46 protein-coding genes (2 of these 46 cut by a window edge) are annotated in these 57,671 nt (G+C 71.5%); 29 read left to right on the top strand and 17 right to left on the bottom strand.

Annotated features, from left to right (window positions below):
- Positions 1-827: the 3' portion of a substrate-binding domain-containing protein gene (locus ACFZBT_RS21820; protein ID WP_391105863.1), read on the top strand. It extends 232 nt beyond the left edge of the window; the window shows 827 of its 1,059 coding nt (coding positions 233-1,059); its start codon lies off the left edge, out of view; the stop codon is at positions 825-827.
- A gap of 5 nt (positions 828-832) precedes the next feature.
- On the opposite strand, the gene ACFZBT_RS21815 is transcribed toward ACFZBT_RS21820, so the two are convergent.
- Positions 833-2,338 carry a hypothetical protein gene (locus tag ACFZBT_RS21815; RefSeq protein ID WP_391105861.1) on the bottom strand — a complete coding sequence of 502 codons (1,506 nt, stop codon included), beginning with the start codon at positions 2,336-2,338 and terminating at the stop codon, positions 833-835.
- 288 nt (positions 2,339-2,626) lie between these two features.
- On the opposite strand from ACFZBT_RS21815, the gene ACFZBT_RS21810 reads away from it, so the two are divergent.
- From ACFZBT_RS21810 to ACFZBT_RS21790, 5 genes are read left to right on the top strand one after another with little or no spacing between them, the layout of a single operon-like run.
- A complete protein-coding gene (locus ACFZBT_RS21810; RefSeq protein WP_391105860.1) occupies positions 2,627-6,034 on the top strand; it encodes a hypothetical protein in 3,408 nt (1,135 codons plus the stop codon).
- Complete coding sequence (locus tag ACFZBT_RS21805; RefSeq protein WP_391105858.1) at positions 6,031-7,659, top strand: hypothetical protein; 1,629 nt, start codon at positions 6,031-6,033, stop codon at positions 7,657-7,659. Before ACFZBT_RS21810 ends, ACFZBT_RS21805 begins: the two co-directional genes overlap by 4 nt.
- Positions 7,656-8,867, top strand: a complete 1,212-nt coding sequence (locus ACFZBT_RS21800) for a hypothetical protein (protein ID WP_391105857.1) — start codon at positions 7,656-7,658, stop codon at positions 8,865-8,867. The genes ACFZBT_RS21805 and ACFZBT_RS21800 overlap by 4 nt, the downstream gene beginning before the upstream one ends.
- A complete protein-coding gene (locus ACFZBT_RS21795; protein ID WP_391105855.1) occupies positions 8,864-10,192 on the top strand; it encodes a hypothetical protein in 1,329 nt (442 codons plus the stop codon). Before ACFZBT_RS21800 ends, ACFZBT_RS21795 begins: the two co-directional genes overlap by 4 nt.
- A 21-nt stretch (positions 10,193-10,213) precedes the next feature.
- The gene (locus ACFZBT_RS21790) at positions 10,214-10,801 is read left to right on the top strand and encodes an SLATT domain-containing protein (protein ID WP_391105853.1); all 588 of its coding nucleotides are present in this window, start codon (positions 10,214-10,216) and stop codon (positions 10,799-10,801) included.
- Here the strand turns inward: ACFZBT_RS21790 and ACFZBT_RS21785 are convergent.
- The 7 genes from ACFZBT_RS21785 to ACFZBT_RS21755 all read right to left on the bottom strand — a co-directional run bounded on the left by ACFZBT_RS21785 (position 10,754) and on the right by ACFZBT_RS21755 (position 21,824).
- The gene (locus ACFZBT_RS21785; RefSeq protein ID WP_391105851.1) at positions 10,754-12,358 is read right to left on the bottom strand and encodes a carboxylesterase family protein; all 1,605 of its coding nucleotides are present in this window, start codon (positions 12,356-12,358) and stop codon (positions 10,754-10,756) included. The genes ACFZBT_RS21790 and ACFZBT_RS21785 overlap by 48 nt on opposite strands.
- 92 nt (positions 12,359-12,450) lie before the next feature.
- Positions 12,451-13,692 (bottom strand): alginate lyase family protein, encoded by a 1,242-nt coding sequence (locus ACFZBT_RS21780; RefSeq protein ID WP_391105849.1) that lies wholly within the window; start codon positions 13,690-13,692, stop codon positions 12,451-12,453.
- A 27-nt stretch (positions 13,693-13,719) separates the two neighbouring features.
- Entirely contained in the window at positions 13,720-17,064 is a 3,345-nt protein-coding gene (locus ACFZBT_RS21775) for an alginate lyase family protein (RefSeq protein ID WP_391105847.1), read from the bottom strand.
- The gene (locus tag ACFZBT_RS21770; protein WP_391105845.1) at positions 17,061-18,581 is read right to left on the bottom strand and encodes a glycosyl hydrolase family 28 protein; all 1,521 of its coding nucleotides are present in this window, start codon (positions 18,579-18,581) and stop codon (positions 17,061-17,063) included. Before ACFZBT_RS21770 ends, ACFZBT_RS21775 begins: the two co-directional genes overlap by 4 nt.
- Before the next feature lie 44 nt (positions 18,582-18,625).
- Positions 18,626-19,489 (bottom strand): ABC transporter permease subunit, encoded by an 864-nt coding sequence (locus ACFZBT_RS21765; protein WP_391105843.1) that lies wholly within the window; start codon positions 19,487-19,489, stop codon positions 18,626-18,628.
- On the bottom strand, positions 19,486-20,478 hold the full coding sequence (locus ACFZBT_RS21760) for an ABC transporter permease subunit (RefSeq protein WP_391105841.1): 993 nt from the start codon (positions 20,476-20,478) through the stop codon (positions 19,486-19,488). Before ACFZBT_RS21760 ends, ACFZBT_RS21765 begins: the two co-directional genes overlap by 4 nt.
- Positions 20,475-21,824, bottom strand: a complete 1,350-nt coding sequence (locus ACFZBT_RS21755) for an extracellular solute-binding protein (protein ID WP_391105839.1) — start codon at positions 21,822-21,824, stop codon at positions 20,475-20,477. Before ACFZBT_RS21755 ends, ACFZBT_RS21760 begins: the two co-directional genes overlap by 4 nt.
- 612 nt (positions 21,825-22,436) lie before the next feature.
- On the opposite strand from ACFZBT_RS21755, the gene ACFZBT_RS21750 reads away from it, so the two are divergent.
- From ACFZBT_RS21750 to ACFZBT_RS21720, 7 genes are all read left to right on the top strand, one after another.
- A complete protein-coding gene (locus tag ACFZBT_RS21750; RefSeq protein WP_391105837.1) occupies positions 22,437-23,450 on the top strand; it encodes an NAD(P)-dependent oxidoreductase in 1,014 nt (337 codons plus the stop codon).
- A 257-nt stretch (positions 23,451-23,707) separates the two neighbouring features.
- Positions 23,708-24,796 (top strand): substrate-binding domain-containing protein, encoded by a 1,089-nt coding sequence (locus tag ACFZBT_RS21745; RefSeq protein ID WP_391105835.1) that lies wholly within the window; start codon positions 23,708-23,710, stop codon positions 24,794-24,796.
- Between the two features lie 374 nt (positions 24,797-25,170).
- On the top strand, positions 25,171-26,508 hold the full coding sequence (locus tag ACFZBT_RS21740) for an extracellular solute-binding protein (RefSeq protein ID WP_391105833.1): 1,338 nt from the start codon (positions 25,171-25,173) through the stop codon (positions 26,506-26,508).
- A 7-nt stretch (positions 26,509-26,515) separates the two neighbouring features.
- On the top strand, positions 26,516-27,400 hold the full coding sequence (locus tag ACFZBT_RS21735) for an ABC transporter permease subunit (RefSeq protein ID WP_391105831.1): 885 nt from the start codon (positions 26,516-26,518) through the stop codon (positions 27,398-27,400).
- Positions 27,400-28,317 carry an ABC transporter permease subunit gene (locus ACFZBT_RS21730; protein ID WP_391105829.1) on the top strand — a complete coding sequence of 306 codons (918 nt, stop codon included), beginning with the start codon at positions 27,400-27,402 and terminating at the stop codon, positions 28,315-28,317. Before ACFZBT_RS21735 ends, ACFZBT_RS21730 begins: the two co-directional genes overlap by 1 nt.
- A gap of 83 nt (positions 28,318-28,400) precedes the next feature.
- Positions 28,401-29,990, top strand: a complete 1,590-nt coding sequence (locus ACFZBT_RS21725; protein WP_391105827.1) for a family 43 glycosylhydrolase — start codon at positions 28,401-28,403, stop codon at positions 29,988-29,990.
- Positions 29,991-30,161: 171 nt separating this feature from the next.
- On the top strand, positions 30,162-31,583 hold the full coding sequence (locus ACFZBT_RS21720) for a Gfo/Idh/MocA family oxidoreductase (protein WP_391105825.1): 1,422 nt from the start codon (positions 30,162-30,164) through the stop codon (positions 31,581-31,583).
- Between the two features lie 13 nt (positions 31,584-31,596).
- Here the strand turns inward: ACFZBT_RS21720 and ACFZBT_RS21715 are convergent, their stop codons facing one another.
- Together ACFZBT_RS21715 and ACFZBT_RS21710 are read right to left on the bottom strand one after the other, a co-directional pair.
- Positions 31,597-32,250, bottom strand: a complete 654-nt coding sequence (locus tag ACFZBT_RS21715) for a hypothetical protein (RefSeq protein WP_391105823.1) — start codon at positions 32,248-32,250, stop codon at positions 31,597-31,599.
- A 22-nt stretch (positions 32,251-32,272) separates the two neighbouring features.
- A complete protein-coding gene (locus ACFZBT_RS21710; RefSeq protein ID WP_391105821.1) occupies positions 32,273-33,724 on the bottom strand; it encodes an alpha/beta fold hydrolase in 1,452 nt (483 codons plus the stop codon).
- A gap of 310 nt (positions 33,725-34,034) precedes the next feature.
- Here ACFZBT_RS21710 and ACFZBT_RS21705 point away from each other — a divergent pair, with 310 nt between their 5' ends.
- Together ACFZBT_RS21705 and ACFZBT_RS21700 are read left to right on the top strand one after the other, a co-directional pair.
- Positions 34,035-35,078: a substrate-binding domain-containing protein gene (locus ACFZBT_RS21705; protein WP_391105819.1), complete on the top strand. Its 1,044-nt coding sequence runs from the start codon at positions 34,035-34,037 to the stop codon at positions 35,076-35,078.
- A 197-nt stretch (positions 35,079-35,275) separates the two neighbouring features.
- Entirely contained in the window at positions 35,276-35,698 is a 423-nt protein-coding gene (locus tag ACFZBT_RS21700; RefSeq protein ID WP_391105817.1) for a helix-turn-helix domain-containing protein, read from the top strand.
- 28 nt (positions 35,699-35,726) lie between these two features.
- Here the strand turns inward: ACFZBT_RS21700 and ACFZBT_RS21695 are convergent, their stop codons facing one another.
- Positions 35,727-36,263, bottom strand: a complete 537-nt coding sequence (locus ACFZBT_RS21695; protein WP_391105815.1) for a peptidoglycan-binding protein — start codon at positions 36,261-36,263, stop codon at positions 35,727-35,729.
- Between the two features lie 318 nt (positions 36,264-36,581).
- On the opposite strand from ACFZBT_RS21695, the gene ACFZBT_RS21690 reads away from it, so the two are divergent.
- A complete protein-coding gene (locus ACFZBT_RS21690) occupies positions 36,582-37,613 on the top strand; it encodes a DUF5954 family protein (protein ID WP_391105813.1) in 1,032 nt (343 codons plus the stop codon).
- A gap of 15 nt (positions 37,614-37,628) precedes the next feature.
- Here the strand turns inward: ACFZBT_RS21690 and ACFZBT_RS21685 are convergent, their stop codons facing one another.
- Entirely contained in the window at positions 37,629-38,036 is a 408-nt protein-coding gene (locus ACFZBT_RS21685) for an SRPBCC family protein (RefSeq protein ID WP_391105811.1), read from the bottom strand.
- Positions 38,037-38,161: 125 nt separating this feature from the next.
- Here ACFZBT_RS21685 and ACFZBT_RS21680 point away from each other — a divergent pair, with 125 nt between their 5' ends.
- Positions 38,162-38,566 (top strand): VOC family protein, encoded by a 405-nt coding sequence (locus tag ACFZBT_RS21680; protein WP_391105809.1) that lies wholly within the window; start codon positions 38,162-38,164, stop codon positions 38,564-38,566.
- On the opposite strand, the gene ACFZBT_RS21675 is transcribed toward ACFZBT_RS21680, so the two are convergent.
- The 5 genes from ACFZBT_RS21675 to ACFZBT_RS21655 form a co-directional block, all read right to left on the bottom strand.
- Positions 38,546-39,235, bottom strand: a complete 690-nt coding sequence (locus ACFZBT_RS21675) for a DUF6597 domain-containing transcriptional factor (protein ID WP_391105807.1) — start codon at positions 39,233-39,235, stop codon at positions 38,546-38,548. The genes ACFZBT_RS21680 and ACFZBT_RS21675 overlap by 21 nt on opposite strands.
- A gap of 70 nt (positions 39,236-39,305) precedes the next feature.
- Positions 39,306-39,698 (bottom strand): hypothetical protein, encoded by a 393-nt coding sequence (locus ACFZBT_RS21670; protein ID WP_391105805.1) that lies wholly within the window; start codon positions 39,696-39,698, stop codon positions 39,306-39,308.
- On the bottom strand, positions 39,695-40,114 hold the full coding sequence (locus ACFZBT_RS21665; RefSeq protein WP_391105803.1) for a hypothetical protein: 420 nt from the start codon (positions 40,112-40,114) through the stop codon (positions 39,695-39,697). The genes ACFZBT_RS21670 and ACFZBT_RS21665 overlap by 4 nt, the downstream gene beginning before the upstream one ends.
- A 21-nt stretch (positions 40,115-40,135) precedes the next feature.
- Positions 40,136-44,011 (bottom strand): hypothetical protein, encoded by a 3,876-nt coding sequence (locus ACFZBT_RS21660; RefSeq protein ID WP_391105801.1) that lies wholly within the window; start codon positions 44,009-44,011, stop codon positions 40,136-40,138.
- Between the two features lie 304 nt (positions 44,012-44,315).
- Entirely contained in the window at positions 44,316-45,467 is a 1,152-nt protein-coding gene (locus ACFZBT_RS21655) for a YhjD/YihY/BrkB family envelope integrity protein (RefSeq protein WP_391105799.1), read from the bottom strand.
- 52 nt (positions 45,468-45,519) lie between these two features.
- Here ACFZBT_RS21655 and ACFZBT_RS21650 point away from each other — a divergent pair, with 52 nt between their 5' ends.
- From ACFZBT_RS21650 to ACFZBT_RS21595, 12 genes are all read left to right on the top strand, one after another.
- The gene (locus tag ACFZBT_RS21650) at positions 45,520-47,154 is read left to right on the top strand and encodes an acyl-CoA dehydrogenase family protein (protein ID WP_391105797.1); all 1,635 of its coding nucleotides are present in this window, start codon (positions 45,520-45,522) and stop codon (positions 47,152-47,154) included.
- 258 nt (positions 47,155-47,412) lie between these two features.
- Positions 47,413-48,690, top strand: a complete 1,278-nt coding sequence (locus tag ACFZBT_RS21645; RefSeq protein ID WP_391105795.1) for a GAF domain-containing protein — start codon at positions 47,413-47,415, stop codon at positions 48,688-48,690.
- A 185-nt stretch (positions 48,691-48,875) separates the two neighbouring features.
- A complete protein-coding gene (locus ACFZBT_RS21640; protein ID WP_391105793.1) occupies positions 48,876-50,186 on the top strand; it encodes a hypothetical protein in 1,311 nt (436 codons plus the stop codon).
- Positions 50,187-50,288: 102 nt separating this feature from the next.
- Positions 50,289-50,861, top strand: a complete 573-nt coding sequence (locus ACFZBT_RS21635; RefSeq protein WP_391105791.1) for a GNAT family N-acetyltransferase — start codon at positions 50,289-50,291, stop codon at positions 50,859-50,861.
- Between the two features lie 126 nt (positions 50,862-50,987).
- On the top strand, positions 50,988-51,071 hold the full coding sequence (locus ACFZBT_RS21630; RefSeq protein WP_310591794.1) for a putative leader peptide: 84 nt from the start codon (positions 50,988-50,990) through the stop codon (positions 51,069-51,071).
- A 182-nt stretch (positions 51,072-51,253) separates the two neighbouring features.
- Entirely contained in the window at positions 51,254-52,951 is a 1,698-nt protein-coding gene (locus ACFZBT_RS21625; RefSeq protein ID WP_391105789.1) for a nitrite/sulfite reductase, read from the top strand.
- Entirely contained in the window at positions 52,948-53,127 is a 180-nt protein-coding gene (locus ACFZBT_RS21620) for a hypothetical protein (RefSeq protein ID WP_391105787.1), read from the top strand. The genes ACFZBT_RS21625 and ACFZBT_RS21620 overlap by 4 nt, the downstream gene beginning before the upstream one ends.
- Positions 53,124-53,834, top strand: coding sequence for a phosphoadenylyl-sulfate reductase (locus ACFZBT_RS21615; RefSeq protein WP_391105785.1), 711 nt, complete (start codon positions 53,124-53,126; stop codon positions 53,832-53,834). The genes ACFZBT_RS21620 and ACFZBT_RS21615 overlap by 4 nt, the downstream gene beginning before the upstream one ends.
- Before the next feature lie 23 nt (positions 53,835-53,857).
- On the top strand, positions 53,858-54,394 hold the full coding sequence (gene cysC, locus ACFZBT_RS21610; protein WP_391105996.1) for an adenylyl-sulfate kinase: 537 nt from the start codon (positions 53,858-53,860) through the stop codon (positions 54,392-54,394).
- Positions 54,391-55,326, top strand: coding sequence for a sulfate adenylyltransferase subunit CysD (cysD, locus tag ACFZBT_RS21605; protein WP_391105783.1), 936 nt, complete (start codon positions 54,391-54,393; stop codon positions 55,324-55,326). The genes cysC and cysD overlap by 4 nt, the downstream gene beginning before the upstream one ends.
- Before the next feature lie 2 nt (positions 55,327-55,328).
- The gene (locus ACFZBT_RS21600) at positions 55,329-56,663 is read left to right on the top strand and encodes a GTP-binding protein (RefSeq protein WP_391105781.1); all 1,335 of its coding nucleotides are present in this window, start codon (positions 55,329-55,331) and stop codon (positions 56,661-56,663) included.
- Between the two features lie 222 nt (positions 56,664-56,885).
- A protein-coding gene (locus ACFZBT_RS21595; RefSeq protein ID WP_391105779.1) for an aliphatic sulfonate ABC transporter substrate-binding protein crosses the window boundary here: on the top strand, positions 56,886-57,671 show its 5' portion. The gene runs 318 nt beyond the window's last position; only the first 786 of its 1,104 coding nucleotides appear in the window; its start codon is at positions 56,886-56,888; its stop codon lies beyond the right edge, outside the window.

Genomic DNA, 57,671 nt, shown 5'->3' with positions numbered 1-57,671 from the left:
TCACCGGCCCGTCGTTCGCGCACATGGCCCACGGCGTGGAGCGCGAGGCGACCCGGCTCGGCCATCTCTGCCTGGTGTGCAGCACGGAGGGCGACGTCCGGCACGAGCTGGAGTTCGTCGAGATGATGCGCGCCCAGCGGGCCGCCGCCGTGATCCTGGTCGGCGGAAGCGCCGACACCCCCGAGTACCGTGAACGCACCCATCGCATGGCGGACTCCCTCGCCTCGGCCGGTTCCCGCCTGGTCCTGTGCGGCCGGCCGCCGCTGGACCCCGGCGCCCCGGTGACGGTCATCGAGTACGACAACGAGGGCGGCGCCTACACCCTGGTCGCCCATGTGCTCGCCCAGGGGCACCGCCGGGTGCTGTTCCTCGGCGGCCGGGCGGACCACACCACGGCCCTGGGCCGCGAACGCGGCTACCTCGCCGCCCACCGGGCCCGCGGCCTCACCCCCGACGAGTCCCTCGTCCTGCACGGCGACTTCACACGCGACGCGGGCCACCGCCTCATGCGGCAGGCGCTCGAGGACGATCTCGGCTTCACGGCCGTCGTGGCCGCCACCGACATGGTCGCGGCGGGCGCCCTCACCGCCCTGCACGAGGCCGGCCTGTCCGTCCCGGGCGATGTCTCCCTCGCCGGCTACGACGACATCCCCTTCGCCCGCGATCTGCACCCCGCCCTGACGACGGTCCACGTCCCCTACGCGGAACTGGGCCGTCTCGCCGTCCGCACGGCTCTCGAACACGCCCCGGGCGCCGCGGACGAGCATCTGCTGCTGGGCACGCACGTGGTGGTGCGGGATTCGGTGGGGCCGCCCCCGGCCCGGTGACTCCGTCAGCCGTGCACGTCGGTGCAGCGGTTGTCGTAGGAGCCGGGCGTGCAGAAGATGCCCACCACCGAGTCTCCGATGGTGAGGCCGACCGCGCCGTAGGGCACGCGGGCGACGGTGACCGCATCGCCCGGGGTGTGGCCTCGCTCGGGTGTGTTCGAGGTGAGCACCTTGCCGCGCAGGGCGCCGCGGGGTTCCTCCGTCAGGGTGCCGGTGACGACTCCGCCCCAGGTGGAGGTGGCCTGGTCGTCGCAGGGCGGGGCTTCGGTGGCGCAGTCGCGCAGGAGCCGGTAGCGGTAGGTGAACTCACCCTGTGCGGTGATCTTCAGCGAGCCCTGGGCCCAGGTCCAGGTGCCGGTGACGGCTTGGAGTCCCTCGCCCTTGGTGGGGATCGGCTTCGGGGCGCGGCCCTCGGGGGTGCCGATCCAGACCCGGGTGCGGGCGGGCGGGTGGCCGTCCGGTTCCGGGTCGGTACCGAAGGCGAGCAGGGTTCCGCCGTACTGGGCAGCCGAGTCGACCCGTACCGACTGCCGGAAGCCGTCCTTGCCGCCCGTCGACCTGGTCCAACTCCGGCCGTCCGCCGAGGACCACAGGGCGCCGGTGCTGCTGGTGGATGTCTCGGCGGACCCCATCGCCAGGAACCCGCCGCGCACCGCGACGACGTGGCTGACGGTCCTGGCCTCGCCCTCGGCCCCGCCCGACGGGCCGGCCGTGCCCGCGCGCAGGGCCAGGGGCCGGGGCGGCCCGGCCTGTCTGCGCCAGGTCGCGCCGTCGGTGCTGTGCAGGGTGAAGGAGGCCGAAGTTCCCCAGGGATCGGTGCACTTCGCCCATACCGTGAATCCGCCCTCGTCGGCGAGGGCGGCGACCTCGGGTGCCTGGTCGGGCCACTGGGGGCAGGCGACGTCGTGCGGGACGGCGAAGGCGCCCGTGTCCGTGGCGGTCCAGACGCGCAGGCTGCGGCCCTTCTTCTGATCGGTGGCCGGTTCGAACGGCCCGCCGTCGTGTCCGACCACGACGGTGCCGTGCGGTCCGCGAGCCGCGGCCAGCACGACGTCGGAGGAGTCCGCCTTCGGCAGTTGCTCGGCCTTCGCCCACCGGCCCTTTTCGCGGTAGCGCATGGCCGCGGGGAAAGTCTCCCCGTCCCGGAACAGCGATCCGGCGGCGATGACATCGCCCTCGTACTCGGCCATGACGCGCACCGACATCTGCTCCGTCGGGGGCCGGGATTGCCGCCATGCGATTCCGTCCGTGGAGCGGTACAGCTGCGCGTTGCCGCCCTGGGGGCGGGCCGCGAGAAGGAATCCGTCCTTCGCCGCCACGAGTGCGGTGCCCGACAGCCCGAAGAAGGCCGACGGCAGGTCGGCGAGGGGAATCTGACGCCATTGCGCGCCGGCCGTATCGGGGCCGGGCCGGTCGTCGCCGCGTCCGCCCTGACAGGAAGAGAGCAGGAGCACGGCGCTGAACAGGCACAGAAGCCGCCGGGGACGCCGGGTCGGGGACGTGGTGGCCACTGCTCTCCTTCGGTCGGGGTGCCGTGCCGGGAAAGGAAGGATGACAGAGCTTCGGAGTTCTTGTGACATCTCCGCACACACGACAGGGAGTTCGTTCTCCTCGCACATGATGGCGGGTCAACTAGACCGTGAGACTCCTGTTTCTTGTGATTCTGATGAGGCATTTTCGATCTCGCTCAAACGTCCGATGGTCAAACTCCTCTGCGAATTCAGGAATTCTGGCTGCTTTCCGACCTTGTTTGCTGCCAAGATGACCTCCCACAAATCGTGCAGTCATGAAAGGCAGTCGTGGCCGAAGACCCCATGCCCCCCTCCGCGGTCCGCGACCTGCTGCACCGCCTGCCGCCCGGGACCGACACCTGGGATCTCATCGACCCCCTCACCGGCAAGGGACAGCCGCTGTGGGGCTTTCTCACCGACTGTGTCGCGAGGGACGACGAGGCGACGCTGCGCCAGGTCCTGGCCGGCCGGACGCCGTTGCACGAAATCCTCGACGAGGCCCAGGCCTACACCCGAATAGAAGAACCGGTCGACGCTCCCCTCGTCACGGACGAACCGGCAGCGGCGCGCGCGTTACGTGCCTACGCCGCTCTCGGGCTCACCCTGGTCGGGGACGCCGACACCGAGCGCCTCCTGCGCATCGGAACGGCCTGGCTGGCGCGCAGCGCCGCCGCCGCGCGGACGGACGGCTCGGAGGCTGCGGAGTGGACCGCGCCGGACGGCTCGCGGCACGGCGAGCGGCTGGCCTCGCTGCTCGCCTCCGACAGCGTGGACGACTCGGTCCGGGGTCATCTCGCCCTCGTGCTGCTCGCTCTCGACGGGGCACTGCCCAGACCGCTGAGCGGGCCGCGTCTGACGGTGCTCGCCGAACGGGGCGACCTCGGCGCGCGCTTCCATCTCCGGCTGGACCTGGTCCGCGGGCTGCCCTCAGGGCTGCTGCCGGATCCACGCGTCATGTCGGGGTTCGTCGGCGACGAGGGGTTTCGCAGCGCGCTGGACGACGCCTGGCGGATCGCGCGCCCCGCGAAACCGAAAGGCGCCGTGCTCTGGTCGCTGCGGGACGGGGACGGGCCCGTGGACCACGTCAGCGACTCCTCCTTCGGAGCGGCTTTCGCCGTCCTGCTGTCCGAACTCGGCAGGACCCGGGGCAAACTGTTCGGGCCGCTGCGGTTGAGCAGGGTCAATCCCCGTACGTCCGTCGTCGGCGCGATGTCCGGCGAGAACACCCGCGTCATCCAGTCCGTGACCGGGTACCGGGCCAAGCTGAGCGTGGTGGCGGACGGCGAACGCGTCGTCGTACCGGAACGGGACGTACAGCAGGTCCGTGACCTCGGCGGCGGGGCGAGTGTGGTCGGGGTGGCCACCGTGGAGGAGGCCGCGAAGGCGGCCCGGCGTCTCGACGTGCGCGCGACCTCGCGGCTGGTGGCCGGGGTACTGGCGACCAGCCTGGTCGCCTCCCTCGTGGCATGGGGCTTCGCCAGCGGCGAGAGCGAGCGGAACAACCGCCGGGCGGTGGCGGCCGGACTCGCCGCGAAGGCGGTCCGCATGCGTGGCAGCGAGCCGCGCACGGCCGGTCTGCTGGCCCTCGCCGGGTACCGGATCGACCCCGGGAACAAGGACGCCGAGAACGCGATCCAGGAGGTCCTGGAGACCAACCGCAACACCGTGCGCAGCTGGAAGGCCGACCGAGCGGTCAACGTCCTCGCCGTCGACGACGCCGGGCACCGGGCGTACACCTCGGGCATCGCCGATTCGATCCAGGTGTGGGACACCGGGTCGGGGCGGAAGCTGGCCGAGGTGAAGGGACGGGCGTCCGGTCTCGTCCGGAGCGTGGAATCGGGCATCCTCGCGGCCCATGACGGCAGGGACACAAGGCTGTTCGACGCCTCCGGTGACAAGCCCGAGAAGCTGGGGACGGTGAAGGCGCCGTCCTGTACCGGGCCCTACAGCGAGATCGTGAGGATGGGCTTCACCGACAACGGGTCCGGGCTCACCACCGTCTGGGACGACGGTGCCGTCAGCGAGATCGAACCCGCCAGCCGCACGGTGACCGGCTGCACGCGGCTCAGGGACGTCGCGGGCAAGGAGCTGCTCGGCCGGCTGCCGACGACGAACCGGCTGGCGATGAGCGCGGACGTCGTACCCGCCTATGCGGGCCCCGGCGGCGGCGCGGACCAGGCGGTCCTGCTGCTCACCTCGAACGAGGTGGTGTCGGTGAACCTCCGCACGAAGAAGGTGTCCCAGCTGCTCCCCGCCGAGGACGTCCCCGGCGCAGCCTCCCTGGTCCGGGCGTCGCAGGACGTGGTGACGGTGGCCACCAGCGGCGGGGTCCTCGCCTGGGACCGCACCCGCAAGCGCCTGACCTATCCGCTGGGCGGGCTGTCCACCCGGCCGACGGCCTTGGAGCAGGACGGCGACGACGTCGTGATCGCCGGGCCGGGCGGCACGGCCGTGATCCCGGTACGGTCTTCCGCCGACGGCGCCTCGGCCCCGCTGTCCGTGCCCAGCGGCGGGCGAACCGTAGCGGCCGTACGGGCCGGAGACGGGACGGTCGTGACGGCGGGAGAAGGCCGCGTCACCGTGCTCGGCAACACCCCGGTGCACCGGGCCCTGCCTCCGGCGCAGCCGTCCACGGGCTCCGTCTTCGGCCCCGGGAACACCCTGCTGCTCACCGACTTCATGACCAACACCTCCTACGGCGCCTACACGATCGACCTCGACTCCGTGCCCGGGACGATCAGCGCCGCGGGAGCCTCCTACGAGCACGTGACCGAGTACCCCGCCTCGGGCTCGTACATCAACGCCCTCGCGCTGTCCGACAAGTTCGTGGCCGCCGTCGGCCAGAGCCGGGGCATCGGGACGGTGACGTTGTGGAAGCGGGACGGCACCTATCTCCAGCAGCTCGACATGTCCCCCGCGGAGGACCGCAAGCGCACACAGCTTCCCGAACGCATCGTCTCCCAGGTCGACTTCGTGCCGCAGCACCGCCTGCTGGTGGCGCGGCACGTCAGCGGAGACGTGGGGATCTGGCAGACCGGGACCTGGCGGCGCCTGGGCACGATCGACCTGGCGGCCGGAACCTCGGACATGGCGATCCACGGCAGGACCGGTGTCTTCACCGAGGGCGACGGCGACAAGGCCCGTCTCGTCATGGTGGACCTGCTCACCCGCCGGAAGCTGCGCACGGTCCCCGCTCCCGGCGTCATGCGGGTGTCGTACTCGCGGGACGGCTCGCGGCTCGTCACCCTCGACATGACCAGCGGTACCGTCCGGCTGCTGGACGGCAGGAAACTGACCGCGCTGGGCGATCCCTTGCGCATGCCCGAGGGTGAACTCGCCGTCGACAGCGCGATCTCGCCGGACGGCCGGCTGGTGGCGACGGCGATGGGAGAGCGCGTCCTCGTCCACAACCTGGACTCCGGGCAGCAGTCGATGCCGCCGCTGCGCGACGTCAACGGCACCGACGTGGTGCAGGTGAAGTGGTCACCTGACGGTGCGTATCTCGCCGGAGCCTCCCTGCCTCAGCAACGCGAGCACGTTAAGCCGGGCGCCGTCAACATCTGGAAGATGACCGAGGGTTCCCTCGAGAAGCGCATGTGCGACTGGACCGACGGCGGTCTGTCGCGCGACGAGTGGGAGAAGCACGTGGAGGAGTCCGTGTCGTACATCGAGCTGTGCGAGGACGTGAAGGGGTGAGGCGGCTCGGCGCGGGGGTGAGACGGGCGGCGGCCCTGGCGATGGCGGCCGCGCTGCTGGGCGCGGGCTGCGACGCCCCGGGTGGCGGGGACGACACGTCGGGCGGGGACCGGCCGAACGCCACGCACGGTGCGCCGGTTCTCGCCTTCGTCCGGCCGGCGGCCCGGGAGATCGTCCTGGCGGACGCGGCCGGCCGGACCTGGCGGGGCGCGAAACTGAGCGCCCGGGCGGACGATGTCCGGTGGTCACCCGACGGCTCCGCGCTGGCCTGGATCGACGAGGAGTACGACAGCCCCGACGGACGGCGTCTGCACCGCCTCGACATCGCCTCGGGGCGCGAGCGGACAACGCCCTGTGCCTGCCGGGGAGTCGGCTTCCTCGGTGACGCCGCGGCCACGGTGAACACCAGCGGCGACGCACTGCTGCTGTACACCGCCGACGGGCGGGTCCGGCGCGCGGAGCTCAGCACCCCGGTGTCGCCCTACGCCCGGGTCGCCGCCGGCGGCCGGGACGCCGTGACGATCGCCGACCTGCTGCCCGAGGAGAAGGCGGGCCGCGGCCAGTTCCAGATGCTGGCGGTCGACCGGTCCGGAACGGTCCGGCCGTTCCGGCCGGCAGGCGCTCCCACGGCGTTCAGCGAGGGAGTGCAGTCTCCCGACGGGCGGCGCGTCGGCTGGTCCTCGCACGACTCCGGCGGAGCCTGCTGGAACGTCGGGAGCGTGCGGGTCGCGACGTACGGGCGGGAGGTCCGCGAGGGGCCGGAGCGTCCCGCCGACGCCGCGATGGCCGGCGCCCTGCTGGAGGACCGGCTGCACGTGACCGGCATCGCCTGGGCGGGCGAGGGCCTCACCGTGACGTTCGGGCCGATGGCCGGATGCCAGGCCGTACCTCCCGAGCGCTACGTGTCGTACTACCTGCGCGACGGCGCGTGGCGGTTCATCGGGTCGGGCATGCTGGCGGTCGGCTACGGCGCGAAGGGCCGTGCCGCGCGGCTCCTGGCGCCCGAGCGGCCCAGGGCCGAGAAGCCCACGGAGGCCGTTCTTCCGCCCCTGGGCGGTCTGGAGTTCACCGACGGGGACGGTGCGCGCCGGGTCATCGGCACCGGGGTGTCGTCGTTCGTGTTCACCTCGGCGGAGAGCGCCGGGGCTGCCGTACCCGCGGCGGCACCCCAGCCCGCACGGGCCGGCGTGGCGAGGACGACCGACCGCGGGGAGCCGGTCCCGTCCCACCTGCGGGCGCTCGCGCAGCGCATCAGGGACGCGGCCGAGGACGACGACGTCGAGGCGCTGCGGGCGCTGTGCGACCACTGCGACGACGAGACCCGGGCAGCCCTGCGGACCACCGAGGGCCGCCGCGAACTGGTGCGGCTGCTGAGCAGCCACCCGGGCCTGAAGGAGCACGGCATCGTGTTCCCGGGGCTCGCCGCCCACCGCTGCGTCGACCACCCCGCGCAGGACATCACCTGCACCGCCGCACAGATCCAGGACATCGCGCTGCTGGACATTCCCGAGGCGGAGCAGGACGACTACGAGGGCACCGTGTACGAGCCGGAGTTCGAGCAGCGGCTGCAACTGCGGACGGGTTCGGGCGGCAAGGCGCTGTGGGTGGGGAGGTGGGCGCCGTGACGTGCACGGACGCGATCGAGGGCCCGGAGCAGGAAGACGCGGACTGCCCCTGCGGCCGCGGCTGCCCGCCGTACGCACCGGGTCCCGAGGCGGTGGAGACACGCGCCTCGAACGGGCCGGTGATGGCGGGGGACGTGCTGCGCGGGGAGCGCGTCGTCGGGTTCGCCTACGCGCAGCCGCCCGACGGCCGCCTGCCCGAGGCGCGGGACGACCGGCTGCTGACCGAGGCCGATCAGGAGCCGGATTCGCCTCCGCAGCGGCCCGTGCCCCTGGTCAGGCCCCCGGGTCCGGGCGACGAACGACTCCCCCACGACCGGTTGCCGGCACGGGCCGTGGTGCCCGCCGCCCGGCGGTCCCGGTGCCTGCCGGCGGCGGTGGACGACCTGCTGGCCGACGGGTCCGCTCCCTGGGCACGGGTCCTCGATCCCATCGCCCGGGCGGTACGCGACGCCGGGCACGAGCTCTGGCTGAGCGGCGGGGCGCCCCGGGAACTGCTGGCGGGCAACGGCCGTGAGGCGGTCCGGGATCTGGACCTGACGGGCACCGCGCCCGCGGGCCGCTTCGCGGAGCTGGCACGCCGGACCCTGGCGGAGGACGGCGAGACGTACGAGCTGAGGGCCCGCGTGAGCCCCGACACCCTGGTCTGCACCGTCTACCGCGACGAGGGGCCCACCCCGCTCATCGAGTACCGGGGCCTGGGACTCGGCGGCTTCCGCTTCCCGGCCACCGGCACCGACCTCGTCGCCGACAGCCTGCAACGGGACTTCACGGTCAACAGCGTCCTCTACGACTTCGAGCGTCACCTCGTCCTCGACCCGAGCGAGCGCGGTCTGCCGCATCTGTCGGTACCGGGGCCCGATCAGTCGGAGCCCAGGCGCGCCCTCGTCCCCGTCAACCCCTCCGGTGACCCGCTGACGCAGGCCGCCCTCGCCTTGCGGGCGGTGAAGTTCCTCGTGCGCTGGCAGGCCCAGGGGCCGGTGGACACGAGCGAACTGCACGCGTGGACCGACGAGTTCCCCGAGGACCTGGCCGACCGCGTCCGGGAGCGAGGAAAGCAGGCATGGGACCAGCTGCTGGCCCTGCACCACGAATGCCTGGGCGGCGTCCCCGCGCAGCGGCAGACGGTGGTGGCGAGCACGCTGGGAGCGGGCGTGGAGCGGTTGCTGAAGACACTGCTGGGGAGCCCCGAACGAAGGAGCCCCGAATGAAGGGCCCCACGCACCGGCCCCTCTCCGCCTGGGTCGCACGCATCGACGCCTGCGGCTCCGAGGAGGGGGTGCACCGCGTCACCGGACCGGTGAACGACGGAGCCGAACGGACCGACGCGCGCACGCTCCCCCTGTTCCAGGACCCGGCCTGGCGCAGGACCGGCCTGGTGGCGCGGCGGGACGGCGGCCCGGCCGTGCACGCCCTGGCGCTGAGCCACCCCGGACGCGGCGTCTCCTACGCGGAGCTGGACGACCACGGCCGTCCGCTGCCCGCGAGCGCGGACGGCACGGAACTGGTCGCCCGTATCGAGGAACGCTGGGAGACCCCGCCCGCCGAGCCGGACGTCCTGCGCGTCCTCGCCGGGGAGAGCCTCGACCTCAGACACGCCCTGCTGCACCGGCTCGCCTCCGAGACCGCCCCGCCCCCGGTGCTCTTCCACGCACTGCCCTGGAGTGACCTGGACACCGTCACGGGCAACGTGCTGGCCGCGCTCGACGGGGCCACGTCCGTCGAGCCGCCCCGGCTCGAACTCCGCCACTGGTTCACCCCCGCGGCGACCCGGCTGGCGGGTCCCCTGGCGGTCCTGGAGCGCGGCATGCGGGAAGGGCGGCAGCCGGCCGCTCTGCGGCAGGAGGCCGTCTCCCTGCTGACGGGACTGCTGTCCGCCCCCGCGGAGAGGTTCCCCGGCCACACCGCCCAGCGGCTCGCCCTGCTGGCCGACCGGCTCGGCAGACGGGACCCGCTGCTGCGGCACACGGCCCGGGTGGTCGCCGCCCGGCTGAGCCCCGGGCCCCGGGCCGGGCGGCCCCCGTCCCTGTCCCTCCGACTGGAGTCCGTGCTGCCCGCGGCGGCCAGGCGGACCGAGCGTTCCTACGGGACGGCCGCCGAGGACGAGCTGTTCGAGGCCTCGGCCCAGCACACGCCGGGGGGCCGGGTGCGCGTGACACTCACGCTGCCGAAACCGCTCCGCACGACGGAGGAGAGCTGGCTCGACGCCTCGGACGGCATCGTGGCGCCGTTCGTGCTCCGCCCGGCCGACGCGGCACCCCAGCGGTACTGGGTCGCCCTGCGCGGCCGGGAGAGTGCCCTGCTCGGTGTCATCGAGCTGTTCGCCCCGCAGGTCCGGTTCGAACTGGTAGCGGACGAGCCCCCGGTGCCGTTCACCGCGCTGCGCACCGTGCCCGCGATCGAGCTGGTGCCCTCGCTGCACGCGTCCTCGAACGCCACCCTGCGCCTCTGGGAGACGGCGGCGAGCACCCTGCCGCCCGACCACCCCGTACCCGTGGCCCTCCGGCTCCGCCAGGAGGACATCGCCCGCCGGTGACCGACGACGAGGAGGCACACAGTGGCAGAGACCCCCGGGCCGGACGCGCAGGCGCGGCGGGCGGCGATCGCGGACGAGCTGCGCAGGCTCGAGGAGAGCGCGATGTACAGCGCCCAGACGCAGTTCGAGACGGCGAAGCACTGGCGGGGCGTGCACCTGATGATGGGCATCCCCACCAGCCTGCTGGCCGCGGTGGCCGGGACGACCGCGCTGGTGGAGTCGACGGGGCGGATCGCCGCCGGCATTCTCGCGCTGGTGTCGGCCGGGATCAGCGCCGTCATGACCACGGTGAACGCGCCGCAGCGCATGTCCCACGCCACGGGCTGCGCCAACGCCTATCTGGAGGTGCAGACGGCCGCCCGGCAGGCCCGGACCGTGGACCTGCCCGTGCTGCCGGTCGACGAAGTCCGGCTCGTACTGGCGGAGTTGACGGCCCGCCGGGACGAGCAGAACCGGGCCGCCGATCCCCCGGGCCGACGCGCCTACCGGCGCGCCCAGGCCAATATCGGGCGCGGTGGCCAGACGTACGCGGTGGACCACGACCGTCCGGTGGCGGGCCGGTCAGTGCCTGCGGAGCGCCCCGGAGCGGCGGAGTCGTCGTACGGCTGAGCGCAGTTCCGTACCGCGGCCGTGCGGACCGTCGGCGGGGAGCGACGCGAGCGGGGGTTCCTCGGGTGTGACGGCGTCGGTCGCCCAGAGGGCGAGTTCAGGGTCCCGGGGGCCGTACGCCGTATAGGCCACGCCGTTCTCGGCGTCCGGCGCGCGGTCTCCGAAGACGCGCACCGGATGGGCCTCGTCCCAGCGCTCCCAGCCCGGGTCGCCGTCCGTGGCGAAGCGCGCCCACGCGGCGTGCATCGCGTCGGCCAGGTCCCGCGGTCCGCCCTCACCGGCCAGTTTGCGGGACTCGGGGACCTCGCCGGTGTCGAAGACGAAGCCGAGTTCCAGCGCGTGGCAGGCGCCGAGGCCGGGGAGGTTGGAGGGCCAGGCGAACTCGTAGAGGTACGAGGGTTCCGTCCGGGCGTCGGCCAGGTGGTGCAGGGGGATGCGCAGGAGGTGGTCGGTGACGAGCTGGCCGACGATGTCCGCCGTGCTCGCCTCGGGGTGCAGGGCGCGGTAGCCGCGAGGTACCTCGGGGCCGCAGTGGCATCGGGCCATGGCACCGGCCAGGGCGACGGCCCCGAGACGGTCGACGCGCTCCAGGAGGCCGCCGGGGACCAGCCACAGCCGGTACTCGTCCCGGGTCCAGCCCATCAGCAGCTCGACCCCGGGGGCCGCGCCGCCCTCGGTGAGAGCCTCCAGGGGGTCGCACGGGACGGTGTCGCCGTCGATGACGATGCCGAAGGCGGGGCCGCCCACGACCGGGCTGCTCAGCCTGCCCACCTCGGCCTGGGTGCTCAGCAGCAGGTCGCGGTCGACGGCGGCGAAGGCCTCGGCGGTGGCGGGGATCTTCAGCCGGGTGGCCATACGGCGCACCATCCGCCGTACCTTGGCCCGCTCGGACGCCTCGGGCGGCCCGCTCTGCAGGACCGCCCGCCGGACCAGCCCCTGGGTCTGCGGGGCGGCGACGAGGGCGCCGATGCTGATCGCCCCGGCGGACTGGCCGGCGAGGGTGATGCGCCCGGGGTCGCCGCCGAAGGCCTCGATGGCTTCGTACACCCAGGTCAGGGCGGCGATCTGGTCGCGCAGGCCAGGATTCGGGGGCGTGTCCGGGAACAGTCCGTAGCCCTCGACGCCCAGCCGGTAGTTGACCGAGACGCAGACGACGCCGTCACGGGCGAAGGCATGGCCGTCGTAGACGGGTACGGCGGAGGAACCCCTGGTCAGGGCGCCGCCGTGCAGCCAGATGAGGACCGGGAGGCGGGCTCCGGCGGCCGGCTCAGGAGTCCAGACGTTGAGGTTGAGGCAGTCGTCGCCGGGCACGACCGGGTCGGACAGATAGTGGGCGAAGGCGCTGGAGTACGGGGGCTTCGGCGGGGTGGGGCCGAAGGCGCCGGCGTCCCGGACGCCGTCCCAGGGCGGAAGGGGGACGGGCGGGCGGAAGCGGCGGGGGCCGAAGGGGGGCGCCGCGTACGGGATGCCGCGGAAGACCGCCACTCCCCGCTCGTACCTGCCGCGTACGGCCCCGTACGGGCTCCTGACCACGGGATCCGTCCGGCCTGCCGTCATGCGCCCACCAGCCCTTCGCCGCGCTCGTGCACCGGTATCACCAGAGCACCACATCGCTCACGGGTATTCCGGTGCACGAGCCGGTTTGACGGCTATTTGGCGTACATCAGGGTGCCGAACCCGAGCTGGTCGTAGCCGCCGCTGTCGCTGCCGTAGTCACCCCCTCCGCCCTCGGGGGCTACGGAGAAGCACATCTGGGAGATGTACTTGTCGTCGAGGAGCAGGCGCCGGCCGTAGTGGTAGTGGAGCATCGCCCACACGGGGCGGACCTGGCCGCGCGACCCGGCGCCGGGCACGGTCTGCGACTGCGGGGAGCAGTTCTGGCCGCTGCCCCAGTTGTAGGTGGTGAAGGGCACGTCCATGTTCAGGTTGTACTTGGCGACGTACTGGGCGGCCTTCATGAAGCGGCGGCCGTCGTACGAGTAGAGGTCCTCGCCCTGGTTCCAGGCCATCTCGCAGATGGCGCCCATCTGGCCCATGCCCATGACGGTGTGGCCCTGGTCGCGGCCGGACTCCTGCCACTGGCCGAGGTCGTAGCCCTCGACGTTGCCGTACAGGAACGGGACGGCGTTCTTGATGGAGCCGTTTCCGGCGCCGTTCTTGAAGTAGTCGACGGCCTGGTCGTACTTGGCGGCGTCGTCGTTGAGGATGCCGATGGCCAGCACGGAGGCCATGTTGCACAGGTCCCAGTTGGCCCAGTAGTTGGTGATGCAGGCGTCGTTGTGGCCGGTCAGGAACTGGTTGTTGAGCGGGTAGAAGACCTTGACCATCATCTCCTGGAAGGCGGCGAGGTCGAAGGCGCCGTAGTCCCGCATGAGTTCGGCGGCGTTGGCGAACTGCCAGCCGTAGAGGCCCGCGGCGAGGAACCGGTCGGCGTTTCCGGTGACCGTCGTCAGCGTCGTCGCCCAGGCGTTGAGGATCCGCGCGGCGCACTGGGCGTTGGCCTCGGTGCCGCCGACCCTCCAGCGCAGCGCGTTCTGGTAGGCGGCCGCGATGTCGTTGTAGAGGAGTCCGTAGTTCTGTCCGGTGCCGCCGCGGATGATCGTCGCGGTGGCGCGGTCGGTCCAGGTCGACTGGGAGTGGGAGTTGGCGACGAGCTTGTTCCAGCCGGGCAGCCAGGGGTCGGTGCCCGCGGCGACCCTGACCTTGGCGCGGTTGATGTCGCCGGCGTTGTGGAGCATGCCGGGGTGGGTGAAGGTGCCGGGGGCGGCGTCCGCCGTGGTGGCGGTGGCGCCGAGGGCGAGGGCCGCGGTGAGGCCGCCGGCGGTCTTGAGCAGACCGCGGCGGCTCACCTGGCCGCCCTCGTGGTGCGGGTGGGGGGAAGTGCGGCTCATGTGGGGGCTTCTCCGTTCGGTGGAGGCCTACAGGGGGGTGATGCTCACCTCGTCGAACTCGGTGGTGCTGCGGGTCAGGGGGTCGCGGGAGCAGACCACGAGGCCCACGTGGTAAGGGGCGTCACCGAAGCCGGGGAGGTCTCCCTCGGCGAGGGGGGTGAAGGTGGCGCCGTCGTCGGACGAGGTGGCTGCGGTGAAGCGCGTACCGGTGCGCCTCAGCCGCAGCAGGCAGGGGGCGGTGACCGCCGTGTTGCCGGTGAACGTGGACTTTCCGGCGACGGTGGGCCGCAGCATCAGCTGCGCGCTCGTGCCGCCGGTGACGATCGCCCCGGCCGCCTGGTCGAACGGCGACAGGGACTTGGCCATCAGCAGGCCGACCCGGTCACCGTTGGCTCCGGCGCGGGAGACCAGGCGGACGGTGACCTCGCAGTCACCGCTGACGGGGCGCCGTACGAACTGGCCTGTCATGCCCTGGTTGTTGACGGTGAGGTCGGTCCCGGCGCCCCGCACCACGAAGGTCCCGTCCTCGTGGGCGGTGGAGCCGGGGGTCCGGACGGCGACCACGCCGAGGGTGCCGTAGGCGCGGTCGTCGAGGATGACATCGCCCAGGTCGCCGTAGGTCCAGGGCTCGGGCGGCGGGGTGCCGACCGTGAGGGTGAGGGGGCCGGTGGCCTCACCCGCGGTGTTGGCCGCGGTGGCGGTGATCGTGAACTCGCCGGTCCTGGTGGGGGTTCCGGAGATCAGGCCGGTGCGCTTGTCGAGGCGCAGGCCGTCGGGCAGTCCCTTCGCCGTGAAACGGATCGGCTCGTGCGAGGCGCGCAGGAGGTGCCGGAAAGGGACGCCCTTGTTCGCGAACGCCGTGGTGGGTGAGGTGAGCCGGGGCACGGACGGCGTCGGCATCACCGCCTTCACCGTGTCGGACAGTGGGCCGCGCCCGGAGTTGTTCGTCTTCGCGACGGCGTAGTGGTACGCCGTGCCGGGCTTGCCGGTGGCGTCGGCGTACCGGACGCGGGTGCCGAAGCCGACCGGGCCGATGCCGGTCGCGATCGTCTCGAACGGTCCCTTGGCGGCCGTGGAGCGCAGCACCTTGTAGCGGGCCGAGAGGTCCGGGTCGGTCCAGGCCAGCTCGACCGCGTCGGCGCCCGCGACGGCCCGCAGGTCACCGGCGGCGCGGGCCGGGCGCGGCACGGACCAGACGTCACCGCCCGTACGGGAGACGACGCTGACGTTGTCGAAGGCGCCGGTGCCGGTCTCGGCGTAGTCCTCCGCCACTCCCAGGCAGGAGGCGAGGGTGAGTCCGACGTGCGCGGTCCTGCCCAACTCCACCTCGCTGGAACCGACTTCGGTCCAATGAAGGCCGTCAGGGGAGATGGCGCCGGTGCAGCGGTCGCCCCGGCGGGTCACCCGGACCCAGTACGGCATCCGCAGCCGGTAACCGTCGCCCGCGCCCTCGACGTACGGGGCCTGGAGCGGGGTCGCCGACTCGGGCAGTTCACCGAGCGAGGAGATCGGGAAGGCGGCGCTGGTCGTGATCGCCTGCTGCTGGGACGGCGGCACGGGCGTGCTGCCGGTGCCCTTGGTCCCGGCCCCCGCCTTCGGCCGTACGCTCCACACACCGCTCCAGGTGTGCAGCGGCAGTCCCTGGATCAGCATGGCGGCGTGGGCCGCGTCCGCGTCCAGCCCGGCCCGTACGGTGACGCCGATCTTGGAGTACTGGGAGCTGAGCGGCCACACGATCCGCGCGGTGACGGTGCCGTCGCCGCGCAGCGGCAGATGGGCCAGGCGGTGGGTGCCGGCGGTGCCGGAGGCCTCCAGCACGAACCGCTCACCGTCGAAGACCGCCGAGCCGGGGGTCCTGACGTCGCCGATGTCCCGGGTGGACCAGGGGCCGGGCAGGCCCGGGGCCGCGGCCGCCCAGGCGGAACTCGCGCTGTGTCCTTGGGAGTTGACGGCTACGACCCGGTAGTAGGCGGGCCGGGTGCGGCGGTCGGTGTACGCTGGCTCACCGACCCCCGTGGCGATCTTCTCGTACGGCCCGTCGGCGCTGCTCGCCCGCAGGACCGTGTACGACTCCGCCCACGCCGAGGGCAGCCAGGCCACGGTGACGGACCGGTCGCCGCCGACCGCGGTGACACCGGCCGGGGCGGTGGGCACGGAGGGGGCCGGGGCCTTCGTACCGGCGAAGGTGAGGGTGCCCCAGCCGGGCAGGTCGTCGTTGCCGCCCTCGACGACGCGGGCGCCGCCCGGGCCGCGGAGGACGGCCGCCTTGGTGTAGGGGGTGTCGAGCCCCCGGACTCCGGCGTAGTGCGCGTACGCCATCTCGTAGACCGGGGGCAGGTTGCCACGCCCCACCGCCGACACGGACGTCTTGATGTACTTGCCCGTGCGGTCCAGGTCGGGGACGAAGGGGACGTCACCGCCGAGGTTGTAGCGGGCGGCGTACTCGGTGTTCTTCAGCAGCCGGTTGTCGTCGAAGGCGTACAGGTCGACGCCCTGGTTCCAGGCGACCTGCGCGGCGTCGGCGAGCAGGCCGACGGCGAGCTGCTCGTGGCCCTGGTCGCGGCCGGACTCCTGGCCCTGGCCCGCGTCGGTGACGATGCGGTGCGGGACGCTGCCGTTGCCGGCTCCGGCGGCGGCGAAGCGCAGGGCGTCCTCGAAGAGGGTGGGCTCCTCGCAGAACACGCCGATGGCCAGGATCGACTGGACGGAGGTGAGGTCCCAGTTGCCGTTGGCGTAGAGCATGTAGCCGGAGATCGCCGGATACCAGACGCGCAGGAAGGACTCCTCGCAGCGGGCGATGTCCTCCTTCGCCCAGCCGTCGTAGCCGCTGTGCCGCAGCAGTTCGGCCGCGTTGACGAACTTGAAGGCCTGGAGGCCCGCGCCGAGCGGCCCGTCCGCTCCGGTGACGGCGGTGAGGGACGCCGACCAGGCGTTGAGGATGTCCCGGGCCTTGTCGGCGTAGGCGCGCTCGCCCGTGAGGCACCACATCAGCGCGGTCTGGTAGGCGGCGGCCGAGTCGGCGACGGCCTGGTTCATGAAGTTGGCCGGGCCTCGGCCCCAGGAGGTGATCTGGCCGGTGTTCTGGACGGCGTACGTCGGCTTGGAGCGCGCGTGGGCGGCGAAGGCGAGGTAACCGTCGTGGATCGGCGTTTCCCTGGCGGCGACCGCGGCCTTCATCCGGGCCAGGTCGTCGGCGCTGTGCAGCAGTCCGGGGTGCGTGAAGCTCCGGGGGGCCGCTGTGGCGGCCCGGGCGGTGCCGGGGGCGAGCAGGCCGCTCGCGCCGGACACCAGCAGCAGGGCGGCGGCACCGCCCAGAAAGCCCCGGCGGCTCGGTGCGATCGGTGCGATCGGTCTCAGGGGGCTGGTGCTCATGACGCGGCGGCCGCCTCGGCTGTGGTGAGGAACTTGAGGTTCAGCACGTGCTCGTTGGCGTGCATCGGGATGGTGTCGGTGGTGAGGTACCAGCCCGGCTTCTTCATCGAGTCGGCGATGACCGTGCCGTTGACGACGAGGTTCTCGAACGTGACGTCCTTGATGGCGTGCTTGGCGTCGTACCCGAGCAGCAGACAGGTGGCGAGCGGCTTGCCGGTGTAGGAGAGGTCCTTGACGTAGACGTTCTGGATGCCGCGGCCTACCGAGGTGTTGTACTTCGTGTTGTACATGACCCGCATGTGGATGAGCTGGCCCCAGCGGAAGTCCTCGACGCGTACGTCGTCGACCTTCACGTTCTTGATCAGGTTGCTGTCGCCGGGGTTGAGGGCGATGCAGCCCTGGTAGCCCATCTGGGGCTCGCGGTGGTCACAGATGTCGAGGTTCCTGAAGGTGAGGTTCTTCAGGACCTCGGGGTTGTCGGTGTTGCCGTGCGTGCCCACGTTGATGGGGTGCGCGACGTCCGCCCAGAGGGTGGAGTTGCGGACGGTGATGTTGCTGGTGTCGCCGTAGTACTCCCAGCGGTGGGTGTAGAGGGCGATGCAGTCGTCGGAGTTGCGCATGAAGACGCCGTCGATGACGACGTTGCTGCTGCAGAAGACGTCGATGCCGTCGCCCCAGCCCTTGGAGCTGAAGGAGCCGATGCCCTTGATGGTGACGCCGGTGGCCTCGCCGAGCTTGACGGCGTAGCCGTTCGGGTTGAGCACGGTGACGGGGCCGACGGAGATGTTCCTCGCGTTCTCGATCAGGACACCGCCGTCGACCGTCCCGGCGAGCACCCCCCGGCCGGCTATCCCGGCGTGCTCGACGTTCCGGAAGAGGACGGTCGCCTTGAGGACGGCGCCGCCGTCGAGGTAGACCGTCTTGCCGGAGGGCACGGTCAGGTAGCCGTCGGCGGTGGTGTGGACGCCGGGGCCGTAGTAGAGGACGTTCGGGTCGTCCTGCTCGGGGATCTTCTTGTCGATCGCCCGGGCGAGCAGGTGGAGGCAGTCGAAGATGTCGTCGTTGATCTGGACGACGACATTGCGGGGCCGGTCGAGAGTGAAGCGCAGGGTGTCGCCGCCCACTTCGGGCTTGATGCCGTAGGAGTCCGGTCTGACGCGGACCTTGGTGGTGCCGCCCTTGAGGTAGGTGACCTCGACCTCGACGGATCCCTGGAAGTCGAAGTACGCCAGGGACGAGTTGTAGACCTTGCTCCCCCCGGTGGCCGGGTTGATCTCCGACAGCTGCGGGCGCCAGATGTCCAGGGTCTGCCACTCGCCGTCCGGGGCGGTACGGACCCGCACCTTGAAACTGGTGTTGGCCGGCATGGCGGACGGCCTGGGGTAGGTCACCAGCCTGGGCGCGGCGGCGGCCGCGTCGGCCCGGGCGGCCGTCGCCGTCAGGTCGGTGAGCCCGGCGGCGAGCACGGTGGCACCGGCCGCCTGGAGGGCGCCTCGGCGGGAGAGGGACGGGGTCATGTGGAACTCCTCGCGGATAAGAAGCAGATGAGAGACGCGCCGGGTCACTTCAGGCCGGTGGTGGACATTCCGGCGACGAAGCCGCGCTGGGCGATGAGGAAGATCAGCAGGATCGGCACGACGTACATCACGGAGGCCGCGGCCTGCAGTTCGGGCACCGGCTGCCCGGCCGGGGTGTTGTACGCGGACATGACGGCGACGGCCAGCGTGGAACGGTCGCTGGACAGCAGCAACTGCGGGGCGATGTAGTCACCCCAGGTCCAGGTGAAGGAGATCACGAAGCTCGCGGAGATCACCGGCCAGGACTGGGGGAGGAAGATCCGCCAGAACATCCGGCCGTAGCCGCAGCCGTCGACGATCGCCGCCTCCTCCAGCTCGCGCGGCAGACCGGCGAAGAACTGCCGGAAGAGAAAGACCAGGTAGGGCGCGGACGCCAGGCCCCACAGCACCCACGGCCAGTATGTGTCGACCATGCCGAGCTTCGCGAAGATCAGGTAGGTCGGCAGCAGGGTGACCAGCTGCGGCAGCATCATCGAGCCGAGCAGAATGCCGAACAGGGTCTTCTTGCCGGGCGCTTCCAGGCGGGCGAAGCCGAAGCCGACCCATGCCGAACTGAGGGTGACGAGGGTGGCGTAGACGAGGGCGATGATCAGGGAGTTGCGGGCGTAGCCGAGGAAGTCGATCTGGGTCAGGGCGTCGGTGAAGTTGTGCCACTGGAAGTGCTCGGGGAGCCAGCGGACCGGGGAGGAGGCCAGTTCGGCCTGGGTCTTGAGGCCGGAGACGACCAGCCAGCCGAAGGGGCCGACGAAGAGCCCGGTGATCACGACGAGGGTCGTGTAGAGGACGAGCCGGCCGACGCGTACCTTCACGCGGACCGGCGAGTCGGGGGGCAGGCTGGTGGCGGTCACTTCTTCGCCTCCGGGTCGACGTTGTAGAACACCACGCCGGACGTGAACCTGAAGATGAGGCCGGTCACGACGAGGATCAGGACGAAGAGCACCCACAGCAGTGCGGAGGCGTAGCCGTAGCGGCCGATCGCGAAGTACTGCGCGAACACGTGCATCATGTAGAGGTAGTTGGACTGCGGGACCAGGGTGACGCCGCCCGTGGTGCCGTCGGGGGCCAGCAGCAGCGGCATGATGGTCTGGACCGAGGCGATCATGCCGGTCACCGTCTGGAACAGCAGGACGGGTGACAGCAGGGGCACGGTGATGCTGCAAAAGGTCCGCCAGGCGCCTGCACCGTCGACGCGGGCGGCCTCGTGCAGTTCCCGGGGCACGTCCTGGAGACCCGCCAGCGAGATGATCATGACGTTTCCCGCGGTCCACAGCACCGTCATCAACAGCACGTAACGGGCGTAGGGGTCGGCGAGCCAGCCCACGGCGTCGATGCCGAACAGGTTCAGCGCGCCGTTGGCGGCGCCGGAGTTCTGGTCGAAGAGCTGCTTGAACGCCAGGCCCGCGCCGACCGGCGGCACCACGGCCGGGAGGTAGAGCAGGGTGCGGAAGAGTCCACGCGCCTTGAGCGGACGGTTGACCAGGACCGCGAGGGCGAGTCCGGCGATGATCGACAGGGGTACCGACGTCAGCGCGAACAGACCGGCGCGGCCCAGGGAGTCCCAGGTGGCCGAGTCCGAGAACAGCTCGCGGTAGTTGTCCAGTCCGACGTAGCTCCAGTGAGGTGAGAGGCCGTCGAAGGTGGTGAAGCTGAGCCACAGGGCATACGCCATGGGGATGATCGTCAGCAGCAGGAAACCGATGATCCAGGGCGCGGTGAACAAGTAGAACGCCCGGTGTCTGCGCGCGGTCATGGACGTCCTCGGCCGGACCGCCGCCGGTTTCCCGGCCGCCGCCGCGTGTGTCCGTCCGGCGACGGGGGTGATCTGCCCGGTCGTCATCCCACCTGCTCCTTACCGCGCTTCAGCTGCTCGTTCATGGCGGAGTCGAGGCGTCCGGCGAGGGTGTCGACGGACATCCCGCCGGTCATCGCCGCCGGGGCGATCTGGTTGAAGAGGGCGTCGAGCGCGTCCGCCGAGGCGTACGGCGTGAAGGAGATCACCGAGTAGTGCTTCAGCTCGGCGTTCTGCACCTCCAGGGCCCGTTTCTGGTACTCCTGCCGCGCCGGCATCAGCGGGCGCAGCGACTTCAGGGTCGGAATGCCCCAGCCGCCGGACGCGCGCGCCTTGGCCGGCGCCTCGCCGAAGAACCACTCGAAGACCCGCCATGCGGCGTCCTTGTTCCGGGCCTTCTTCGGCATCCACAGGCCGGTCCCGCCCTGGCAGGGGCTGATGCGCGGGCCGCCCCCGAAGACCGGGGCGGGTGCGAGGCGGGACACCTCGGCCAGCTTCCGGTCGGTGCCGATCATGCCGCCGAGCCAGTAGCCCGAGTTCGACATGGCCATACGGTTGGCCTGGTAGGTGGGTCCGTCCCAGGCGTTGGGATCCGGCTGGACAGGGCTCGGCCCGACCTTGTTCCTGCAGTACCCGATGTACCAGTCCAGCGCCTTGCGGGCCTCGGGTGCGGTGAAGTCGACGCGTGTGAAGTCGTCGGTGAAGAGGCTGCCCCCGGCCGCCGCCGTCAGGCAGGCGAGCAGGCTCGACTTCATCAGGCCGTTGTAACTGCCGCCGAAGACGGTCGTCTGGCCGTTCTTCCGCCGGGTGAGGCGCCGCGCCTTCTCCAGCCACTCCTCGTAGGTGACCGGTTCCGTCTCCGGCGGCGGCTCGACCCCCGCCCGGTCGAACAGTGAGGTGTTGTACCAGTACATGGAGTCCTGGGAGAAGTCCTTCGCCATGCCGTGGCGCGGTCCCTTGCCCTGGGTCCTGCCGTCGTAGCGCCAGAGGTCGTTGACCGGGTCGAGGTCCTCGGGTCTGAGGACGGTGCTCCGGGCGAAGTACGGGTCCAGGTCTTCCATCAGGTCACGCGCCGCGAAGTACGGTGCGTCGATGGCGCCTACGCCGCGCACCAGGTCGGGCGGGTTGCCGGTGGTCGTCATCGCGATCAGCTTGGTGATGTCGTACTTGACCAGGACGATCCTGATCCCCAGGTCCTTGTGGGCCTGCTTGACGTCGTCCGGGGTGATCTCGCCGGGCTTGACCATCACGGTGATGGTCTCGCCCGATCCGCCGACGCCGGTCGACACCCGCATCGCGCAGCCGCTCAGCGTCGCCGCGCCGGTCGCGGCGCCCGCGGCCGAGAGGGCGAGGAATCGGCGGCGGCTCAGGGAAGCACCAGCACGAGGGTGCATGAACGCACCACCTCCTTGCGGTTCCGGCGCGCTAGGCAACCGGTTGTTGTGCGTGGGGCAGAGCTTCTTCCGGTCGGCAGGGCGCGTCAAGAGCCTTGACGAATTTTCGAAAAGACTGTGTAACCTCGCCGTCATCAGCTTGAGGACGGATCAGACCTGTTTCCAGTCGGCGTGATCAAGCCATCGGAGAGTGCCCCCGCCGTCGTGACCAGGGGGTATCTACGCCCTCGACGGGGCAACAGTTCGGGAACCGGTTGCTGAACGCACCGTCCGGGCGCTGAGACGTAGACGGAGGGGCACACGGACCCCGCCCTCTCTCGCCGAAACCGTGGTAATCGATTTCCACTGCAAGGCTCTCCTTGAGCCAAACGGCGGGGTCGCCGCCCCCGACCCGATCCGGGCGACCGCACCCGCTCCACTCCCCCACCCCGCCGATCCCGTCCTTCCTCTCGCGCCACGACCTGGCCTCATCAAAGACGTTGCACGGGAACCGGCATCTCCCGCCGTCATCCCCGCCCCAGCCGATTGACCGCCGCTTCACAGCGGATCTACGGTAGAAGACGCTTTCTGAAAATGTTTCTTCCCTCCGTCATCCTCTGCTCCAGGAGAGTCATGCCCAGCCCTCTGCTGCCGCGGACCGTGTTCGCGATGGACCCGGTGCACCTCCCGCTGCTCTTCCCTCCGCCGCTGATGGAGCGACTGAGGCGCACGGCCGACCTCGACCCCGCGCTGGTGGTGCGGGACTTCGCCGATCCGGCCGCGGCCGGTGCCCTGGCCGCCGCCGAGGTGCTGATCACCGGCTGGGGCTGCCCGCACCTGGACGCCGGTGTCCTCGCGGCGGTCCCGAAGCTCGACGCCGTGCTGCACGCGGCCGGCTCCGTCCGCTCCCTGGTGGGCGAGGCCCTCTGGGAACGCGGGGTCACCGTCTCCAGCGCGGTGACGGGCAACGCCCTGCCCGTCGCGGAGTACACGCTCGCGATGATCCTGCTGGTGGGCAAGGACGCCTTCGACCACCGCGAGCACTTCCGCAGCACCCATGCCTACCCGGGCCCCGGCGAGACCGCCGCGACCGGCAACCTCGGACGCCGCGTCGGGGTCGTCGGCGCGTCCCGGGTGGGCCGCCGGCTGCTGGAGCTGCTGCGGCCGTTCGACCTCACCGTCCTGCTGCACGACCCGTATGTGAGCCCTGCCGAGGCCGCCGCGCTCGGTGCCGAGGCACTGTCGCTGGAGGACCTGCTCAGACGCAGCGACATCGTGAGCCTGCACGCCCCCGACATCCCCGAGACCCACCACATGCTCGACCGCGACCGGCTCGCCCTGGTGCGGGACGGCGGCGTGCTCATCAACACCGCCCGCGGTGCGCTGGTCGACCACGAGGCGCTCACCGGTGAGCTGCTCTCGGGCCGGCTCAGCGCGGTCCTCGACGTCACCGACCCGGAGCCGCTGCCCGCCGGCTCGCCGCTGTACCACCTGCCCAACGTGTTCCTCACCCCGCACATCGCGGGCTCGCTCGGCAACGAACTGGAGCGGCTCGGCCGCATCGTGGTCGAGGAACTGGAGCGCCTGGCGGCGGGGGTGCCACCGGTGCACGAGGTGCGGCGTGCGGATCTGGCGCGGGTGGCGTGACGCCGTGGCGGGCGGGCCGGCGCACCTGCGACAGCCCCTTTCGGTGCGCTGTCCACAGGCCCTCCAGCCTGGAGTAACGATGGGATACGGTTTCCGAACCGGTGCGGGGCGCGCCCGGACCACGGGTGCGTCGGGCCCAAGGGACCGGGGCGCGACAGACCGGAGCGCGACGGACCGGGGCGCGAGGGGCCGGAGCGCACGGCAACGGGCCGCACATCGGGCCACACGCCGGACCACTACGTGAAGGAGCCGCAAGGGTGAGTCAGCGCAAGGCGACGAGTGACGCCGGCCGGGCGACCATCCGCGATGTCGCGGAGCGCGCGGGCGTCTCGGTGGCCAGCGTCTCGCGGGTGCTGTCCGGCAACTACCCGGTGTCGGAGGAGCTGCGCCGCCGGGTGATGAAGGTGGTCCGGGACCTGGACTACGTCACCAACGCCCACGCCCGCTCCCTCGCCGGCGGCGGCACACCGACGGTGGCGATCCTCATCAACAACATCACCGGCGCCGCGTTCGCGCACGTCGCGAAGGGCGTCGAGGGCGCCGCCACACTGCGCGGCTGGCTCTCCCTGGTCGGCACGACCGGCGACGACCCGGAGCGCGAGCTGGCCCTGGTGAACATGATGCGGCAGCAGGGCGTGGCGGCCGTGATCCTGCTCGGCGGCGCCTACGACTACGACGAGTACCAGCTGCGCATGGCCCGCTTCGCCCGTTCCCTGGACGCGGCCGGCTCGCACCTGGTCCTGGTGGGCAGGCCCCCGCTGGAGGGCGACGTCCCGGCGACGACCGTCGACTACGACAACGAGGGCGGCGCCTACGCGATGGCCAGCCATCTGCTGTCTGCCGGTCACCGACGCGTCCTCGTCCTGCCGGGTCATGCCGAACTGACCACCGCCCAGGGCAGGTTGAAGGGAGCCCAGCGGGCCTTCGAGGCGTACGGCGTGCCCTTCGGCCCGGGCATGGTCCGGCACGGCCCGTACGACTACGAGCACGGCTACGAGGCGGTCGAGGCGGCCCTGCGCGAGACACCGGACTTCACCGCCGTGCTCGCCGGCACGGACGTGGTGGCCGCGGGCGCGGCGCAGGCCCTGCGCGCGGCGGGGCTGCGGGTGCCCGAGGACGTGTCGATCGTCGGCTACGACGACATCCCGCTCGCCTCCCAGCTCACGCCCCAACTGACCACCGTGCACGTGCCCTACGAGGAGATGGGCCGGGTCGCGCTGCGCGCGGTGGCCGACCGGCGCGAGGGCGGCGCGGGCCGCCGCAAGAGCGCCGACGGCGACCATCTGGTGCTGGGCACGCATGTCGTGGTCCGCAACTCGGTGCGGCCGCCGGCGACACGCGCCTGACACAAGCTTCGTTACGTAACCGTTTTCCGGAGACTTTACGACCCCTCGCGGATGCCGGGGGCGTGTCCGCCGCGCCACGCACCGGCTCCTCTGGAAACGCTTTGACCTGTGCGTATGCCGTACCGAACGCGAGGCCTCGCCGTACGGCCCGCGACCACCCGCCGGACAATCCGCCGTAACAAATTGCCGCGCACCTCTTGCTCTGAGCGGATCCGTCCGCCTACCGTCCCAGCAACCGCTTACTACAGCTTCTGCTTGGCCGACCCCCGCAACCGCGAGCCGACGGTTTTCCGGCCGCCGTTCCCGGCCGGCACCACCGAGCCGCCGCCGTCCTCTCGTTCTGAGAACGTCCTATTCCGAAGGATCACGGTCAGATGAACTTCACCAGCCCAAGGAGAAGGTTCGCCTCCGCCGCTGTCGCGGGCATCGCGCTGACAGGTCTGCTCTCCGCCTGCGGCGGATCCGGCTCGGGCGACGACGCCGCGTCGAAGTCCGGTCCGGTCACCCTCCCCTTCTGGGGCTGGGCCAACGGCCAAGAGGCGGTCGTCAAGGCGTTCAACGCCTCGCACAAGGACATCCGGCTGAAGTACACGAAGGTCACCGACCAGCTGACCATGCAGAAGCAGCTGACCAACGCGGTGAAGGCCGGCAACGCCCCCTGCCTGGTGCAGAACACCGCCGAGTACGTGACCAGCTGGGTGTCGCAGGACGCGCTCGCCGACATCACCCAGTACGTCGAGGGCGACAAGGACGAGTTCAACACCGGCGCCTGGGCGAGCGCGCAGGTGCAGGGCAAGCTCTACGGCGTCCCCACCAGCTCGGCACCCCAGTTCACGATCTACCGCACCGACATCTTCGAGAAGTACGGCCTGAAGCCCCCGGCCACCTGGGACGACTTCATCGCCGCGGGCAAGGTGCTGAAGAAGCACGGCATCAAGATCACCAACTACGCCGGTGAGGACCCGAGCACCCTGGAGGTGCTCGCGATGCAGGCCGGGGCGCACTGGTACGCGATCGACGGCAACGCCTGGAAGGTGGACTTCCAGGACGAGGGCACCCTCAAGGCCGCGAAGGTGATCCAGGAGATCATCGACAACGACCTGAACGCCAAGCTGTCCTTCGCCGACTACGCGGCCGTGCAGCGCAGTTACGACACCGGGGCCACCGCCACCCGGCAGATCTCCACCTGGCAGATGGCCGGCATGGTGCAGAACTTCACCAAGTCCTTCGGCGACTGGGCGCTTGCGCCCTGGCCGACGTACCAGGGCGAGGCGGCCAAGACGCCGGCCGGCACGAACCTGACCGGCAGCGTGACCCTGGTGACCAAGCAGTGCGAGAACCAGGAGCAGGCGGCGAAGGCGGCGCTGTGGATGTCCACGAACCAGGACGCCGTCAAGACGATGGCGAGCCCGGAGACCGGCAACGGCGTGATGCCGGCGCTGAAGGACAGCGGCTCCTACGTCGGTGAGTCGATCTCGCGGAAGCTGCTCGGCAAGAACTACGAGCCGGCGCAGAAGGTCGTCACCGACAGCCTGGGCACCGTCACCACCGACTGGACCTACGGCCCGAACTGGACCGCGATGTTCACGGAGCTCCAGGCGGGCTGGGCCAAGGTCGTCAACAAACAGGAGAAGGTCACCGACCTGCTCGCGCACATGCAGGAGTGGACGGTCAAGGACCTGAAGTCCCGCGGTATCAGCGTCAAGGGCTGAGGCATCGATGACTCGCTCCCTGCGCTGGAAGGGCGCCGCGTTCACGGTGCCCTTCCAGCTCGGCTTCGTCTTCCTCTATCTGCTCCCCATCGGCTACGCCGTCCACGAGTCGCTGTTCACGGAGAAGCAGTCCGGGCTCGGCCTCGGCGGCACGACGACGGAGTTCGCCGGGCTCGACAACTACACGCAGGGCCTGACCGACTCGGCGTTCATGAGCTCCATCCTGCGGGTGGTGCTCTTCGCCTGTGTCCAGATCCCGTTCATGCTGCTGGTCAGCCTGCTGCTGGCGCTGTTCCTGGACGCGCTGGCCTCCCGGGTGGCGAGCCGCTTCCGGATCCTGCTGCTGGTGCCGTACATGATCCCCGGCGTGGTCGCGGCGATCGTGTGGGTCAACCTCTACAGCCCCGACGTCGGTCCGCTCACCCCGATCGGCAAGGCCCTCGGCCTCGACTGGAACTTCTTCGCGCCGTCGATGGTGTGGCCGTCCATCGGCAACCTGCTGACCTGGCACGGCATCGGCTACAACATGGTGATCATCTACTCGGCGCTGCAGGGCGTGCCGCGCGAGTTGTTCGAGGCGGCCCGGCTGGACGGCGCCTCCGAGCTGCGGATCGCGCGCAGCATCAAGATCCCGTTCGTGCGCGGCGCGCTGGTCCTGACGGGGCTGCTGTCGATCATCCAGATGCTGCAGATCTTCAACGAGCCGGCGCTGTTCCGGAACATCACCCCGCAGACGGTCAGCGACAGCTTCACCCCGATCATGATCATCTACAACCAGGCGTTCAACGCGGGCAATTACAACTACGCCGCCGCGCTGTCCGTGTTGCTCGCCCTGATCCTGGGCGTCGCCTCCTTCCTCTTCTACCGGCTCACCTCGAAGGAGGCCGACTGATGGTGCTGACCGAGCGGACCGCCACCGAGCGGCCCGAGGTCCGGGGTGTGCGGCGCCTGTCCCGGCCGGATCCGGCCTCGCGCGGGCGGGGCGGGCAGCGCTTCCTCCTCGTCGGACTGGTCCTGGCGAGCGTCTACAGCCTGTTCCCGGTGTGGTGGCTGATCGTCGCCGCGACCAAGGACCGCACGGCGCTGTACCAGAGCAACGGCCTGTGGTTCTCGGGCTGGCATCTGTGGGACAACCTGCATCAGGTGTTCACCTACCAGGACGGCATCTTCCTGCGGTGGACGGCGAACTCGTTGCTCTACGCCGGTGCCGGCTCGCTCGGCGGCACGCTGATCGCCCTCGCGACCGGTTACGGACTGGCCCGCTTCGACTTCCCGGGTCGTAGCGCGATCTTCGCGTGTGTGGTGGGCTCGTTCCTGATCCCGATCGCGCTGCTGACGCTCCCGCTGTATCTGCTGTTCTCGGCGATCGGCATGGTGGACACCCCGTGGGCGATGCTGATCCCCTGCCTGATCAACCCGTTCAGCGTGTATCTGGCCAAGGTGTACACCGAGGCCACGATCCCCTACGAGCTGCTGGAGGCGGCCCGGATCGACGGCGCGGGCGAGCTGCGGATCTTCTTCAGCATCGTGCTGCGGATGATGACGACGGGCGGCGCGACGGTGTTCCTGCTGGCCTTCGTGAACACCTGGAACGCCTTCTTCCTGCCGCTGACCGTGCTGCGCGGCAAGGAGAACTGGACGCTCAACCTGGGCCTCTACAACTGGACCGGCACCCGGCTGGAGTCCGGGATCGACCTGACCGGTCTGGTGCTGACCGGCGCGCTGCTGTCCATCGTGCCGATGGCGATCATGATGGTCGCGATGCGCCGCTACTGGCGGACGGGTGTGACGCTCGGCGCCCTCAAGTAACCCTTTCCCCCGACTCCCGGGGGCCGTGGGTGACCCTGACTCCTCGCGGCCCCCGGGTGCCCACCTCGACCCGGAGCCCTTCCGTGACCGTCCTGCACAACCCCGTCCTCCGCGGCTTCGCGCCCGATCCCTCCCTGGTCCGGGCCGGCGACTGGTACTACGTGGCGACCAGCTCCTTCGAGTGGTTCCCGACGATCCCGCTCCACCGCTCCCGGGACCTGGCCCACTGGGAGTACGCGGGGCACGTCGAAGGCGCGGCTCCCGGGGGCTCGCTGGCCGGGGTGCCCGACTCGGGCGGGATCTGGGCGCCGTCGCTGAGCTGGGACGGGGAACGGTTCTGGGTGACGTACACCGTCGTACGGTCGGTCGGCACGCCGTACTTCGATCTCGACACGTACGTCTCGACGGCGACCGAGGTGGGCGGCGAGTGGAGCGCCCCGCGCCGGGTCGCGAGCCATGGCTTCGATCCGGCTCTGTTCCACGAGGACGGCCGGCTGTGGCTGCTGAACCTGCAGAACGACCACCGGCCGGGAGGGCGGCGGTTCGCCGGGATCGTCGTCACGGAGCTGGACCGGGACACACTGACACCCCTCGGGGAGACGCGTCTGCTGCTCCAGCACGACCGGCTGATCGAGGGGCCGAAGCTGCTGCGGCGCGACGGCTGGTACTACCTGGTGCTCGCGGAGGGCGGCACGGGCTGGGAGCACGGGGTGCGGGTGGCCCGCAGCCGGGAGCTGACCGGGCCGTACGCACTCGACGACCGGCCGCTGCTGACCACGCGGGACGACGAGAGCGTGCCGTTGCAGAAGGCCGGGCACGGCGAGCTGGTCGAGACGCCGGACGGGCAGTGGCTGCTCAGTCACCTGACGGCCCGTCCGCTGCACACGCCGAAGGGCCGCCGCTGCACACTCGGCCGGGAGACCGCGATCCAGGCGGTGACCTGGGACGCGGAGGGCTGGCCCCGGCTGCGGCAGGGCGGTTGGCACCCGGCGGTGGACGTCGACGTGCCGACCCGGCCGCACCCGCTGCCGCCCGCCGCCCCTCCCGAGGGCTTGTCCTGGCCGTGGAGCACCCTGCGCGAGGCGCCGGACCCGTCCTGGGCCGACACGACGGCACGGCCGGGCTGGATCCGGCTGCGCGGCCGGCACGGGCCGGAGTCCCGCTGGGCGGCCGGCCTGCTGGCCCAGCGTGTCACCGAGCACCGCGCGGAGGCCGAAGTCACCGTCGACGCACGGCCGGTGGCCTTCACCCAGGCGGCGGGTCTGGTGCTCCGGTACGACGCCGAGGCGTATCTCAGCCTGGACCTGACCTGGGCGGAACCGGAGGGCGAGCCGCAGCGTGGGCAGCAGTGGGGCGGGGGTGGTCGTACGGTCCTCAGCCTGGTGGAGCGGGATGAGGACGGTGCGCGACAAGTCGCGGTGGTGGAGGTGCCGGTGGCGGCACCGATGACGCTGGGCGTGACGGTCGAGGGTGCCGCCGCCCGCTTCTGGTACGTACGGGGCGGGGTGCGTACGGCGGTCGGACCGGCCCTGGACTTCAGCCGGCTGTCCGACGACCACGGCTCCCGGCTGCGGTTCACCGGTGCGATGGCGGGCATCCACGCCCGGGACCTCGTGGACGCGGCGTTCACGGCGGACTTCACCGGGTTCCGGCTGACCTGCGTACCCGACTGAGGGCGTCGGCGCGTTCGGGGTTTCGACAAGTGATGCTCGATCCTGCTCGGAACTGCTGTCCATCGAGCACGTATTGACATGTAACTGTCGAAGCCCTCAGAGTCATGCCCCGGAAGTAACGACAGTGCCCCGGCAGTGATGCGAGCCACCCCACCGAGGAGTGTTGCCGTCATGTCCAAAACACCCGCTGTCTCACGCCGGCTGCTCCTGGGCGGAGCCGTCGCCACCGGTGCGCTCGCGGCCGGGATGACCGCCGCGCCCCCGGCCGCGGCCGCCACGACCGGGCAGGCGCCCCGCCGCCCCGGGCAGAAGTCGATGATCGGCGTTCCGTTCGAGGCCCACAGAACCGTCCGCGTCGGTGTCATCGGACTCGGCAACCGCGGCGGCGGCATGGTCGAGGGCTGGGCGGCCGTGCCCGGCTGCACCGTGACCGCCGTCTGCGACATCCGGGCCGACCGCGCGCGTCGCGCCGCCGACCGGCTGGTGGGCAAGGGCGAGCCCCGCCCCGCCGAGTACGGCGGATCGGCCGGCTCCTACGCCCGGATGCTGCGGCGCGACGACATCGACCTCGTGTATGTGGCCACGCCCTGGGAGTTCCACTACGAACACGGCAGAGCCGCGCTGTTGAGCGGCAGACACGCCGTGGTGGAGCTGCCCGTCGCGACGGAGCTGCGCCAGCTGTGGGACCTGGTCGACACCTCCGAGCGCACCCGCAGGCATCTGCTGCTCGCCGAGAACTGCAGCTACGGCCGCAACGAACTGGCCATGCTGAGGATGGCGCACGCCGGCGTGTTCGGCGACATCACCAACGGCCATGGCGGCTACCTCCACGACCTGCGTGAACTCCTCTTCTCCGACACGTACTACACCGACTCCTGGCGGCGGCTGTGGCACACCCGCAGCACCGCGTCCCTCTACCCCATGCACGGGCTGGCCCCGATCGCGGCGGCCATGGACGTCAACCGCGGCGACCGGATGGCCACCCTGTCCGCCACCGCGACCGCGCCGAAGGGACTGGCCGACTACCGCGAGCGCTTCGTCCCCCGGGAGCACCCGTCCTGGCAGGAGACGTACATCAACGGCGACCTGGTCACCTGCCTGATCGAGACCGAGAAGGGCAGGATCATCCGGGCCGAGCACGACGTGAGTTCACCCCGGCCGTACAGCAGGATCAACACCCTCGCCGGCAGCCGGGGGATCGTCGAGGACTACACCGGGCCCGCCCCGACCGGAGCGCGCGTCTACCTGGAACCGGACCACGGCGGCCACACCTGGCGCGACTTCGCCGACTACCGCAAGGAGTACGACCACTGGCTGTGGCGGAAGGTCGGCGACGACGCCGCGAACAACGGCGGCCACGGCGGCATGGACTACGTCCTGCAGTGGCGCACCGTCCAGCTGATGCGCGCCGGGCTGGTGCCCGACATCGACGTGTACGACTCGGCCGCCTGGTGCGCGGCGGTCCCGCTTTCCGCCGCCTCCCTGGCGAGGCAGGGCCGCCCGGTCGGGATCCCGGACTTCACCCGCGGCGCCTGGGCCGGCAGGAGGCCCGGACTCGACTCCAGCCCCACGGACATGCCGCCCGTCGGCTGAACCGGGCAGTCGCTCAACCCACCCCGCCGTCGAGCAGCCAGTGGTAGCGCAGCCGCAGCGCCCGTTCGGTGCTGGCCGCCACGGTGACAAGCCCGACCACCGCGTTGGCCCCTGCGGACAGATCGACCGGCGAGATGAAGGTCCCGACGTACTGGGCGAGGCCTTCCGGGTCCCGGGTGACCTGTTCGGCGAGCTGGAGGATCAGAAGAACCAGGCCGATGACGAGCACGATCGCCGAGAGGAAACCCATACCGCGGCTCAGCGCGGGGTGCGACCGGTCGAGGCGGGCGCGGCGCCCCTCGGCGGAGGCGGGGTCCGGGACGAGCGGGAACTCGTCTCCTTCGACCGTGACGTAGTGGCAGCGCTTGAGCCCGAAGTTGCTCGCCCTCACTTCGACGGTGCCGCCCCGGACGGGGAAGACGGCGGGGACTCTGGACTCGGCGTGATGTCTGCCGTCGAGGTACAGGTGGGCCTTGACGTAACCGTCCGGCTGACTCTGGTGCCTGACGTCGACGGCGTAGTCCGTCTGCCGGCCGTCGTCGTTCACCAGCCGAAGATGGAACAGTGCCCGGGTGAGCATCTGCCACCAGCGGAAACGCTTCAGCGGTCGCCCGTCCCCCGGCTTGACCCGCTGCACGGCCCGTCGATGCCGCCACTCCTTGAACATGCCCTTCGCTCCCGTTACTTGCTCACTTGGTCGGCTCCGCCGCGCAGGCGAAGTCCCGCGGCGGGCGCTGCCCGGTGGTCAGGAACGTCGTCACCGCGTCTTTCGCGCACGTGTTGCGACCGAACGGATAGACGCCGTGTCCGCCCTGGTCGGCCGTCACCATCGTGGCCCGCTTTCCGAACGCCCTCCGCAACTCCCGGGCGCCGGCCAGCGGTGTCCCCGGGTCGCGCTCGTTCTGCGCCATGAGCACGTTCGACGGACCCCGGTCACCGATCCGCACCGGCGGCTCGACCCGCTCGGCCGGCCAGAACGCGCACGGCCCGATGCCGGCCGTGGACGCGCCCAGCATCGGATATTTCTGCCGGTCGACCGCGACATTGCGCTGGTACTCCCGGACCGTCCCCGGCCAGCGCGTGTCACCGCATATCACGTAGAAACGCGCGGCCATGAGGTTCTCCATGTTCGGCAACGTCGGAACGGACGGCACCGGCCGGTCCGTGTCGACCGCCTGCCAGAACTGGGCCAGCTCGGGCATGAACCCGTCGGCGTAGAGACGTTCGAACGTGAACCCGCGGAACTCCATGCCGCCGATGCCCTGGACCGGCTTCTCCTCCAGCCGCTCGGCGAGTTCGAAGAACTTCGCGGTCACCTGCTCCGGTGTGGTGCCCAGGCCGTACTCGGGGCGCTCGGCCGCGAACTTCGCGAAGTCCGGGAAACGGTCCTCCAGTCCACGGGCGAACATCCGCATCGCTGTGTAGTCGTAACCGCCGGGACCCATGTTGCTGTCGAGCACGATCCGGTCGCTGCGCCCCGGGAACAGCGTCGTGTACACCGCACCGAGGGAGGTGCCGTAGGAGGCACCGAGGTACGAGAGCTTCGGCTCGCCCAGCGCGGCCCGGATCCGGTCCATGTCGCGCGCGGTGTTCGCGGTGGTGGTGTGCGGCAGCATCCACGCCGTCCGCGAGGTGGCGCACTGCTCGGCGACGGTCCGCGCGTTCGGCGCCTCCCGCGCGACGTCGGCCGCGGTGTGCGCGTACGGCGGGAAGTTGCCGCGGTACTGCTGCTCCTGCGTCAGATCGCAGGTCACCGGCGTGCTGCGGCCGACGCCACGCGGGTCGAAGCCGATCACGTCGTAGGAGTCCAACACCTTCCGCGGCAGTCCTGAACCGGCCAGGACGGCTGGGTAGTTGAGCCCCGTACCGCCTGGACCGCCCGGATTGGTCAGCAGCACGCCGCGGCGCTTGGAGGGTTCCCTGCTCGCCAGCCGGGAGATCGCGATCTCGATCTGGCGGCCGTCGGGTTCGCGGTAGTCCAGCGGGACTTCGAGTGTCGAGCACTCGAGACGGGGCGCGGCGACCTCCTCCGGGCAGGGGCCCCACCGCACGGTGTCCGGCGTCGCCGCCACCGACACCCCCGGCAAGGCGGTCACTGTCACCGCGGCGGCGGCGAGCGCGAGGGATAAGGCTCGGTGCATCTGATGTCCTTCTGCTGGGCGCATGGGGGCGCCGGAACCGGTGGGTACGCGACGCCCTCCGTTCCGGCGCCGGCCGTTCATGCGAAGTCCAGTGTTCTGCCGGCGCCGCCGCGTCGGCAGTGAGACCTGTCATCGCTGAACATGACAGACGTCATCACCGGAGCTCGCTCTTCTGTCGGCGACGGCCTCGCCGGCCACACCGCGCGCCCAGGACGTCGTCGCCAGGGCTTTCGGTCACGTGTCTACCCGCCGTCCCGCCGCAGACCTAGAGTAGGAAGCGCTTTCTGTCCGGTGGAGAGGTGGGTTCCCGATGGTCCGTACGGCGAGTGCGAGCGCGGCGGCAGGTCCGACGCTGGCGGTCGTGGCCCGCGAGGCGGGGGTGTCGGTGCCGACCGCGTCCAAGGTGGTCAACGGACGGGAGGACGTGGCGCCCGAGACCCGCCGCCGGGTCACCGAGGCGCTCGACCGGCTCGGCTATGTGCGCAGACCCCGGTTCGACGCGGCGAAGGCGCCCCGGCTCGTCGACCTGGTCGTGCACTCACTGGAGAGCTCCTGGTCGGGCGCGGTGCTGCACGGGGTGGAGGAGGCGGCGCACGACGCGGGCCTGGAGGTCGTGGTGTCGGCCGCGCTGACCCGCTCCCGGGTCGGCCGCCCGGAGCGCGGCTGGCTGGACAAGCTGGTCGCCCGGGGCTCCTCCGGGGTCCTGTTCAATCTGGCAGAGCTGAGCGACTCGCAGTACGCCTGGCTGGAGCAGCACCGCATCCCGTTCGTGATGATCGACCCGGTCCAGGAGCCGCCGGAGGGCGTGGTGTCGGTGGGGGCGGCGAACTGGCAGGGCGGTCTGACGGCGACCGGGCATCTGCTGTCCCTGGGGCATGAGCGCGTCGCCGTCATCGCCGGCGACCGGCGCACGATGTGCAGCAGCGCCCGGGTCGCCGGCTACCGCTCCGCGCTCGCGTCGGCCGGGATCCGGCACCGCGCCGAGTACGTACGGCACGCCGGCTTCGACGAGAGCCTGGCCCACCGCCGCACGCTGGAACTGCTCGACCTGCCCGAGCCGCCGACGGCCGTCTTCGTCTGCTCGGACCGGATGGCGCTGGGGGTCTACCAGGCCCTGGCCGAGAGGGGGTTGAAGGTCCCGCACGATGTCAGTGTGGTGGGCTTCGACGACCTGCCCGAGGCCCGCTGGGCCTCCCCGGCCCTGACGACGGTCCGCCAGCCGCTGTCGGAGATGGCCGCGACGGCCCTGCGCGCGCTGCTGCGCGTGATGGACGGGCACCGCCCGGAGAGCACGCGGACGGAGTTGTCGACACGGTTGGTGGAAAGGGCCAGTACGGCGGCCCCGCGGGCATAGGGCGTTCGTCACGCGCGTGCGCCGGCACCCGCTGACGGGTCGCTCGGCCGGTCGCTCGGCCGGTCGTCTCACACCCCTACGCGCGCCGCGCGCCCGTCGCCACGGGGAACTGGTCCGGACGGTCCGGCGTCGAACGATGCGGTGGGGAGGGGCCGTTGCCCGGGGGCGGGGCGGCGGCGGGCAGTGGGGGGACGACCATGACACGCTGGCAGCCGCTTCCGGACGTACTGCCGAGGGAGGCACGGCATCTGGTCGAGCAACTGCGGTCCCTGAAGGACCGCACGGGTCTGAGCCTGGCCGAGCTGGCGCGGCGGACGGCGTACAGCAAGTCGTCGTGGCAGCGGTATCTCAGCGGGGCCAAACAGCCGCCGAGGGGAGCGGTGCAGGCGCTGTGCCGGGTGGCCGGGGCGGATCAGGCGCGGCTGCTGGCGGTGTGGGAGCTGGCCGACCCGATGTGGCCGCGCGGTGCGACGGGGCCGGCCGGGCAGGCGGTGGACGTCGCGGCGCCGCCGCCCGGTGCCGAGTACCGGCGGTGGCGGGCGGCGGCGCTGGTCTCCTTCGCGGTCATCGTCGTGCTGGTGGCGGGGCTGCTGTGGGCGCTGCCGACTTGGAGCGGGTGACCCCGGGGTCACCCGCTCGTCGGGGCACTCAGCCGACCGTGCGGTAGTGCGCGTTCTTCCAGGGCCCGACGTTCTTGAGCTTCACCTGGTACTTGCCGCCCACGCGCTTGAAGTTGACGTTCCGCGCGTCGCCCTTGTACTGGACGATGTTGCCCGGCGGGCTCTGCAGCCGGGTCTGGGCGAAGTCCCAGCTCTCGCTGACGACGGTGCCGTCGGTCTCGGGGAGGTTGTGCCGGCTCTGCCACCACTGCGTGGCCGACTCGGTCTCCGGTCCGAACGAGCCGTCGATCTGGCTCTTCTTGAAGGGCCTCCACTCGCCCTCGTCGTCCTCCCACAGGGCACCGTCCGCCCACAGGACGGTCTCCCACAGGGCGATGGCGTTGCCCCTCGCGTAGGCCTCGACGCCGAGGTTCTCCTCGTCCTCCCAGTCGTTGGTGACGGCGCCGCCGCCGTCGATGCCGAAGTAGGGAGCGGCGTTCGCGGCCGGTGCCAGGGCGATCCCGGTGGCCCCGCCCCCCAGCAACACGGCCGTCACCATCGCCATGGCCCGATTGCGCATCCTCATACGGTGTTCCTTTCCGAACCGCCGTCCCCCGCGGGTCACCCCTGGGGCGGCTCGTCTCGTCTGGCACCGCACAGCCTCACGTCCGGCCCCCGGACAGGGCGAGCCTTCCCGGCGTTCACGGACCGCCCAGGGACGGCTCACGCGCCGGTCGGCGGCGTCCCGACGAGGCGTGGGACGCTCGGGACCTCGATGGGCCGGGCTGGGCCGGGCTGGGCTGGGCCGTAGGACGGCGCCGCGGCATCCGCGCCTGGTTCCGACAACCGGCTTTGTTGGATCGTCCGGCCTCCCGCGGCCCCTCCCGTCCAGGACAATGCGTGCATGAACGATGACTGGCAGCAACAGATCGACGCTCTCCAGGAGGAGTTGGTCCGCCGCGACGACCCCGCCGCCTGGGTGCGGGAGGCCGACGCGATGGACGCCTCGCGGCGCTATCCCGCTCTGACTCTGCGCGGGCCGGTCTTCGGGGTCGCCGCGCAGGATCCCGCCCTGGGGCCGCAGTGGCGGCTGCTGAAGCCGGTGACGGACGGCATGCCGCAGGTGGCCCGGGACGGGCTGCACTCGCACCTGTGGTTCATGGCCAAGGACGACACCGACGACCCGGCCGTCCGGCGCGAACTGCTGGCCGCCGTCGCGGTGATGGAGCGCGAACCGGTGAACGAGGTGGAGGCCTGCGGGGTGCGCTACCGGGTCGTACGCGGCGACGAGTTCGCGCGCTGCGGCGACGACGGTCTCGAGCCGCCGCGCCCCACCGACCTGGAACCGGTGCGACGCTCGTGGGACAAGCGGGCGAAGGACACCGCGTCCCCGGACATCGGCTTCGTCCTCGACCCCGCCCGCCCGGACGGCCTGGCGGCGGGCGCGCTGCGGCTGGGGCTGAGCGGCTTCGCGTACAAGGGAGCCCACTTTCCCTCCGACGTCCGCGAGGACTCCGAGCGCGCGGTAGCCACGCATCCGGACCCCGTGCTGCTGCCCACCGGATTCGGCGTGGTCGAGCGCGGCCGCCACGGCTGGCAGCCCCGCGGCACGCTCATGGCCACACCCCACGATGCCCGGCGCCTGCTCTACAACGGCATGTCCGAGATCTGGGCCCTGCTGTACCAGTACGACGAGGCCAAGAAGGCGAAGTACGCGCGCGCCGCCGAGGAGTACAGGGCGCTCGACCGCGCCGACGAGTTCCGCTTCGACGACCGTCACTTCCGGATCTGCCGCGTCGAACGCTTCCTGCGCATGGGCCCCGACGGGCCGGAAGTCCCGCGTCCGTCGGACATCGACGAGTACGGCCCGATGAAGATGCACCCGACGATGGACGAGGACGGCACCATCCACTACGAGTCGGAGACGGCGGACTAGGGAGGACCAGGAGGACTAGGACCGTTCCATCAGCCGCTTGAGGGCGGTGAGGTCGGCGGATACCGCCTCGCCGTCGCGGCGGAACTCCTCGTCGCTCATCCCGGGCCGCCGGCGCAGGGTGAACACCACCTCGCAGCCGTCGCCGTCGGCGATCACCCGCATCGGATTGTGCACGGTCCGCCCCGAGGGCAGGGTGACGTCGTGGTCGAGCACGCCGAACTCGTTCCTGGGCGTGAACACGACCACGATCCGCCCCATGGGCGACTCCCCCACCCACTGACCGTCCACCCGCTCGATGGAGCGGACCAGCCCGGGAGCCCAGCCGGGGACGTTGACCGGGTCGGAGACGTAGTCGTAGACCTCCTGGGCGGGGCGGTCGATCGGGATGCCGAGGTGCCGGGAACGCTGTGTCGTGGCCGTCATGGCGGCGACGTTACGGGGCCGGCCGGGAGATGGTCTTGAACGGATCGGACACACGGGTGCTGGTTCCGGGCCCGGTGTCCGTTTCCTTCAAGACCGGTCGTTCCGGGCCTGCCTACGGTGGCCTCATGACCGCACGATTCGATGCCATTGGCCTGGTCGTCTCCGACATGGCCGCGTCCGTCGCCCTTTACCGCCGGCTCGGGTTCGCCTTCCCGGAGGGCGCCGAGCACCAGCCGCACACCGAGGCCGCACTGCCCGGCGGGCTCCGGCTGATGTTCGACACCGAGGAGACGGTCCGCTCCTTCCTCCCCGCGTGGCAGCCGCCCGCCGGAGGGGGCCGGACCTCGCTGGCCCTGCGGTGCGACGGGCCGGCGGACGTGGACGCGTTGTACGAGGAGCTGGTGGGCTCCGGGTACCACGGCGAGCTCAAGCCCTGGGACGCCTTCTGGGGGCAGCGGTACGCCGTCGTGCTCGACCCGGACGGCAACGGGGTGGACCTGTTCGCCCCGCTAGCCCCGGCCGGCGAGTAGCTCGCCCAGCGGCAGCCCCGCCAACTCCCTGACGTCGCGGGCCAGATGGGCCTGGTCGGCGTATCCGGCCCGGGCGGCCGTGTCCGCGAAGGGCACCCCGCCCCGGGCCAGTGCGAGGGCGCGGCGCAGCCGCAGGATACGGGCCAGGGTCTTGGGGCCGTAGCCGAAGGCGGCCAGCGAGCGGCGGTGCAACTGGCGTGCTCCAAGGCCGAGTTCGTCGGCGGTGGCGGCGACCGGGCGGCCCGCGTCGAGGGCTGTGACGATCTGCTGGAGCAGTGGGTCAAAGGTATCGGCGGCGGCCGCACACGCCACGGCCACCTCCTCCAGCCCGCTCGCCGGGTCCGGAGCCCCGTTCACCCGGGCCGTGAGCCGCCGCACCTCAGAGGCCGGCCACAGGTCGGAGAGGGCGACCCGCCGGTCACGCAGCTCGTGCGCGGGCACCCCGAGGAGGGCGGGCGCGGTACCCGGGTAGAAGCGGACGCCGGCCCAGCTCCGTGGCTCACCTTCGGTGACGAATGCCCGCGTGTCCGGACCGGCGACCAGCAGCCGCCCGTCGTTCCAGAGCAGGTCCATACACCCGTCCGGCAGAACGCGCCCCTCATCGCCGCCGGAGGGGGTGTTCGTCCACACCACCGCACCGGCCAGCCGGGATGCCCGCTCCGTGTACACGTGATCGAGGCTACGCCGTAGCGGAACGGGACGAGGGCCCGGAGCGCGGGTCTCCGGGCCCTCGCCATGGTCATGCCTTGGAGACCTCTTCCACGAGGCTGCGCGCCAGGGAGTCGAAATGCTCCCTGAAGGAGCCCGTCTCCTGGTGGAACCGCTCTTCCGAGAACAGACGGTCGCTGCCGTCCAGGAACATCAGCGGCACGGCGGTCAGCGCACTGTGGAGAAGGTGCACCTCGGCTGCGGACAGCCGCAGGTCGAATGACCTCGGCTGGTCGCCGGCGAGACGTGCGGCGAGGGCGTCCACGGTTTCCGGACCGGCGCCGACCTGTACGGCCAGGTCCGTTTCCCCGTGTGCGCCGGCCCGCAGGCAGGTCAGTGCCCGGTGGAGGACATCGGCGTGGTACGGGCGGAGCCGGGCGATGAACTCCTCACCGTCACGGGTGAGGCGGATGCGCAGTCTCATCCGGTCACCTCGTCGGCCTGGGCCTCGTACGCCCGGTAGGCCGCGTTGACGATGGCCAGCGCCAACGCGTCGAAGTTCTCCCGGTAGAAACCCAGCCGTATGAGGAAGGGCTCCTGGGAGAACCGGCCCTCGGCCGAGACGAAGTGCGCCGCGGCGTTGGTCAGCGCGCTCAGCACCACATGGAGCTCCTCCGGCCGCAGCCGCACCTCGAACGGCTGGGAGTGGGGACCGCGCAAGCGTTGTACCAGGCCGTCGACCACCTCCCGGCCGGCGCCGAGCAGCACTCTCAGGTACGCGTCGGTGGCGTCCGCGCGGCGCGCGTAGCTCAGCGCCTCGTCCAGGGCTCTCGCCTGGGACGGGTCGAGCCGCGCGACGAAATCCTCCCCGTCGCGGGTCAGCTCGAACTCCGTTCGCATGAGTGTCCTCCTCCCGTTTCACTAGTTTTTCGGCACATATTTTCCCGCCTTCAGGAAGTCGGCCTCGGACATCTTGTATCCGTGGATGAACCGGGCCGTGATGATGACGACCACGCCCTTGTCCTTGTCGTAGGCGACGCCGTTGCCCGTGTCCGGGTCCTTGTGGGTGGCCTTTCCGCGCCACTTCTTGAAGTACTCGGCCATGGCCGTCAGGTCACGGCCGACACCCGGGATGTTGTGGTCGCCCGCTTCCTTGCTGCTTCCCATCATCCGCTTCCACTGGTACTCGACGCCGTCCGCCACGTCGGGCCCGTACTTCTCGTCGATCTTGTCCAGGATTTCGTAGGACAGGGCCTTCTGCGGGTCGAGGGCGCACACGTCCGGCTCGTCGTCGCCCGAGGCCGCAGCCGCGGAGGCCGTGGCGAAGGACGCCGGACTCGAGAACGCCGCCGCCTTCACGGACTTCTTCTTCGCGCAGGGCGGCAGGTCCGGTTCCTTCTTCGCCTTCTCGGCGAGCTTCCGGAGCTTGTCGAGGGTCCGCTTCGCCTGCGCCGACTTCTCGAAGAAGCCGACCACGCCCGTGGCGAGCTTGAGGATCGCCTTGCCCAGCGCCGGGATCTTGGTGACCGGGATGGCCACGCCGACCGCGGTGACCAGGGTCCACAGGCAGCTCTCGACGTCGCCCTTGGTCAGGCAGTTCTTGACGTCGGTCCAGCCGATGTGGTCGAGCAGGATCTGGCCGCCGTTGGCCTTCACCCAGTCCAGCAGGCTCTGGCCCGCGAGGGCGCGCGCGGCCCTGTACTGGTCCACGCACTCCTGGCCGCACATGCGCAGGAGTGCGGCTTCCTCGTCACTGGAGAGGTCGGGGCCAGGATCGGGAGCTTTCTCCGCACGTTGCTTGCGGAGTTCCTCGAGTTCCTTGCGCTGAGCCTCCTCGGCGCGCGTTGCGGCCGCGTCGGCGTCCTTCGCCGCGCCGTCCGCGTTGGCCGCGGCCTTCTCGGCTCTGGTCGCGTCCGACTCCGCGTGGGTGGCGATCAGGTCCGCTGCGGCAGCGTCGGTCTCGGCGGAGGATGCCGCGGAGCGGGCGCTCGCCGCGTCGCGCTCGGCGTCGGTGGCGTCGCGGTCGGCCTGGGCGGCCGCCGACTCGGCGTCGTTCGCGGCGAAACCGGCGTGGACCGCGTCCACACCCGCCTGCTCGTCGTACTTCTGGGCGTTGACGTCGGCCTTCTTCGCCGCCTTCGCGTCGATGGCCGCCGCAGCGGCCGAGGCACGAGCCGCTTCCGCGGAGGCCAGTGCCTTCTCCGCGTACATCGCGGCGTCGGCCGCCGCCTGGAGGGCGATCTTGGCGTCACCGGCCGCCTTGTCGGCCAGTGCCTTGGCCTGGGCCGCCGCCTTCTTCGCCTCGTCCGACTTGGCCTTGGCCGCGGCGGCCTGCTGCTCGGCGAGGGTCTTGGAGGTCTGGCCGACCAGTACCGCGAAAGCTGCCGCGGAGTCGGTCTCGCGGTAGGGGGAGCCGAGGCTGATCGCCTTGTCGGCCGCCTTCGTGGTGGCGGTGGCCGCGTCCCGTGCGGCCTGTGCGTACTGGGCCGTGGCAGCGGCGAACCCGGCGGTCTTCGCCGCCCATGCCGCCGTCTTGGCCGCCTCCGCCACCGCGGCGGTGGCCTCCTTGCGCGCGTTGATCGCGGCGGTCTGGGCCTTCTTCGCGTCGGCATCGGCCTTCTTGGCGTTCGCCTTCGCGGCATCGGCCGCGTCGATCGCCTCGGCGGCTGCCGCATGGGCGGTCGCCGCCGCCGCGCTGGTCTTCTGGTACGCCGACCAGGCCGCGTCGGCCGCGGAGCGGGAGCGACTGGCCGCACCCTGCGCCCGCGTCGCGGCAGCACGTGCGTTCACCGCGGCCGTCGACGCCTCGTTCGCCGCCGACCTGGCTCGCGTCGCGGCGCCCGCCGCGGCGTCGGCGGCGCTCCGCGCCTCCGTGGCCGCCGCCCGGGTCTCGCCGGCCGCCTCCGTGCCCTCGGCCGCCACGGCAGCCGCTTCCAGGGCCGCGGCCCGCGACCTGGTGGCGTCCCTTTCGCGTTCGGCCCTGACCGCGTCGTCACGCAGCTCGTAGGCGCGACGCTCGGCCTCCTCGGCCACGGCCGCCTTCTCGGACGCCGTCGCCCCCGCCGTACTGGCGGCCGAGCGGGCCTGCGCTGCCTTGTCCTGCTCGCCGCGCGCCCGCTCCTCCGCGTCCTGGGCCTTCTTCCGTTCACGGGCCGCGGTGTCGCGCTCCCGCTCGGCGTTGGCCTTCTCGGCCTCCGCGATGCCTCGCTGCCGCTTGGCTTCGGCCGCGCCCGCCTTGGCGTCCTGCTCGGCCTTCTCCGCGGTGGCGCGGGCCTGCTTGGCGGTGGCCGCGTTGGCGGCGGCCTCCTCGGCCTGCTTGGCGGCGGATTCGGCGGCCGCCTTCGCCTGTGCCTTGGCCTCCAGCGCGGCGGCCTTGCGGAACTCGGTGTTCAGCGCGTGCGTCTGCGTCTTGGCCAGCGCCAGCAGCGTCTTGGAGTCGGCCACGGTGGCCTTCGCCGCGTTCGACGCCGTCAGCGTGGCCTTCGCCGCCGCCTGCGCGGCCGCGGCGGAAGCCTTGGCGACCTGCACGGACTGCTGTGCGTAGAGCAGACCCCGGCCGCGCGGCTGCTTCGCGGCGTCGGCGATCTCCCAGGCCTTCTGCTGTGCCGCGGTCGCGCTGCCGGCGGCGGTCTTGGCCCGCGTCGCGGCGGCGTCCGCCAGGGCGACCTGCTTCGCAGCCGCCGTCTTCGCCGCGTTCAGGTCGGCCGTCGCCTTGGTGAAGGTGGCTTTGCTGGGGTAATTGAGGGCGTCCTTGTTGGCTGCCCAGTACTTCTGCCAGTACAGGATCTGGTCCGCGAGCCACGCCTGCCGAACCGCCTCGATCATCGCCTCGGTGGCGACCCGCGTCTCCTTGGACGCGCCGGCCTCGGCGGCGAGGATGAGCTTGCGCTGTTCGGCCTGGCCGGTGTACTCGGTCTCCCACTCCGAGTACGCCTGCAGGACGGGGCCCGTCAGCACCCGGTAGTGGTCGATGGGGTTGCCGCTGTCACAGGCCGCCCAGGCCTGCTTCAGGGCCTCGACCTCGGTACGGAACTCCAGCGAGTCCGGCTCGGGAGCCTTGGTGGCGAAGCCGCCGAAGCGCAGGAAGGTCGCGATGTCGTTGGCCGAGGCCCGCTCCCGGGAGTCCGTGCCGAACAACGCGCGCCCCGCGACGTCCTTGTACGCGGTCGCCCATGCGTCGTCGCCGGTGCCGAACGCGTCGAAGACCTGCCGTGCCTTGTCCAGGGCCTCCTTTCCGGGACGCGGCGTCGGATCCGAGTGCTTGTCGTACAGCTTCTCCTGATCGCGGAGGGTGAAAGTGACGATGTCCTCGCCGAACTCGGGAGCCCAGAAGTCGCGGCCGCCGGAAGAATTCACCGAGCGGTACGGCTGGTTGCTTTCGTCCAGCTTCGTCTGCCGGGCCTCGAAGGCGCGCAGGGCGGCGATCCCCGCGTCCCGGTCGCGGACGGCGGCCTGGTCCCACTCGCCGCCGAGGGCGTCCGCCCGCACGAACTCGCGCAGCCCGGCGTCCGTACCGGCGAGCCTCGCCGCCGTGACCGACTTCAGCTCGGGGCCGCCGTAGTGCACGGCCTGCCCCGCCTGGCAGCGGTCCTCGCGCGCCTGGGTGCCCAGACTGATGCGCAGGGTGCGTTCATAGGGGTTGGCGGGGTTGTCTCCCGGCTCGTCCGCGAAGGCGGGGGCCGCGGTGACGAGCCCGCCGAGCACGGCCGCCGCGGTGACGAGCGCGGTGGCGGCCAGGCCACCGCCGAGGGGACCTCTTCGGGGGTGTCTTCGGGTTTCTCTTCGTGCTGAGCGCACGCCGATGCCTCTCTGTGGATGGTCAGTCCGTCCACGGGGGAAAGGCACGATCACGTCAAGGCATGGCACAGAAAGAGCCAGAGATGTACGGCAGGAAAGAAGCCCCCGTACGGATGTCCCCGTTCTCGCGTGTGGTCAGCACGCGCCCCCATGCCCCCCTCCCCTCGGGGACGCGCCCATCATGGCAACCGAATGATCCTCACGGAACTCGTGATTCGGTCTGGGGTTCGATTACTTTCGGCCATGCCCGCCGCTCCCGGGCAGACGAGCGCGGCCCGCGCGAGCGATGCCGGACCCGGTGGTGTCACTTCTCGTCGGGGGGCGGCGCCTCCCCGTTGGCCTCGCTGTTCTTCGCGTGCGCGCTCTTCACATGCGTGCGCAGGCGGGCCGTGACGTCCTCCGGGGGCAGGAAGCGGGACCAGCGTTCCGGGAACTCGGAGGGCATGTCGGGGTCGGCCTCCCCGCGGGCGGCGGCGCGGGCCACGTACTCGGCGACCTGCGCCTGCCGCAGCCGCTCGTTGGCCTCGCGGGCCGCGGCCGTCGCGGCGGCCGGCCAGACCCGGTCGATGGCGGCGTTGACCGCGGCCCCGACCAGCACGGCGAACGCGGACACACCGATCCACAACAGCACGGCGACGGGCGCGGCCAGGGAGCCGTAGATCGTGGGGCCCTCGACCGTGCTGGTCAGGTAGATCCGCAGCAGGAAGCTGCCGAGCACCCACATGCCGAGGGCGAAGAGCGCGCCGGGCACGTCCTCGATCCACGGGGAGCGGACGGGGACGGACACGTGGTACAGGGTCGTGAGGAAGGCGATCGACAGCAGGATCACCACGGGCCAGTACAGGACCTGCACGACCGTCGTGGACCACGGCACGATCCGCACCACCGCGTCCGGCCCCGCCACCATCAGCGGCAGCGCGACGGAGCCGACCAGCAGGGCCACGATGAACAGCGCGAAGGCCAGCAGGCGGGTCGGGACGATGCCGCGGACGCCGTCGAGGCCGTACATGACGGTGATGGTGTCGATGAAGACGTTCACGGCGCGGGAGCCGGACCACAGGGCGAACAGGAAGCCGATGGAGATGACGTCGGGCCGGCCGCCCTTCATCACGTCGTGCAGGATCGGCTCGGCGATCTCCCTGACGCCCTGGTCGGACAGCACCGTGCGGGAGGCCTCCAGGATGTTGGCCTGGAGGCTCTCGATGGTGCCGGCGCCGGTCCAGGCGTCGACGTAGCCGAGCAGTCCGATCATGCTCAGCAGCAGCGGCGGCACCGACAGCAGCGTGAAGAACGCGGCCTCGGCGGCCAGGCCCAGGATGCGGTACTCGATGCAGGAGTTGACGGTGTCCTTGAGCAGCAGCCAGGCGGTCCTGCGCTTGGATACGTTCCGGTAGAGGGCCCGCGCCCGGTGGAGGCGTCCGGAGGGCGTGTCGGGGGTTTCACTTCCTGGCTGCACCCCCTAACGGTATCCGTCGCGCCCTGGCTCACTCACCCGGTAGGTTCGCACCATGGCTGGCAGCACGCACTCCGTGAGCAACCAGGTCCCGCCGCTGGTCGGGTACGACGTCTTCACGGCCGACCGGGCCCTCACGGCGGCGGTCGAACGGCATTTGGATCCGGATCTGCTCGACGAGGTGCTCGGCGAGCTGTCGGCGCTCGGGCGGGCCTCCGGCGCGGCCCAGGTGCAGGAGTGGGGGGTACGCGCCAACGAGAATCCGCCGCGGCTGCGCACGCACGACCGGTACGGCGAGCGGATCGACGAGGTCGACTTCCATCCGTCCTGGCACCGGCTGCTCGGCAAGGGCGTCTCGGCCGGTCTGACGGCGGCCTGGGCGCGGCCCGGCGGGCACGTCCGGCGGGCCGCCGCGTTCCTCGTGTGGACGCAGGTCGAGGCCGGCAACGGCTGCCCGCTGTCGATGACGCACGCGGCCGTGCCCGCCCTGCGCACGGACCCGGAGCTGGCCGCCGAATGGGAGCCGCGGCTGACGTCCATGGTCTACGACCGTGAGCTGCGGCCCGCCCGTCTGAAGGCGGGCGCGCTGTTCGGGATGGCCATGACGGAGAAGCAGGGCGGCAGCGACGTCCGGGCGAACACGACGTCAGCGCGGCCGCTGGCCGAGGACGGGACGTACGAACTGACCGGGCACAAGTGGTTCTGCTCGGCGCCGATGTCCGACGGCTTCCTGGTGCTGGCGCAGGCTCCGGGCGGGCTGACCTGCTTCCTGGTGCCGCGGGTGCTGGCGGACGGGACGCGCAACGTGTTCCTGCTCCAGCGGCTCAAGGACAAGCTCGGCAACCGGTCGAACGCCTCGGCGGAGGTCGAGTTCGACGGGACCTGGGCGCGCCGGGTCGGCGAGGAGGGGCGCGGGGTGCGCACCATCATCGAGATGGTCGCGGCGACCCGGCTCGACTGCGTACTCGGCTCGGCGGGGCTGATGCGGCAGGCCGTGGCGCAGGCCGTGCACCACTGCACCCACCGCGAGGCGTTCGGCGGGAAGCTCGTCGACAAGCCGCTGATGCGCAACGTCCTCGCCGATCTCGCCCTGGAGTCGGAGGCGGCGACGACCCTCGCGCTGCGGCTCGCGGCCGCCTACGACGACGGCGGCGAGCAGGAGCGGGCGCTGCTTCGGATCGCGGTGCCGGCCGCCAAGTACTGGGTGACCAAGCGCTGCCCGCCGGTGGCGGTGGAGGCGGCGGAGTGCCTGGGCGGCAACGGGTACGTCGAGGAGTCCGGAATGCCGAGGCTGGTGCGGGAGTCGCCGCTCAACTCGGTCTGGGAGGGCGCGGGCAATGTCCAGGCCCTCGATGTGCTGCGGGCGTTGCAGCGGGAGCCGGGCGCGATGGACGCGTATCTGCGGGAGGTCGGCATGGCGCGCGGCGCCGATCACCGTCTCGACGGGGCCATCAAGAACCTGCTGACCGAACTGGCCGATTTGGAGGGCGTGGAGGGGCGGGCGCGACGGCTGGCGGAGCGGCTCGCGCTGGTGCTCCAGGGGTCGCTGCTCGTCCGGTTCGCGCCGCCGCAGGTGGCCGACGCGTTCTGCGCCGCCAGGCTGGGCGGGGACGGGGGCGCTGCCTTCGGGACGCTGCCGCACACGCTGGATCTGGCGGCGGTGGTGGAGCGGGCGCGTCCGGTGTCCTGACCTGGTGTTCTGAGCCGCTCGCGCGGGAGCGGGGGTGGTGCTGCGCCGACACGGCACCACCCCCGCCGCACTGGCCCGTTCGAGCCATCGAACGCCGCTCGGGACGGCGCTGCTCAATTTTCAGCCACGGCCGGGCCGTCCACCAGGGTTGCAAGGGGTTGCAACTTGATGCCGACTGTGTGCGGAGTGTGCGCGTCCGTCAGGGGCAGACGGCACTATGAGACGGACAGTCAGAAACGGCTCCGGGGGGACACGCCGATGGACGTCACGCAGCTCGCCGCCGTGCACGCCACGCGGGCGGCCCGGGTCCTCGACGAGGTCCGTTCCGCCCGGCTCGCCGGGCAGCCCGCCCCCGTGGCGCCGCGGCCGGTGATCGAGCAGTCCTGGGAGCGGATGCTGCGCGGCGGTGTCGACCCGGACCACGACGTCCGGGCGGGACTGCTGTCCCCCGAGGAGGTGCGGCGGCGGCGCGAGACCTCGGCGCTGCGCCATGTGCTGCCGGTGCTGCGGGAGGGGCTGCTGGCGGTCGCCGACATCGCCCACCACATCATGGTGGTCGCCGACGAGGAGGGCCGGGTGCTGTGGCGCGAGGGCAGCGCGCCGGTGCTGCGCAAGGCCGACGGGCTCGGGTTCGAACTCGGCGCGGACTGGCGCGAGGACGTCGTCGGCACGAACGGTCTGGGCACTCCGGCGGTGGTGCGCCGTCCCGTGCAGGTCTTCGCCTCCGAGCACTTCGTGCGCTCCCAGGCCGGCTGGACCTGTGCCGGGGCTCCGCTGACGGATCCGCGGGACGGCCGGCTGCTGGGCGTGGTGGACGTGAGCGGGCCGCTGGAGACGATGCATCCGGCCACGCTCGCCTGGGTCGACTCGGTGGCCAAGCTCGCCGAGGCCCGGCTGCGGGAGATGCACGCGGAGTCGCTGGAGCGGCTGCGCGCGGTGGCGGCGCCGGTGCTGGCCCGGCTCGGCGGGCGTGCCCTGGTGGTCGACCCGGACGGCTGGACCGCGGCGGTGAGCGGGATGCCGTACACACGGCGGGTCGCCCTGCCGAAGTCGCTGTCGGCGGGCCCGCGGTGGCTGCCGGCGCTCGGGCCGTGCTCGGTGGAGCCGCTGGCCGGGGGCTGGCTGGTGCGGACAACCGCCGACGAACCGGTGCCGGGCGGGGCGACCAGGATCGTGCTGGACCTCAGACGGGCGAGCAGCTGGTCGGTGGAGGTGTCCGGGGGTGCCGGGTCCTGGGCCCGCGAACTGAGTCCCCGGCACGCCGAGTTGCTGTACCTGCTCGCCGCCCACCGCACCGGCCGCAGCGCCTCGGACCTGGCCGGGGACCTTTTCGGCGACCCGGCCCGCACGGTGACGGTGCGCGCCGAGATGTCGCGGGTACGGCGGTATCTCGGGGCGTTGCTGGAGCACCGGCCGTACCGGTTCGCCGAGGACGCCGAAGTCGAGCTGCTGCTCCCGGACGACCCGCGCGATCTGCTGCCGTACGCGACGGCACCGGCGGTGCGCGGGCTCCGTACGTCCGCACCGGCCACCTGAGGTTCACCGGACGTGCCGACCGGGGCACCCGGCCCTCCCCCAGAGGTACATCTTTCGCATATTTGCGGGGTCTTCGTCCGCCACCCCGCTCACCTGCCGTAGCATCCCTCTACGGGCCACCCCACCTGCTCCTCCGTCAACGTACGGATCACCAGGCGCAGTTGGTCCGCCCTCGGGAGGACGTTATGAAGCAGCGCGGCAGACACCGGCGGCGCAGGCGGGGCAGGGCGGTACGGGCGACGCTGGCCGGGACGGCTCTCGCGCTCACCGCCGCCGCCACCCTGATCAGCGCGTCGCAGGCCGGGGTCACGGACACTCCGGGGACCCTGAAGGCGATCAGCGCGTCCACGGAGGCCGGGCGGCTGCCGCTGGCCGAGCACCGGGTGCCGGAGCGATGGCTCGACCGGCTCTCCTCGGAGATGGGCCGCCCCGTCGGCGTCGGCGCGGTACTGGAGAGCGCCGACCGGCCGCTGCGGGACGCGGTCGGCTGCTCGACCGCCGAGAAGCACGCCCTCCCCATAGAACCGGCGGCCACCCGCGCGTACTGCTTCGGCGACGCCGACACCCGGGGCTGGCGGCCGGGCGCGGTCACCACCTCGGGAGACGCGGACGACGACGGCCGCTGGGGCGCGAACCGGGTGATCCTGTCCGGCTGGACCAACGGCGCCGAGGGCGGCTCCCTGGACGGCCCGGCGCCCGAGCGGGGCCTGGCCAAGGTCGCCTTCGTCGACGCGAACGACCCGGACCGGCTCCGCTACACCTGGGCCCTGCTGACCGTCCCGGTGGACGGCGGGCACGACTACCGGGGACTGGTCTCGCCGCTGTCCGGCATGGTCTGGTACCAGGACAAGCTGCTGGTGACGACCCGCGAGGGCGACCGGGACGCGCTGTACGTGTACGACATGAACCGCATCCAGCGCGCCACCGTCGACTCCGAGGCGGTCGGCCGGGTGCGCGGCGGCTGGGCGGCGCACGGCTACCGCTACGTGCTGCCCGCCGTGGGTTCGTACACCCTGTCCCGCGGCGACGGCGACACCCGCCCGGCCACCGTCTCCCTGGACCGCAGCACCTCCCCCGACAGTCTGGTCGCGAGCGAGTGGGTCCCCGCGGACGGCGACCGGCGCACCCGGCTGTGGCGCTACGCGCTGAGCCGGGACCCGGCCCGGCCGGGTCTGCTCAGCACCGACTCCTCCGGGCACGCGGACCCGGTCGAGGCGTACGAGACGAAGACGACCGATGTGCGGGGCGTACTGGCGTACCGCTCGGGCTGGTACCTCGACCGCGCGGCGGGCTCACCGGGCGGGCACGGGACGCTGTGGCGCCAGGACACGGACCGCGCCCGGGCGACGGAGTGCGGGACGGACGAGACCCGCCACTGCTGGAGCGGCCGCTCGGGCTCCCTGTCCTACTGGGAGGAGACCGGTGAGGTCTGGTCCCAGTCCGGCCGCATGCTGTTCGCGCTGCCCCTGGCCTCGGTCGACCGGGCGCTCGACTAGGTGTATTGCCCTGAGAGGTTGGGGACGCGGCTGGCGGGGTGTCGCCATGGCCGGGCCCGGGGGGTTCGACAGGTCGTGACACCTGATGATTTCCTGACCCTCATGCCGACCATCGCCGTGACCACCTGGTCCCTGGAGCAGACCGCCCCGACCGACCTGCTGCCGGCCGTCGCGCCGGAGGGGGACGTCCGGGTCGTGCGCTCCGAGGTGCCCTCGCCCGAGTTCAGCCGGTTCCTGTACGCGTCGGTGGGCGGCGACATCCGCTGGACCGACCGGCTGAGCTGGTCGTACGCCCGCTGGCAGGAGCACCTGGAACGGCCCGGCGTGGAGACGTGGGTGGCCTACGACAGGGGCACGCCCGCCGGGTACGTGGAGCTGGAGGCGCAGGACGACGCGGTCGTGGAGATCGTGTACTTCGGGCTGCTGCCCGGCTTCCGGGGCCGGCGCGTCGGCGGGCACCTGCTGTCGTACGGCACGGCCCGGGCCTGGGACCTCGCGGACCGCTGGGCCGGACTGACGCCGACGAAGCGGGTCTGGCTGCACACGTGCAGCAAGGACGGCGAGCACGCGATGGACAACTACCTGCGCCGGGGGTTCCAGCTGTTCGACACCAAGGTCGAGGAGGAGGCGGACGTCGCCGCTCCGGGACCGTGGCCTGGGGCGTTCCCTGTCTGACCTGGTCGGACACCCCGGGGTGACCCGATGTGACCAAGGACACTCATGTCTTGGTTTTCGAGACACGAGTGTCCGCATCATGGACGAAGCTGGACTGTGTCCAGATCGCCGTGACACGCTTCCGTCATGTCTGGAACTGGAATTGCCTTGGTGAGTCGGCGGCACGTCGACCTCGGCCGCATGTCCAGCGCCATCTGTCCGGCGCGCTGAGAGCACTCACGCAGCCCGGCATCCCCCTTTTTCTTCTCTCCTTTCCCGCGCAATGACGCGCCCGTACCACCGTGCGCCCGTGCGCAGGTCAGAGCCTCCCTCCCGCCGCCCGACCACCGCCCCTCAACGACGGCGCCACGCGCCGACCCCTGCCCATCGCTGTCCCGAAGGACGTATCAACCATGGCCGCCACCCCGCAGAAGCCTGCCGCCGCGACTCCCCGCCGCAAGGTGAGCCGTCACCGCGGTGAGGGTCAGTGGGCCGTGGGACACCACACCCCGCTCAACGGCAACGAGCAGTTCAAGAAGGACGACGACGGTCTCAATGTGCGGACACGCATTGAGACGATCTACTCCAAGCGGGGCTTCGACTCGATCGACCCGAACGACCTGCGGGGCCGGATGCGCTGGTGGGGCCTGTACACCCAGCGCCGCCCCGGGATCGACGGCGGCAAGACCGCGATCCTGGAGCCGGAGGAGCTGGACGACGAGTACTTCATGCTGCGCGTCCGTATCGACGGCGGCCGGCTCACCACCCGCCAGCTGCGGGTGATCGGCGAGATCTCGCAGGAGTTCGCGCGCGGGACCGCCGACATCACGGACCGGCAGAACGTGCAGTACCACTGGATCCGGATCGAGGACGTGCCCGAGATCTGGGACCGGCTGGAGGCGGTCGGCCTGTCCACGACCGAGGCCTGCGGTGACACTCCGCGTGTGGTCATCGGCTCGCCGGTCGCCGGTATCGCGCAGGACGAGATCATCGACGGCAGCTCCGCCATCGACGAGATCCACCGCCGGTTCATCGGCAGCAAGGAATTCTCCAACCTGCCCCGCAAGTTCAAGACGGCGATCTCCGGCTCGCCGCTGCTCGACGTGGCCCACGAGATCAACGACGTCGCGTTCGTCGGCGTCGACCACCCCGAGCACGGCCCCGGCTTCGACCTGTGGGTCGGCGGCGGCCTGTCCACCAACCCGAAGATCGGTGTCCGGCTCGGCGCCTGGGTGCCGCTGGACGAGGTCCCGGACGTGTGGGCGGGCGTCATCGGCATCTTCCGCGACTACGGCTACCGGCGCCTGCGCACCCGCGCCCGGCTGAAGTTCCTGGTCGCCGACTGGGGCCCGGAGAAGTTCCGCCAGGTGCTGCAGGACGAGTACCTCAAGCGCGAACTCGTCGACGGGCCCGCGCCCGCCGAGCCCGTGGAGCGCTGGCGCGACCACATCGGCGTACACCGGCAGCAGGACGGCCGCTTCTACGTCGGCTTCGCCCCGCGTGTGGGACGCGTCGACGGCGCGACCCTCACGAAGATCGCCGACCTCGCCGAGGCCCACGGCTCGGGCCGGGTGCGTACCACCGTCGAGCAGAAGATGATCGTCCTCGACGTCGCGGAGGACCAGGTCGAGTCGCTGGTCGAGGGCCTGGAGGCGCTCGACCTGACCGCCCGGCCGTCCTCGTTCCGGCGCGGCACCATGGCCTGCACCGGCATCGAGTTCTGCAAGCTCGCCATCGTCGAGACCAAGCAGCGGGGCTCGCAGCTGATCGACGAGCTGGAGCGCCGCCTGCCGGACTTCGACGAGCCGCTCACCATCAACCTCAACGGCTGCCCGAACGCCTGCGCCCGTATCCAGGTCGCGGACATCGGTCTCAAGGGCCAGCTGGTCGTCAACAGCCAGGGCGAGCAGGTCGAGGGCTACCAGGTCCACCTCGGCGGCGCGCTGGGCCTCCAGGCGGGCTTCGGCCGCAAGGTGCGCGGTCTGAAGGTCACCTCCGAGGAGCTGCCCGACTACATCGAGCGCGTCCTCAAGCGGTTCGAGGCGGAGCGCGAGGACGGCGAGCGGTTCGCCGCATGGGCGGCCCGGGCCGGCGAGGAGTCCCTGACATGAGCGAGCGCGCCGCCCCGTTCTACTGCCCCTACTGCGGTGACGAGGACCTGCGTCCCAGCGAAGAGGGGCACGGGGCGTGGGAATGCGCGGCGTGCAGCCGGGCCTTTCAGCTGAAGTTCCTCGGACTGCTGTCCCGGGGACTCAAGCGATCCGACTCCGGAGGGGCAGAGATATGACGACCACTCAGGAAGAGCGCACCACCGAAGAGCTGAAGGCGCTCGCCGAGCAGGCGGGCCGCGACCTGGAGGACGCCTCCGCACTGGAGATCCTCCAGTGGGCGGCCGAGACGTTCGGCAAGCGCTTCTGCGTGACCTCCTCGATGGAGGACGCGGTGGTCGCCCACCTCGCCTCCCGTGCGATGCCCGGCGTGGACGTCGTCTTCCTCGACACCGGCTACCACTTCGAGGAGACCATCGGCACCCGGGACGCGGTCGACGCCGTGATGGACGTCAACGTCATCACGCTCACACCGCGTCTGACGGTCGCCGAGCAGGACGCCGAGTACGGCCCGAAGCTGCACGACCGCGACCCCGACCTGTGCTGCGCGATGCGCAAGGTGCAGCCGCTGGAAGAGGGCCTGAAGGACTACCGGGCCTGGGCGACCGGTCTGCGCCGCGACGAGTCCCCGACCCGGGCGAACACCCCGGTGGTCGGCTGGGACGAGAAGCGGCAGAAGGTGAAGATCTCCCCGATCGCCCGCTGGACCCAGGACGACGTGGACGCCTACGTCACCGAACACGGCGTCCTGACGAACCCGCTGCTGATGGACGGCTACCCCTCCGTCGGCTGCGCCCCATGCACCCGCCGGGTGCTGGAGGGCGAGGACGCCCGTGCCGGCCGCTGGGCGGGACGCAGCAAGACCGAGTGCGGGCTGCACGGATGACGACGACGATTCAGGAGACCGACGTGACGACCGGAGCCACCGTCTGGCTCACGGGTCTGCCGAGTGCCGGCAAGACCACCATCGCCCACGAGCTGGCCGGCCGGCTGCGCGCCGAGGGCCGGCGCGCCGAGGTGCTCGACGGCGACGAGATCCGCGAGTTCCTCTCGGCGGGCCTCGGCTTCAGCCGTGAGGACCGGCACACCAACGTGCAGCGGATCGGCTTCGTCGCCGAACTGCTCGCCCGCAACGGCGTGCTCGCCCTCGTCCCGGTCATCGCGCCCTACCAGGACAGCCGCGAGGCGGTCCGCAAGCGGCACCAGGCGAACGGCACGGCGTACGCGGAGATCCACGTGGCGACGCCGGTCGAGGTGTGCAGCGAGCGCGATGTGAAGGGCCTGTACGCCAAGCAGGCGGCGGGCGAGCTCACGGGCCTCACCGGGGTCGACGACCCGTACGAGGCGCCCGAGTCGCCCGATCTGCGCATCGAGTCGCAGAACCAGACCGTGCAGGAGTCCGCGGCGTCGGTGTACGCCCTGCTCAGCGAAAGGGGACTGGCATGACGACCGTCGCCTCTGTTTCCGAGGAGACCGACAGCCCCTACGCGCTGTCCCACCTCGACGCCCTCGAGTCCGAGGCGGTGCACATCTTCCGCGAGGTGGCGGGCGAGTTCGAGCGGCCGGTGATCCTCTTCTCCGGCGGCAAGGACTCCATCGTCATGCTGCACCTGGCGCTGAAGGCCTTCCGGCCGGCGTCGGTGCCCTTCTCGCTGCTGCACGTCGACACCGGGCACAACTTCCCCGAGGTCCTCGACTACCGGGACCGTACGGTCGAGAAGCACGGGCTGCGGCTGCACGTCGCCTCCGTGCAGGACTACATCGACCGCGGGGTGCTCAAGGAGCGCCCGGACGGCACCCGCAACCCGCTGCAGACGCTGCCGCTGACCGAGAAGATCCAGCAGGAGCGCTTCGACGCGGTCTTCGGCGGCGGACGCCGCGACGAGGAGAAGGCCCGGGCCAAGGAGCGGGTGTTCTCCCTGCGGGACGAGTTCTCCCAGTGGGACCCGCGCCGGCAGCGCCCGGAGCTGTGGAACCTGTACAACGGCCGGCACGCCCCCGGTGAGCACGTGCGCGTGTTCCCGCTGTCCAACTGGACCGAGCTGGACGTGTGGCAGTACATCGCCCGCGAGGGCATCGAGCTTCCGCAGATCTACTACGCCCACGAGCGCGAGGTGTTCGCCCGCAGCGGCATGTGGCTGACCGCCGGCGAATGGGGCGGCCCCAAGGACGGCGAGACGGTCGAGAAGCGGCTGGTGCGCTACCGGACCGTGGGTGACATGTCCTGCACCGGCGCCGTCGACTCCGAGGCCGACACCATCGAGAAGGTGATCGTCGAGATCGCCGCCTCCCGGCTCACCGAGCGGGGTGCGACCCGCGCCGACGACAAGATGTCGGAAGCCGCGATGGAAGACCGCAAGCGCGAGGGGTACTTCTAAAGATGAGCACCATCACGACCGAGGAACTCGCGGAGACCACCCTGCTGCGGTTCGCCACCGCCGGTTCCGTCGACGACGGCAAGTCCACCCTGGTGGGCCGGCTGCTGCACGACTCCAAGTCGGTCCTCACCGACCAGCTGGAGGCCGTGGAGCGCGCTTCGGCGAGCCGGGGCCAGGAGGCGCCGGACCTCGCGCTGCTGACGGACGGGCTGCGGGCCGAGCGGGAGCAGGGCATCACCATCGACGTGGCGTACCGCTACTTCGCCACTCCCCGGCGCCGGTTCATCCTCGCCGACACCCCCGGCCATGTGCAGTACACGCGGAACATGGTCACCGGCGCGTCCACCGCCGAGCTGACGGTCATCCTGGTCGACGCGCGCAACGGCGTCGTCGAGCAGACCCGCCGGCACGCGGCCCTCGCCGCCCTGCTGCGCGTCCCGCACGTGGTCCTCGCGGTCAACAAGATGGACCTCGTCGCGTACGAGGAGAAGGTGTTCGCCGCCATCGCCGAGGAGTTCACGGCGTACGCGACCGAGCTGGGCGTCCCCGAGGTCACCGCGATCCCGATCTCGGCGCTCGTCGGCGACAACGTGGTGGAGCCTTCCGCGAACATGGACTGGTACGGCGGCCCGACGGTGCTGGAGCACCTGGAGACGGTGCCGGTCAGCCACGACCTGAGCCACTGCCACGCCCGGCTGCCCGTGCAGTACGTGATCCGGCCGCAGAACTCCGACCACCCGGACTACCGGGGGTACGCCGGTCAGATCGCGGCCGGTTCCTTCCACGTCGGCGAGCAGATCACCGTGCTGCCCTCGGGCCGCACGTCGAAGGTCGCCGGCATCGACCTGCTGGGCGAGCCGGTCGACGTCGCGTGGACCACGCAGTCGGTGACCCTCCTGCTGGAGGACGACATCGACATCTCGCGCGGCGACCTGATCGTGCCCACCAAGGACGCGCCCGCGACCACGCAGGACATCGAGGCGACCGTCTGCCATGTCGCGGACGCCCCGCTGACCGTCGGCCACCGGGTGCTGCTCAAGCACGGCACCCGCACGGTCAAGGCGATCGTCAAGGACATCCCGTCCCGTCTCACGCTCGACGACCTGTCCCTGCACCCGCACCCGGGACAGCTCGTCGCCAACGACATCGGCCGGGTGAAGATCCGTACCGCCGAGCCGCTGCCGGTCGACTCCTACTCGGACTCGCGCCGCACCGGCTCGTTCATCCTGATCGACCCGAACGACGGCCAGACCCTCACCGCCGGCATGGTCGGCGAGTCCTTCGCCGCCCCGGAGCCCGTCAAGGACGAGGCCGAGGACGACGGGTGGGACTTCTGACATGACCTCCCCCGACTTCTACTCCACGTTCGCGAAGGAGGGCGGCCGCGTCGGCAGCGGTGCTCTCGGCAGCGGGCAGGGCGGAGTGGCGCGATGTGTGCGCTGACGTACGCGCACCGCACGCGCGCCCTCACCCCCCACCGCCGTAGACGAAAACCTGCCGACCTCCCGGCCACGACCTGAGAGACCGTGACCGCCGGGCCTCCGAGAGGAACACCTCCCGTGCCTGCATCATCCGCTCTGCGCCGATCCCTCGCGGTCATAGCCGCACTCCCGCTGCTCACCCTGGCCGCCTGCGGCTACGGCTCCCAGGCCAAGGACGACGGGGGCGTCAAGGTCGCCGCCGGGGCGAAGAAGATCGACGGTCTCGACTCCGTGAAGATCGGCTACTTCGGCAACCTGACCCACGGCACGGCGCTGGTGGGCATGCAGAAGGGCTTCTTCCAGAAGGCCCTCGGCGCCACCGAGGCAGATCCCGCGATCTTCAACGCAGGCCCCTCCGAGATCGAGGCGCTGAACTCCAAGTCCATCGACATCGGCTGGATCGGCCCCTCCCCGGCGATCAACGGCTACACCAAGGCCGCCGGCAAGAACCTGCGCATCATCGGCGGTTCGGCGTCCGGCGGGGTGAAGCTGGTGGTCAACCCGGACAAGATCAAGTCGCTGAAGGACGTCAAGGGCAAGCGGATCACCACCCCGCAGCTCGGCAACACGCAGGACGTGGCGTTCCTCAACTGGGCCGCCGAGCAGGGCTGGAAGGTCGACCCGCAGAGCGGCAAGGGCGACGTCACGGTCGTCCGCAGCGACAACAAGGTCACCCCGGACGCCTACAAGTCCGGGTCCGTCGACGGCGCCTGGGTACCGGAGCCGACCGCTTCGAAGCTGGTCGCCGAGGGCGGCAAGGTGCTGCTCGACGAGGCGTCGCTGTGGCCCGACAAGAAGTTCGTGATCACGAACATCATCGTGCGGCAGGAGTTCCTCAAGGAGCACCCGAAGGTCGTCGAGGCC

The organism is Streptomyces sp. NPDC008137, assembly GCF_042957035.1.
GTDB lineage: Bacteria > Actinomycetota > Actinomycetes > Streptomycetales > Streptomycetaceae > Streptomyces.
This window is presented reverse-complemented; position numbering and strand designations above follow the sequence as displayed.

Bases quoted from the DNA above. Each gene is read 5' to 3' on its own strand.
- ACFZBT_RS21795 (WP_391105855.1), top strand. From the start codon at position 8,864: ATGAAGGGCCCCACGCACCGGCCCCTCTCCGCCTGGGTCGCACGCATC.
- ACFZBT_RS21785 (WP_391105851.1), bottom strand. From the start codon at position 12,358: ATGACGGCAGGCCGGACGGATCCCGTGGTCAGGAGCCCGTACGGGGCC.
- ACFZBT_RS21780 (WP_391105849.1), bottom strand. From the start codon at position 13,692: ATGAGCCGCACTTCCCCCCACCCGCACCACGAGGGCGGCCAGGTGAGC.
- ACFZBT_RS21775 (WP_391105847.1), bottom strand. From the start codon at position 17,064: ATGAGCACCAGCCCCCTGAGACCGATCGCACCGATCGCACCGAGCCGC.
- ACFZBT_RS21770 (WP_391105845.1), bottom strand. From the start codon at position 18,581: ATGACCCCGTCCCTCTCCCGCCGAGGCGCCCTCCAGGCGGCCGGTGCC.
- ACFZBT_RS21760 (WP_391105841.1), bottom strand. From the start codon at position 20,478: ATGACGACCGGGCAGATCACCCCCGTCGCCGGACGGACACACGCGGCG.
- ACFZBT_RS21755 (WP_391105839.1), bottom strand. From the start codon at position 21,824: ATGCACCCTCGTGCTGGTGCTTCCCTGAGCCGCCGCCGATTCCTCGCC.
- ACFZBT_RS21750 (WP_391105837.1), top strand. From the start codon at position 22,437: ATGCCCAGCCCTCTGCTGCCGCGGACCGTGTTCGCGATGGACCCGGTG.
- ACFZBT_RS21740 (WP_391105833.1), top strand. From the start codon at position 25,171: ATGAACTTCACCAGCCCAAGGAGAAGGTTCGCCTCCGCCGCTGTCGCG.
- ACFZBT_RS21735 (WP_391105831.1), top strand. From the start codon at position 26,516: ATGACTCGCTCCCTGCGCTGGAAGGGCGCCGCGTTCACGGTGCCCTTC.
- ACFZBT_RS21730 (WP_391105829.1), top strand. From the start codon at position 27,400: ATGGTGCTGACCGAGCGGACCGCCACCGAGCGGCCCGAGGTCCGGGGT.
- ACFZBT_RS21720 (WP_391105825.1), top strand. From the start codon at position 30,162: ATGTCCAAAACACCCGCTGTCTCACGCCGGCTGCTCCTGGGCGGAGCC.
- ACFZBT_RS21715 (WP_391105823.1), bottom strand. From the start codon at position 32,250: ATGTTCAAGGAGTGGCGGCATCGACGGGCCGTGCAGCGGGTCAAGCCG.
- ACFZBT_RS21710 (WP_391105821.1), bottom strand. From the start codon at position 33,724: ATGCACCGAGCCTTATCCCTCGCGCTCGCCGCCGCCGCGGTGACAGTG.
- ACFZBT_RS21705 (WP_391105819.1), top strand. From the start codon at position 34,035: ATGGTCCGTACGGCGAGTGCGAGCGCGGCGGCAGGTCCGACGCTGGCG.
- ACFZBT_RS21700 (WP_391105817.1), top strand. From the start codon at position 35,276: ATGACACGCTGGCAGCCGCTTCCGGACGTACTGCCGAGGGAGGCACGG.
- ACFZBT_RS21695 (WP_391105815.1), bottom strand. From the start codon at position 36,263: ATGAGGATGCGCAATCGGGCCATGGCGATGGTGACGGCCGTGTTGCTG.
- ACFZBT_RS21690 (WP_391105813.1), top strand. From the start codon at position 36,582: ATGAACGATGACTGGCAGCAACAGATCGACGCTCTCCAGGAGGAGTTG.
- ACFZBT_RS21685 (WP_391105811.1), bottom strand. From the start codon at position 38,036: ATGACGGCCACGACACAGCGTTCCCGGCACCTCGGCATCCCGATCGAC.
- ACFZBT_RS21680 (WP_391105809.1), top strand. From the start codon at position 38,162: ATGACCGCACGATTCGATGCCATTGGCCTGGTCGTCTCCGACATGGCC.
- ACFZBT_RS21670 (WP_391105805.1), bottom strand. From the start codon at position 39,698: ATGAGACTGCGCATCCGCCTCACCCGTGACGGTGAGGAGTTCATCGCC.
- ACFZBT_RS21665 (WP_391105803.1), bottom strand. From the start codon at position 40,114: ATGCGAACGGAGTTCGAGCTGACCCGCGACGGGGAGGATTTCGTCGCG.
- ACFZBT_RS21650 (WP_391105797.1), top strand. From the start codon at position 45,520: ATGGCTGGCAGCACGCACTCCGTGAGCAACCAGGTCCCGCCGCTGGTC.
- ACFZBT_RS21645 (WP_391105795.1), top strand. From the start codon at position 47,413: ATGGACGTCACGCAGCTCGCCGCCGTGCACGCCACGCGGGCGGCCCGG.
- ACFZBT_RS21640 (WP_391105793.1), top strand. From the start codon at position 48,876: ATGAAGCAGCGCGGCAGACACCGGCGGCGCAGGCGGGGCAGGGCGGTA.
- ACFZBT_RS21635 (WP_391105791.1), top strand. From the start codon at position 50,289: ATGCCGACCATCGCCGTGACCACCTGGTCCCTGGAGCAGACCGCCCCG.
- ACFZBT_RS21630 (WP_310591794.1), top strand. From the start codon at position 50,988: ATGTCTGGAACTGGAATTGCCTTGGTGAGTCGGCGGCACGTCGACCTC.
- ACFZBT_RS21625 (WP_391105789.1), top strand. From the start codon at position 51,254: ATGGCCGCCACCCCGCAGAAGCCTGCCGCCGCGACTCCCCGCCGCAAG.
- ACFZBT_RS21620 (WP_391105787.1), top strand. From the start codon at position 52,948: ATGAGCGAGCGCGCCGCCCCGTTCTACTGCCCCTACTGCGGTGACGAG.
- ACFZBT_RS21615 (WP_391105785.1), top strand. From the start codon at position 53,124: ATGACGACCACTCAGGAAGAGCGCACCACCGAAGAGCTGAAGGCGCTC.
- cysD (WP_391105783.1), top strand. From the start codon at position 54,391: ATGACGACCGTCGCCTCTGTTTCCGAGGAGACCGACAGCCCCTACGCG.
- ACFZBT_RS21600 (WP_391105781.1), top strand. From the start codon at position 55,329: ATGAGCACCATCACGACCGAGGAACTCGCGGAGACCACCCTGCTGCGG.